The 56828-nt window shown below is 71.4% G+C and carries 51 protein-coding genes, 1 tRNA gene and 2 pseudogenes (2 of these 54 cut by a window edge); 30 read left to right on the plus strand and 24 right to left on the minus strand.

Annotation, left to right across the window (positions count from 1 at the left end):
* Positions 1-113, minus strand: the start of a protein-coding gene (locus KIK06_RS23075; RefSeq protein WP_268645059.1) for a GntR family transcriptional regulator. The gene continues 169 nt to the left of window position 1, outside the view; the window shows 113 of its 282 coding nt (coding positions 1-113); the start codon lies at positions 111-113; its stop codon lies beyond the left edge, outside the window.
* Between the two features lie 164 nt (positions 114-277).
* Between KIK06_RS23075 and KIK06_RS23080 the strand changes: the two genes are divergently transcribed.
* The 5 genes and pseudogenes from KIK06_RS23080 to KIK06_RS23100 form a co-directional block, all read left to right on the plus strand.
* Positions 278-694: a hypothetical protein gene (locus tag KIK06_RS23080; RefSeq protein WP_268645060.1), complete on the plus strand. Its 417-nt coding sequence runs from the start codon at positions 278-280 to the stop codon at positions 692-694.
* Complete coding sequence (locus tag KIK06_RS23085; RefSeq protein WP_268645061.1) at positions 691-1560, plus strand: hypothetical protein; 870 nt, start codon at positions 691-693, stop codon at positions 1558-1560. The genes KIK06_RS23080 and KIK06_RS23085 overlap by 4 nt, the downstream gene beginning before the upstream one ends.
* A gap of 1068 nt (positions 1561-2628) precedes the next feature.
* Positions 2629-4137 (plus strand): IS21 family transposase, encoded by a 1509-nt coding sequence (gene istA, locus KIK06_RS23090; protein WP_017602407.1) that lies wholly within the window; start codon positions 2629-2631, stop codon positions 4135-4137.
* Positions 4137-4928 carry an IS21-like element helper ATPase IstB gene (gene istB, locus KIK06_RS23095; RefSeq protein ID WP_268641605.1) on the plus strand — a complete coding sequence of 264 codons (792 nt, stop codon included), beginning with the start codon at positions 4137-4139 and terminating at the stop codon, positions 4926-4928. The genes istA and istB overlap by 1 nt, the downstream gene beginning before the upstream one ends.
* A 1227-nt stretch (positions 4929-6155) precedes the next feature.
* Positions 6156-6745, plus strand: a pseudogene (locus KIK06_RS23100) (tyrosine-type recombinase/integrase); the annotation flags it as partial.
* Between the two features lie 277 nt (positions 6746-7022).
* Here KIK06_RS23100 and KIK06_RS23105 read toward each other — a convergent pair.
* The 3 genes from KIK06_RS23105 to KIK06_RS23115 all read right to left on the minus strand — a co-directional run bounded on the left by KIK06_RS23105 (position 7023) and on the right by KIK06_RS23115 (position 9693).
* Positions 7023-7098 (minus strand) — tRNA-Arg (locus tag KIK06_RS23105).
* A 140-nt stretch (positions 7099-7238) separates the two neighbouring features.
* A complete protein-coding gene (locus KIK06_RS23110; protein WP_268645062.1) occupies positions 7239-8129 on the minus strand; it encodes a hypothetical protein in 891 nt (296 codons plus the stop codon).
* A gap of 307 nt (positions 8130-8436) precedes the next feature.
* A complete protein-coding gene (locus KIK06_RS23115) occupies positions 8437-9693 on the minus strand; it encodes an aspartate aminotransferase family protein (protein WP_017599103.1) in 1257 nt (418 codons plus the stop codon).
* 159 nt (positions 9694-9852) lie between these two features.
* On the opposite strand from KIK06_RS23115, the gene KIK06_RS23120 reads away from it, so the two are divergent.
* Positions 9853-11316 carry an NAD-dependent succinate-semialdehyde dehydrogenase gene (locus KIK06_RS23120; protein WP_268645063.1) on the plus strand — a complete coding sequence of 488 codons (1464 nt, stop codon included), beginning with the start codon at positions 9853-9855 and terminating at the stop codon, positions 11314-11316.
* Positions 11317-11480: 164 nt separating this feature from the next.
* Here KIK06_RS23120 and KIK06_RS23125 read toward each other — a convergent pair whose 3' ends face one another.
* The 4 genes from KIK06_RS23125 to KIK06_RS23140 all read right to left on the minus strand — a co-directional run bounded on the left by KIK06_RS23125 (position 11481) and on the right by KIK06_RS23140 (position 14354).
* Entirely contained in the window at positions 11481-12158 is a 678-nt protein-coding gene (locus KIK06_RS23125; protein ID WP_268645064.1) for a GntR family transcriptional regulator, read from the minus strand.
* A gap of 49 nt (positions 12159-12207) precedes the next feature.
* A complete protein-coding gene (locus tag KIK06_RS23130) occupies positions 12208-12957 on the minus strand; it encodes a maleate cis-trans isomerase family protein (protein ID WP_268645065.1) in 750 nt (249 codons plus the stop codon).
* Positions 12958-12986: 29 nt separating this feature from the next.
* The gene (locus KIK06_RS23135) at positions 12987-13793 is read right to left on the minus strand and encodes a maleate cis-trans isomerase family protein (RefSeq protein WP_268645066.1); all 807 of its coding nucleotides are present in this window, start codon (positions 13791-13793) and stop codon (positions 12987-12989) included.
* Positions 13794-13871: 78 nt separating this feature from the next.
* Positions 13872-14354: a DUF3830 family protein gene (locus KIK06_RS23140; RefSeq protein ID WP_268646139.1), complete on the minus strand. Its 483-nt coding sequence runs from the start codon at positions 14352-14354 to the stop codon at positions 13872-13874.
* A gap of 310 nt (positions 14355-14664) precedes the next feature.
* Between KIK06_RS23140 and KIK06_RS23145 the strand changes: the two genes are divergently transcribed.
* From KIK06_RS23145 to KIK06_RS23160, 4 genes are all read left to right on the plus strand, one after another.
* Positions 14665-15684, plus strand: a complete 1020-nt coding sequence (locus KIK06_RS23145) for a D-2-hydroxyacid dehydrogenase (RefSeq protein ID WP_268645067.1) — start codon at positions 14665-14667, stop codon at positions 15682-15684.
* 35 nt (positions 15685-15719) lie between these two features.
* Positions 15720-17225 (plus strand): amidase, encoded by a 1506-nt coding sequence (locus KIK06_RS23150; RefSeq protein WP_268645068.1) that lies wholly within the window; start codon positions 15720-15722, stop codon positions 17223-17225.
* Positions 17226-17403: 178 nt separating this feature from the next.
* Complete coding sequence (locus KIK06_RS23155) at positions 17404-18075, plus strand: response regulator (RefSeq protein ID WP_017599113.1); 672 nt, start codon at positions 17404-17406, stop codon at positions 18073-18075.
* A gap of 44 nt (positions 18076-18119) precedes the next feature.
* Positions 18120-18479 (plus strand): VOC family protein, encoded by a 360-nt coding sequence (locus KIK06_RS23160; protein ID WP_026127704.1) that lies wholly within the window; start codon positions 18120-18122, stop codon positions 18477-18479.
* 271 nt (positions 18480-18750) lie between these two features.
* On the opposite strand, the gene KIK06_RS23165 is transcribed toward KIK06_RS23160, so the two are convergent.
* Positions 18751-20499: a sensor histidine kinase gene (locus KIK06_RS23165; protein ID WP_268645069.1), complete on the minus strand. Its 1749-nt coding sequence runs from the start codon at positions 20497-20499 to the stop codon at positions 18751-18753.
* A 324-nt stretch (positions 20500-20823) separates the two neighbouring features.
* On the opposite strand from KIK06_RS23165, the gene KIK06_RS23170 reads away from it, so the two are divergent.
* Both KIK06_RS23170 and KIK06_RS23175 read left to right on the plus strand, forming a co-directional pair.
* Positions 20824-21762, plus strand: a complete 939-nt coding sequence (locus tag KIK06_RS23170; protein ID WP_268645070.1) for a hypothetical protein — start codon at positions 20824-20826, stop codon at positions 21760-21762.
* A 349-nt stretch (positions 21763-22111) separates the two neighbouring features.
* On the plus strand, positions 22112-23095 hold the full coding sequence (locus KIK06_RS23175) for a hypothetical protein (RefSeq protein ID WP_268645071.1): 984 nt from the start codon (positions 22112-22114) through the stop codon (positions 23093-23095).
* Between the two features lie 341 nt (positions 23096-23436).
* Here the strand turns inward: KIK06_RS23175 and KIK06_RS23180 are convergent.
* The 3 genes and pseudogenes from KIK06_RS23180 to KIK06_RS23190 all read right to left on the minus strand — a co-directional run.
* Positions 23437-24624: pseudogene (locus tag KIK06_RS23180) on the minus strand (LCP family glycopolymer transferase); the annotation flags it as partial.
* A 520-nt stretch (positions 24625-25144) separates the two neighbouring features.
* On the minus strand, positions 25145-25813 hold the full coding sequence (locus KIK06_RS23185) for a hypothetical protein (protein ID WP_268645072.1): 669 nt from the start codon (positions 25811-25813) through the stop codon (positions 25145-25147).
* 313 nt (positions 25814-26126) lie between these two features.
* Complete coding sequence (locus KIK06_RS23190) at positions 26127-27314, minus strand: ROK family transcriptional regulator (RefSeq protein ID WP_268645073.1); 1188 nt, start codon at positions 27312-27314, stop codon at positions 26127-26129.
* A 214-nt stretch (positions 27315-27528) separates the two neighbouring features.
* On the opposite strand from KIK06_RS23190, the gene zwf reads away from it, so the two are divergent.
* From zwf to eda, 3 genes are all read left to right on the plus strand, one after another.
* Complete coding sequence (gene zwf / locus KIK06_RS23195; protein WP_268645074.1) at positions 27529-29010, plus strand: glucose-6-phosphate dehydrogenase; 1482 nt, start codon at positions 27529-27531, stop codon at positions 29008-29010.
* Positions 29007-30827: a phosphogluconate dehydratase gene (gene edd, locus KIK06_RS23200; protein WP_268645075.1), complete on the plus strand. Its 1821-nt coding sequence runs from the start codon at positions 29007-29009 to the stop codon at positions 30825-30827. The genes zwf and edd overlap by 4 nt, the downstream gene beginning before the upstream one ends.
* A gap of 84 nt (positions 30828-30911) precedes the next feature.
* Positions 30912-31550, plus strand: a complete 639-nt coding sequence (gene eda / locus KIK06_RS23205; protein ID WP_017599122.1) for a bifunctional 4-hydroxy-2-oxoglutarate aldolase/2-dehydro-3-deoxy-phosphogluconate aldolase — start codon at positions 30912-30914, stop codon at positions 31548-31550.
* A gap of 192 nt (positions 31551-31742) precedes the next feature.
* On the opposite strand, the gene KIK06_RS23210 is transcribed toward eda, so the two are convergent.
* Complete coding sequence (locus tag KIK06_RS23210; protein WP_268645076.1) at positions 31743-32369, minus strand: TetR/AcrR family transcriptional regulator; 627 nt, start codon at positions 32367-32369, stop codon at positions 31743-31745.
* Positions 32370-32531: 162 nt separating this feature from the next.
* On the opposite strand from KIK06_RS23210, the gene KIK06_RS23215 reads away from it, so the two are divergent.
* Positions 32532-34133, plus strand: a complete 1602-nt coding sequence (locus tag KIK06_RS23215; RefSeq protein WP_268645077.1) for an ABC-F family ATP-binding cassette domain-containing protein — start codon at positions 32532-32534, stop codon at positions 34131-34133.
* 13 nt (positions 34134-34146) lie between these two features.
* Here the strand turns inward: KIK06_RS23215 and KIK06_RS23220 are convergent, their stop codons facing one another.
* Entirely contained in the window at positions 34147-34728 is a 582-nt protein-coding gene (locus tag KIK06_RS23220; protein WP_017599123.1) for a DNA-3-methyladenine glycosylase I, read from the minus strand.
* A gap of 113 nt (positions 34729-34841) precedes the next feature.
* On the opposite strand from KIK06_RS23220, the gene KIK06_RS23225 reads away from it, so the two are divergent.
* Entirely contained in the window at positions 34842-35423 is a 582-nt protein-coding gene (locus KIK06_RS23225; RefSeq protein ID WP_268645078.1) for a GNAT family N-acetyltransferase, read from the plus strand.
* A 36-nt stretch (positions 35424-35459) separates the two neighbouring features.
* Positions 35460-35846, plus strand: a complete 387-nt coding sequence (locus KIK06_RS23230; protein WP_017599125.1) for a hypothetical protein — start codon at positions 35460-35462, stop codon at positions 35844-35846.
* A 186-nt stretch (positions 35847-36032) separates the two neighbouring features.
* On the opposite strand, the gene KIK06_RS23235 is transcribed toward KIK06_RS23230, so the two are convergent.
* Both KIK06_RS23235 and KIK06_RS23240 read right to left on the minus strand, forming a co-directional pair.
* Positions 36033-37802, minus strand: a complete 1770-nt coding sequence (locus KIK06_RS23235) for an ABC transporter ATP-binding protein (protein WP_268645079.1) — start codon at positions 37800-37802, stop codon at positions 36033-36035.
* Positions 37792-39687 (minus strand): ABC transporter ATP-binding protein, encoded by a 1896-nt coding sequence (locus KIK06_RS23240; protein ID WP_442789833.1) that lies wholly within the window; start codon positions 39685-39687, stop codon positions 37792-37794. The genes KIK06_RS23235 and KIK06_RS23240 overlap by 11 nt, the downstream gene beginning before the upstream one ends.
* 393 nt (positions 39688-40080) lie before the next feature.
* Between KIK06_RS23240 and KIK06_RS23245 the strand changes: the two genes are divergently transcribed.
* Positions 40081-42045, plus strand: coding sequence for a hypothetical protein (locus tag KIK06_RS23245; RefSeq protein ID WP_268645080.1), 1965 nt, complete (start codon positions 40081-40083; stop codon positions 42043-42045).
* Positions 42046-42074: 29 nt separating this feature from the next.
* Positions 42075-43589: an ABC transporter substrate-binding protein gene (locus tag KIK06_RS23250; RefSeq protein ID WP_268645081.1), complete on the plus strand. Its 1515-nt coding sequence runs from the start codon at positions 42075-42077 to the stop codon at positions 43587-43589.
* Between the two features lie 6 nt (positions 43590-43595).
* Here KIK06_RS23250 and KIK06_RS23255 read toward each other — a convergent pair whose 3' ends face one another.
* Both KIK06_RS23255 and KIK06_RS23260 read right to left on the minus strand, forming a co-directional pair.
* Positions 43596-45638: a sensor histidine kinase gene (locus KIK06_RS23255; protein WP_268645082.1), complete on the minus strand. Its 2043-nt coding sequence runs from the start codon at positions 45636-45638 to the stop codon at positions 43596-43598.
* The gene (locus KIK06_RS23260) at positions 45625-46326 is read right to left on the minus strand and encodes a response regulator transcription factor (protein WP_268645083.1); all 702 of its coding nucleotides are present in this window, start codon (positions 46324-46326) and stop codon (positions 45625-45627) included. Before KIK06_RS23260 ends, KIK06_RS23255 begins: the two co-directional genes overlap by 14 nt.
* 258 nt (positions 46327-46584) lie before the next feature.
* On the opposite strand from KIK06_RS23260, the gene KIK06_RS23265 reads away from it, so the two are divergent.
* The 4 genes from KIK06_RS23265 to KIK06_RS23280 all read left to right on the plus strand — a co-directional run bounded on the left by KIK06_RS23265 (position 46585) and on the right by KIK06_RS23280 (position 50195).
* Positions 46585-47349 carry a L,D-transpeptidase gene (locus KIK06_RS23265; RefSeq protein ID WP_442789793.1) on the plus strand — a complete coding sequence of 255 codons (765 nt, stop codon included), beginning with the start codon at positions 46585-46587 and terminating at the stop codon, positions 47347-47349.
* Positions 47350-47478: 129 nt separating this feature from the next.
* Positions 47479-47754 (plus strand): hypothetical protein, encoded by a 276-nt coding sequence (locus KIK06_RS23270; RefSeq protein WP_017599134.1) that lies wholly within the window; start codon positions 47479-47481, stop codon positions 47752-47754.
* 838 nt (positions 47755-48592) lie between these two features.
* Positions 48593-48838, plus strand: a complete 246-nt coding sequence (locus KIK06_RS23275) for a hypothetical protein (protein WP_268645085.1) — start codon at positions 48593-48595, stop codon at positions 48836-48838.
* Entirely contained in the window at positions 48831-50195 is a 1365-nt protein-coding gene (locus KIK06_RS23280; RefSeq protein ID WP_268645086.1) for a DUF2637 domain-containing protein, read from the plus strand. Before KIK06_RS23275 ends, KIK06_RS23280 begins: the two co-directional genes overlap by 8 nt.
* A gap of 130 nt (positions 50196-50325) precedes the next feature.
* Here KIK06_RS23280 and KIK06_RS23285 read toward each other — a convergent pair whose 3' ends face one another.
* Together KIK06_RS23285 and KIK06_RS23290 are read right to left on the minus strand one after the other, a co-directional pair.
* Positions 50326-50511, minus strand: a complete 186-nt coding sequence (locus KIK06_RS23285; protein ID WP_268645087.1) for a DUF397 domain-containing protein — start codon at positions 50509-50511, stop codon at positions 50326-50328.
* An 11-nt stretch (positions 50512-50522) separates the two neighbouring features.
* Positions 50523-51374, minus strand: a complete 852-nt coding sequence (locus KIK06_RS23290; protein ID WP_268645088.1) for a helix-turn-helix domain-containing protein — start codon at positions 51372-51374, stop codon at positions 50523-50525.
* A gap of 244 nt (positions 51375-51618) precedes the next feature.
* On the opposite strand from KIK06_RS23290, the gene KIK06_RS23295 reads away from it, so the two are divergent.
* The 6 genes from KIK06_RS23295 to KIK06_RS23320 all read left to right on the plus strand — a co-directional run bounded on the left by KIK06_RS23295 (position 51619) and on the right by KIK06_RS23320 (position 54820).
* Positions 51619-51798, plus strand: a complete 180-nt coding sequence (locus KIK06_RS23295; protein WP_268645089.1) for a hypothetical protein — start codon at positions 51619-51621, stop codon at positions 51796-51798.
* On the plus strand, positions 51795-52046 hold the full coding sequence (locus KIK06_RS23300) for a hypothetical protein (RefSeq protein WP_268645090.1): 252 nt from the start codon (positions 51795-51797) through the stop codon (positions 52044-52046). The genes KIK06_RS23295 and KIK06_RS23300 overlap by 4 nt, the downstream gene beginning before the upstream one ends.
* A complete protein-coding gene (locus tag KIK06_RS23305) occupies positions 52043-52291 on the plus strand; it encodes a hypothetical protein (RefSeq protein ID WP_268645091.1) in 249 nt (82 codons plus the stop codon). The genes KIK06_RS23300 and KIK06_RS23305 overlap by 4 nt, the downstream gene beginning before the upstream one ends.
* Before the next feature lie 212 nt (positions 52292-52503).
* A complete protein-coding gene (locus KIK06_RS23310; protein ID WP_268645092.1) occupies positions 52504-52689 on the plus strand; it encodes a hypothetical protein in 186 nt (61 codons plus the stop codon).
* Positions 52689-53837 (plus strand): rRNA adenine N-6-methyltransferase family protein, encoded by a 1149-nt coding sequence (locus tag KIK06_RS23315; RefSeq protein ID WP_268645093.1) that lies wholly within the window; start codon positions 52689-52691, stop codon positions 53835-53837. The genes KIK06_RS23310 and KIK06_RS23315 overlap by 1 nt, the downstream gene beginning before the upstream one ends.
* Before the next feature lie 410 nt (positions 53838-54247).
* Positions 54248-54820: a hypothetical protein gene (locus KIK06_RS23320; protein ID WP_268645094.1), complete on the plus strand. Its 573-nt coding sequence runs from the start codon at positions 54248-54250 to the stop codon at positions 54818-54820.
* Positions 54821-54887: 67 nt separating this feature from the next.
* Here KIK06_RS23320 and KIK06_RS23325 read toward each other — a convergent pair whose 3' ends face one another.
* The 4 genes from KIK06_RS23325 to KIK06_RS23340 form a co-directional block, all read right to left on the minus strand.
* Positions 54888-55091 carry a hypothetical protein gene (locus KIK06_RS23325; RefSeq protein WP_268645095.1) on the minus strand — a complete coding sequence of 68 codons (204 nt, stop codon included), beginning with the start codon at positions 55089-55091 and terminating at the stop codon, positions 54888-54890.
* The gene (locus KIK06_RS23330; protein WP_268645096.1) at positions 55088-55942 is read right to left on the minus strand and encodes a peptidoglycan recognition protein family protein; all 855 of its coding nucleotides are present in this window, start codon (positions 55940-55942) and stop codon (positions 55088-55090) included. The genes KIK06_RS23325 and KIK06_RS23330 overlap by 4 nt, the downstream gene beginning before the upstream one ends.
* 63 nt (positions 55943-56005) lie before the next feature.
* On the minus strand, positions 56006-56362 hold the full coding sequence (locus tag KIK06_RS23335) for a hypothetical protein (RefSeq protein WP_268645097.1): 357 nt from the start codon (positions 56360-56362) through the stop codon (positions 56006-56008).
* Positions 56363-56370: 8 nt separating this feature from the next.
* Positions 56371-56828 carry the 3' portion of a peptidoglycan-binding domain-containing protein gene (locus KIK06_RS23340; RefSeq protein ID WP_268645098.1) on the minus strand. The gene runs 481 nt beyond the window's last position, so 458 of the gene's 939 nt are visible here — the last part of the coding sequence; its start codon lies off the right edge, out of view — the gene reads right to left on this strand; its stop codon occupies positions 56371-56373.

Here is a 56828-nt window from a genome sequence, read left to right on the forward strand (position 1 = left end):
CGTTCGATCCTCGCAACGAGCACAGCCGCGAGCTGTAGCCACACAGGGTCCGGACCCTCTGGGTCTAGCTCCGCATCCGGCCCGTATCCAGCAGGAATGGTTGGTTCTCCCATGCGGCCGACAGTGACACGCCACGTAATGTCAGATCAGCGCAGGACAGGCTATGGCAGACCATGGCACGGTCAAGGTATGGTTACGGAGCCCGTAATTAGCGGGACCCCGGCGACGTGCGGCAAACACGCCCCGGGGCCATGGCCAAGCGAATGGAGCGCTTGACGTGTCACACGTTATCGCCTTGCTGTCCCTGATAGTCCGTCTGTTCCGCCCCGTGCGCGGACTCCACGCGGCTCCGCGTGCCCTCCGTCGCGAGGTGCGCCGCGCGAACCGTGTCCGCCGCTACGCCAAGGACATCCCGACCGTCGCGACGGCGGACAACACCCTTGACGTTCCGCGCGTTCCCGCCCCGCGTCCGGCCCCGGACGTCGCTCCGCCCCGGACTCTTGGCCCGGTTCCGGCCGACTACGTGCCCGTGGTCGACCCCTCCGCCGTCGCCGCGCCAGCCGCGATCGTGCGGGGGCACTACCGCGCGTATGAGGCACGGCAGGAACGCGCGCGTATCGACCGTGACCGGCTGGGCGTGGCCGTGCTCGCGGACATCGCACGCGTCACCCAGCGCGCGGAGGTGTCGGCGTGAGCGCGCTCAACCGGTACCCGAACCAGTGCGGTTGGTGGGTGGTTCCCGTGCGGGGCGGGGGAATCTTCCGGCGGCTGTGCATGCTCGCCGTGGATCACACGGGCAACCATCTCGCGGAGCAGGGGTACCCGTTCACCCTCCCCGCCGACGCGCAGCGGCAGGGAAGCGCGTGTGAAGCGCGCAGGCCCGTCACGGGCCTGGTGCGGGGGAGTTCCCGTCTGCCGTGCGTGCTTGTCCCTGACCACGACGGACCACACACCAACGCTGCCCACGACCGCTGGCACGACACCGACGTCTGGGACCAGCCGCACGCGCAGACCGGACGCGAAGCGGAGCGGCACGCACCGCCGTTCGTGTCGGTTCCCGCCCGGACAGCGGAGGGCGCGGATACCAGCGACGACACCGACCAGGTCAAGGCGTGCCCTGTCACGGGTTGCGCGCTTGTGGCCGGACACGAGGGAAAGCACATGAGCTTGGACGCTGAAGAGTTCGTACACGAACCCCAGGCGACGGTGGACGCGACCGTGCTGGCCGAGCAACTGTCGACCCTGTTGGCCGTGCGTGGCAACGCCGCGAGGATGCGCCACGCGCTGCGCGTGGCTGATCGGGTGTTCGATGCCCTGCACGAACACCTGCGCGGCGGAGGAACGCCTCCGCGCGGGTGGCTCCCGGGGCGGGGCGGGGACGGGCAGCGGTACACCACGGCGTGGTTTGACGCGCTCTCGGAGACGTTGCGCGATCCCAACGCCCGGCCGACCCTGCGTGCCACGGCCAACGCGGCGGAGGTGGCCTGGCACGCGTTGGACGCGGCTCTGCGGGAGGGTGCGCCGATGCCCGAACCCTGGGACGGGCGGCGCGGGCGGTAGCACCTGCGTGACGTCGCGGTGGTGGGCACTGAGCGTAACGGCCGGTGCCCACCTTCATCATCACGGAATGTAGTAAATCACGCTCTGTGCATGTCGGGCTTTTGAACCTGACCGGCTTTTTTCCAGGAGCCCCCCGCGTTCCCCCAAACCCCCTGGGTAGGGGGTTACCCCCACCCCGCCCGCGATTCTGTGACTGAGGGTGACATTTTTGTGGTGACTCATTGTGACGAAATGGCGGTGAGGGGGCACACGACCACAGCGGGGCTCACGGCATGTTCTAGCCGTAAAAGGCAGCGTGTCCGTGGTCGTGTCCGGTGTGTGGCGGGTGGGGGCATGCGAGGTCCAGAGTGCGCGCGGTCGGGGGCCTCGGATGCGCCGTCCCAGCCTCTCCCCCCGGGGTGTTGGGCAGCGTGTTGCCGTGGTGCGCGTGGCGCTCCGTCCCAGAGCGCTGCCCGTCTCGTGAGGCGATCGGCGAGGGTGCCCCGGTTCGGCTTCGGTCGCTCGCGGGTGGGTGCGCTGACGCGTGGCGTCCCGGTGCGACGTGCTGTCGATCGTCTGTCCGCTGCCTGTGTCGTCGGTGCCGACCGGTGCCGGTCGGTGCCGGGCATGGGTGCCCCCGTGTGCGGGGCGGTTTCCCCGGGGGTGTGGTCATCGCCGCTGGCGTTTCCCGGTGCTGGGTTTCTCGTTCTGTGCCGTCCCATTCGTCCCACCATCATTTGTGCTGGTCAGCGCGGGACGGTTCTTTTCCTGGGACGGTTCGATCCGTCCCAGGCGTGAAAACGTCCCAGGGGTGAGCTGGGACGATGAGCTTGGGACGTGTGGGACGGCCCCGGGGCTACTTGTCTCGGCCGGCAGCAACACCGCTGGTTTTCACGGAGACATCGCGGCCGGACCGGTGCCCGTGGGAGAACCTCGGTAGCCGTTCGCGTTACCGACCTGACAGCGGACAGTAGATACTCCCCATAGGCGGCCACTTAAGGCCCCGCCCACGGCCACGACACTCCCCACTGATGGCCAGATACCTCCCCGCCTGACCAGGACAAACACCGGTCGGCGAGGGTTGACCGGGTGAAGAGCAGCAGGGAGATCATGGAAATCCTGGAGGCCTACGACCTCACCGGGAGTTACCGGGCAGCGGCCGAACTGGCCGGGTGCGACCACCACACCGTCGCCCGCTACGTCAAACTCCGCGAGACCGGCCAAAGCCCCGAGCAGCGCACCCACCGCGCCCGCCCCATCGACGACTACCTCGACAAGATCGAGGAACTCGTCAACCGCTCCCAAGGCAGGGTCCGCGCCGATGTCGTCCACCGGCGCATCACCGCGATGGGCTTCACCGGCGGCGAGCGCACCACCCGGCGGGTGGTCGCCCAGGTCAAGGACCGCTACCGGGCCGGGAAACGGCGGGTGTTCCGGCCCTGGATCCCCGAACCAGGCCTGTGGATGCAGTGGGACTGGGGAGAAGGCCCCAAGATCCGGGGGCGGCGCACCCACCTGTGGTGCGCCTGGCTGGCCTGGTCCCGCTACCGCGTGATCATCCCGGTCTTCGACAAGACCCTGCCCACCGTGGTCGCCTGCCTGGACGCCACCCTGCGCCGACTCGGCGGGGTGCCCGCCTACGCCCTCACCGACAACGAGAAGACCGTCACCGAAGCCCACATCGCCGGGATCGCGGTCCGCAACCCCGAGATCGTGCAGGTCGCCCGCCACTACGGGATGACGATCCGCACCTGCGTCCCGGCCGACCCGCAGACCAAGGGCGGATCGGAGGCCACAGTGCGCATCGCCAAGGCCGACCTGGTGCCCACCGACGTCAACCTGGCCGAGGGTTTCCGCACCTTCGGCGACCTGGAAACCGCCTGCCGCGCCTTCACCGACCAGGTCAACGACCGGATCCACCGGGAAACCCGCCGCCGTCCCACCGAAGCGTTGGCCGAGGAGCGCACCCGGCTGCACCCGCTGCCCGCCGAACCGTTCACCATCGCGTTTGGCACCACAAGGCGGGTCAATTGGGACAGCACGATCTCGGTGGAGGGGGTTCGCTACTCCGTCCCCCACCACCTGGTCGACACCCGTGTCTGGGCCCGCTTCCACGGCGAGGAGCTGATCGTCACCGCCGTCGGCGAACGCGGCCCCGAGGAGGTGGCCCGCCACGGGCGCTCCACCCCGGGCAACCCGAGCATCAGCGACGACCACTACCCCGAGCGGGGCGACAAGGAAGGCGACCGCACCCCCAGAGCCCACAGCGCCGAGGAGGCCGCGTTCCTGACCCTGGGGCCCGGAGCCGCGTCCTGGCTGGTCGAAGCCGCCTCGGTGGGCACCCGCCGGATCAAGCCCAAGATGGCCGAGGCCGTCGCTCTGGCCAAGCTGCACACTCCGGCCGAGGTTGACCGGGCGCTGGGGACCGCGGCGATCGCGGGCCGGTTCGCCGAGAACGACCTGATCGCCATCTTGGCCCACCAGGCCGGACGCCCTGCCGCCGAGCCCACCCGCGCCAGCGAGGACCACAGCCTGCAGCCGGGCACCTCGGCCTGGTCCTCCTTCGGCCTGCCCCGCGACGACGAGAGCGAGCAGTGATGAGCACCCCGATCCGCACCGTTGCCGGACCGCCCGCCGAGCCGATGGCCGAGGCCGTCGAGCTCACCCGCCGGTTGCGGCTCCCCTACCTGCGCAAGGCCATGGCCGACGTGATCCCCACCGCCAAGGCGCAGCGGTGGGACCCAGCCGAGGTGGTCCGCGTCCTGCTGGCCGAGGAAGCCGCTGGACGCGACCAGACCAACCTGCGCACCCGCCGCAAGCGGGCGAACTTCCCCACTGGCAAGACGTTCGGGGACTGGGACGAGACCGCCTCCTGCATCGCCCGACCCACCCAGGACGCGCTCAAGACGCTGGAGTGGGTGGCCAGGCGGGAGAACCTGAGTATCTGCGGGCCCTCGGGGACGGGCAAGTCGCACTTTTGCGAGGCGCTGGGGCACGCCGCGGTCGAGGCGGGGATGACGGTGGCCTGGCACACCATCGAGGACCTGGGGGTGCTGGTTCGCAGGCACCGGGCGGACGACTCCATGGCCAGGGCCGTGACACGGCTGCTGCGCGCGGACTTGATCGTGGTCGACGATATCGGGCTGCTACCGGTCTCGGCCGATGCGGCCGAGGGGTTCTACAGGCTGGTGGACGCCGCCTATGAGCGCAGGTCGTTGGTGGTTTCCAGCAACCTGCACCCGTCGGGGTTCGACGAGATCATGCCCAAGACGTTGGCGACCGCGACGGTTGACCGGCTCCTGCACCACGCCCATGTCGTGGTGACCCAGGGTGACAGTTTCCGGCTTGCTCAGGCGACCTCGGGAGCGGGGGTGAAGGCGTTGAGTTGACCTCGGACACCACCACGGCGGGGACTTATCTGGCCGCCGTTGGGGAGATCGGCCTGGCCGTCAGTGGGGAGAACTACTGGCCGCCTGCGGGGAAAACACACTGGCCATTGACACCGACCTGACCGCGGTGACAGTGCTCCCTTCTAGGTATGGGTGAGGCTCCCATGGTTCCCAAATCTTATTGGCGAGTAGGAACGCAGACACAGCGGCATCTGGGTAGCTGACGGGGGAACATCTCATCAACTATAGGAATTGCCGATGCAACGAAAATGGGATTACGGTTCCGGCATGAGCAAAGAAGATCTTCCGAGCGACGTGGTCGCTAAGCGGGTGCGAGAAGTGCGTAACCGTCGAGGGTTCACCGCCGCGCAAGTCGCGAAGCGCTGCCAGGAGCTGGGCGCTCCGGCGGCTCTCACGGCCCAGGCCATCGCGAACATCGAATCCGGCCGTCGCGACAGGGAGACCGGACGGCGACGACGACATGTGACCGTTGACGAGCTGCTGATACTCGCGATGGCGCTCGGAGTCGCGCCCGTTCACCTTCTCGTGCCGCCCGACGGAGATGGACCGTTCTCGATCACACCCACGCATAAGGAGAGTCGCGCAGGCACCCGCGCGTGGGTGCGCGGATTTCCAGCCTGTCGCGGCAGTCGACCCGCGCGTGTTCTGGTCAGAGGTGCCCGAAGCGGAGTTCGACAAGAGCGTTTTCGAGATAGTGCGATCGGTTGACAAGGACCAGGAGGACGACGACTAGTGGCACGAGTATGGATTGAGGACCGCGCCGAACACGCGGAGTACCGCGCGCAGGCCGAGAAGGCCAAGAAAGCGAAGCGCAAGCCACCTGGTCGGTGGCGGGTGCGTTGGTACGACCCCGCTGGCAAGCCCAAAGCGAAGGTGTTCGCGAAGAAGCCACAGGCGGAGAACAAGCGAACCGAGATCGAGAACAGCATGGCGGAGGGGTCCTATCGTGACCCCTCGGCGGGGAAGATCCGATTTCACGAGATGGCCGCGAAGTGGTTGGACGCCCAGGCCGTCAAGCGCTCGACGCGCTCCAAGTACCGCGACGTCCTGGACGGCCACATCCTTCCCCAGTGGGGCGATCTTCCGATCTCGGCGATCGGGTTCGACGACGTCGCCGCGTGGCTCGCCGATCTTCAGAAGCCCAAGGAAGAGGGAGGTCGGGCACTGGGCGCGTCGCAGACACGGATGGTGCACTCCGTCTTGTCCATGGTGCTGGACTGGTGCGTTCCTCGGCGGTTGGCCACCAACCCCGCGAAGGGCGTCCCGCTTCCGAAGCTTCCGCCGAGTGATCACGTGTACCTGACCTACGAACAGGTCGAGGCGCTCGCGACGGCGGCAGGAGGGTTGCGCACCAAGTACGGCAAGCCGACCGCTACGGCCGGAGTGAACCGCGTCCTGATCCTCCTACTCGCCTACACGGGTCTGCGCTGGGGTGAGGCGTCGGCGCTGCGGGTCAAGAACGTCGATCTTGACCGGCGCCGTATCCAGGTCGCCACGGCGTTCAACGAAGTCGACGGCGAACTGTACGAGGACACCCCGAAGACGGGGGAGCGGCGGACGGTCCCCTTCTCCGTTCCCTCGTCGAGGAACTCCGACCGCTCGTGGTCGGGCGGGCCCCGGACGCGCTCGTGTTCCGCACCTCGCGTGGGAAGCCCATCCGTATTCGCAACTGGCGGAACCGTGAGTTCTACAAGGCACGGAAGGACGCGGGGCTCGACGGGACCGGACTCACGATCCACAAGCTCCGCCACACGGCCGCGTCGCTGTCGATCGCTGGCGGGGCGGACGTGTACGTGGTCCAACGGATGCTCGGTCACGCCAAACCGTCGATGACGCTCGACACCTACGGGCATCTGTGGCCGGACCGACTCGACGAGGTCGCCGACGTGATCGACGTCCGCCGCGTCGAGGCGATGAACAGGGCGCTGGATCAGGCGGCCTGAGTGTGCACCGCCCCCAGGGCATGTGTACTAAATGCGTACTAGCGGCTCTCGGCATCCTCGCAGGGAAGCGCAAAAAAGACGAAGCCCCACCTGTTTGACCAGGTAGGGCTCCATCTCCACTGTCTCACGGTGGCGCACTCGGGAGGACTCGAACCCCCAACCTTCTGATCCGTAGTCAGATGCTCTATCCATTGAGCTACGAGTGCAGGTCTTCAGTTGTGTGTCGCCCGGTTGGCCTTGCCTCCCTGGCGACGTCTCCGACTCTATCACGGTGTCGGGAGGGCTTCGTGCACTTTTCTGGTGTGACCCGGGACATGGGGTGCGCGGCGTCGCTCCCGGCCTGGACTCAACCCCGCCCGCCCGGCTCCGCGCTGAGCAACCGTCCCGCCGCGAGCGCCCGGTCGATCAGCTCGTCCCGGGCCTCCTTGGCGGCCCGCGCGCTCAACGCCTCGTCCCGGAGCAGGCCAGCGCTCGCGCCCTCCTCCGCGGACACCCGCGCGCTGAGTTCGGAGATCCGCTCCTCACGGGCCTCGGCGCGCTCGATCTGCTCCCACTCGGTGTGCGCCCGCAGGGCCTCCCCGACAGCGGCACCGTACTCCCGGATCGGGTCTACCTGGGCGGACAGCTGTTCGTAGGCCGCCTCCTGCCGCTCGTTCTGCCGTGCCAGCAGGGCGCGCACCCGGTCCGACGCGGCATCGGCGGTCTCCTTCCCGTGCTCCGCCCGCAGCCGCTGGTACCGGTACAGGGCCGACGCGATCCGCCACTCCTCGGCGCGCAGCACCCCCAGCGGCTGTTCGGCGTCGAACGACTCACCCATGACCTTTCCCGCCGCCCACAGCGTGTTGATCGTCTTCTGCACGTCGGCGAGTAGGTCCGAGCCGCGCGCGTCGAAGTCCGCCGGAACCAGGTAGCGGTGCGCGTGGGCCGCGGCCAGGCGGTCGTTCCGACTCCAACCGAAGGCCACCCACAGGGCAACCGCGGTGTAGACCACCGTGGGGGTGTACCACACGAGGACAGAGGACGGCCACGGCCCCGCGGGGACGGACATCCAGCTGACGAGCGTCACGGGCAACACCGACAGACTGAACCAGATCCATCCCCGACGAGCCCCGTTTCCGCGGAGCCGGGCGGGCAGCGACGTACGCGGGGTCATGCGGATCGCGGCGATCCCGCCGACGGCCACCACGACCGCGTGGACGAGCAGTCCCACGAGGTACCAGCCGGTCATCTCCAGCATGAGCCATACGTTCCCCAGCAGCCAGGCGAGGTTGAGCGGCGACGGCGATGCCGCCCACGAGCAGCCTTCCCCGGTGCCCCGACCAGGGGCGGGCGGTGTCCGTCTCGCGGAGGAGAGAGGACGGGTTCGCCCGCAGGCGGGCGGTGACGTCCGGAGGCAGTTCGGGATCGAACACCGGGCGGACGCCGTTGCTCATCGTGCTGTGGATTCTTCCGCGCCGTCCCATACGCACCGCCTCGCCTCGGGGTGGAGCCGCACCGGCGTCCACCCCTGAGACGGGCGGCAGCGTGTTCCGGTTGCGTCCCGGTCAGCCCCGGGCCGCCTCCTCCACGGAGGCCGCCCACAGGGAGACCGCGGTGTCGACCTGCTCTCCGTTGACCACCAGCGGCGGGATCATCCGGACGACGTTCCCCGCCGGGCCGCAGGTGAGGAGGAGGAGTCCGTTCCCGGCGGCGGCCTGCTGGGCGCGCAGGGCCGTGGCCCCGTCGGGCGACCCGTCGGGCGCGGTGAACTCGTTGGCCAGCATCAGGCCGCGTCCGCGCACGTCACCGATCACCGGGTGGGCCCCGGCGACCTTCTCCAGGCCCTGCCGCAGCCGCTCGCCCATCCGCGCCGAGTTCTCCACCAGGCCCTCCTCCTGGATCACGTCCAGGGTGGCGATCGCCGCCGCGCACGCCACCGCGTTGCCGCCGTACGTGCCGCCCTGAGACCCCGGCCACGCCTTGGCCATGATCGACTCCGGCGCCGCGATCGCCGACAGCGGGAAGCCGCTCGCCAGCCCCTTGGCGGTGATGACGATGTCCGGGCGCACCCCCGAGGGCTCGTGGCCCCAGAAGGTGCCGGTCCGGCCGAAACCGGTCTGCACCTCGTCCAGGACCAGGAGGAACCCGTGCTGGTCGGCGCGTTCGCGCAGCCCCCGGAGGAAGGAGTCAGGTACGGGCACGTAGCCCCCCTCGCCCAGCACCGGCTCGATGAACACCGCCGCGGTGTCCTTCGGCGAACTCACCGTGGTCAGCTGGTAGTCGAACTCCCGCAGCGCGTGGGCGACCGCGTCCTCCTCGGCCATCCCCAGGCGGTAGGCGTACGGGAACGGGCTGACCACGACCCCGGGCACGAGAGGGCCGATCCCCGCCCGGATCTTCACGCCGGAGGTGGTCAGCGACGCCGCGCCCATCGTCCGTCCGTGGAAGGACCCCTGGAACACGATCGCGTTCTGCCGCCCGGTCGCCTGCCGCGCCAGTCGCAGCGCCGCCTCCACGGCCTCGCTGCCGGAGTTGACGTAGAACAGCCGGTCGACGCCCTCCGGGAGGACGTCTCCGAGCCGCTCGGTGAGCCTCAGCAGCGGCCGGTGCATCACGGTGGTGTACTGGCCGTGGATGAGCGTGGCGACCTGCTCCTGGGCTGCGGCGACCACCCTGGGGTGGCAGTGGCCGGTGCTGGTGACGCCGATGCCCGCGGTGAAGTCGAGGTAGCGGCGGTCGTCCTCGTCGTAGAGGTAGGCGCCCTCACCCCGTGCCGCGAGAACGGGGGTCGCCTGCTTGAGGATCGGGGAGAGCTCCGCCATGCGCTGTCTCACTTCCGTGGTTGCGTGTTCTGTAGGATTGTTGACAATCGACGGTGCTATGGAAACATCCGTGTCGGGCGGTGTCCAGAGGGCTCACGCCGGGCAGTTCTGACCGCGGGTGGCCCACCCGGGGCAGTGCGTGACTGGAGAGTGGGGAACATGTCGGATCAGGAAGCACGGGTCGTCGCACAGGTGGACAAGCGGCTCTTCCTCGGAGGGCAGTGGCGTGACGCCGCGTCCGGGGCGACCTACACGGTCGAGGACCCCTCCACGGGGGAGACGCTGTGCGAGGTCGCCGACGCGGGCAAGGAGGACGCCCTCGTCGCCCTCGACGTGGCGCACCGGACCCAGCGGGAGTGGGCCGCGGTCGCTCCCCGCGCCCGTGGCGAGATCCTGCACCGGGGCTACGAGCTCCTGATGGAGCGGCAGGAGGACCTGGCCGTCCTCATGACCCTGGAGATGGGCAAACCCCTGCCCGAGGCGCGCGGCGAGATCGCCTACGCCGCCGAGTTCCTCCGGTGGTTCTCGGAGGAGGCCGTGCGGATCGAGGGCGGTTTCTCGACCTCACCCGACGGCAAGTCGCGCTTCCTCATCATGCGACAGCCCGTCGGTCCCTCCATGCTCATCACGCCCTGGAACTTCCCCATGGCGATGGGCACCCGCAAGATCGGACCCGCGATCGCGGCCGGGTGCACGGCGATCCTCAAGCCCGCCCACCAGACCCCCCTGTGCGCCCTCGCCCTGGCGGGCATCCTGGCCGAGGCCGGGCTGCCGGAGGGCGTCCTCAGCGTCATCCCCACCACGTCGCCCGGAGCCGTCACCGAACCCCTCCTGAGCGACGGCCGTATCCGGAAGCTCTCCTTCACCGGATCGACGGCGGTCGGGCGCAAACTCCTCGAACAGAGCGCGGGGCAGGTCCTGCGCACCTCCATGGAACTCGGCGGCAACGCGCCGTTCCTGGTCTTCGACGACGCGGATCTCGACGCCGCGGTGGACGGCGCGATGCTCGCCAAGATGCGCAACATCGGTGAGGCCTGCACCGCCGCCAACCGCATCTACGCCCAGTCCGGCGTGGCCGCCGAGTTCGCCGCGCGGCTCAGCGAGCGCATGGGCGCGCTGCGGCTGGGCCGTGGCGTGGACGAGGGCGTCCAGGTGGGGCCGCTGATCGACGACAAGGCACGCCGGAAGGTCCAGACGCTCGTGGACGACGCGGTCGGCAGGGGGGCGCGGGTGCTGGTCGGCGGCGGGGCCGCGGAGGGGCCCGGGCACTTCTACCAGCCCACCGTGCTCGCCGACGTACCCATGGACAGCGAACTCTCCTACACCGAGATCTTCGGTCCGGTCGCCCCCGTGCTCACCTTCGAGACGGAGCAGGAGGCTGTGGCCGCCGCCAACGACACCGAGTTCGGCCTGGTCAGCTACCTCTACACCCGCGACCTCAACCGGGCGTTCCGGGTCAGCGAGGCGCTGGAGGCGGGCATGGTCGGACTCAACCAGGGCATCGTCTCCAACCCCGCCGCGCCGTTCGGGGGCGTGAAGCACTCCGGCCTGGGCCGTGAGGGCGGACGTGTGGGCATCGACGAGTTCCTGGACACGAAGTACGTGGGCATCGGCGGGCTCTGACCGCCCACCCGATGTGGTTCGGGCGCCGACAGGGTTCTGCGAGACGCAGGCGAGCCGCGTGGCGAGGAACGGGCGACAGGCGCGGCCGAGGATGAAGAATCCCTGTCTCCGGGGTGCCCGGACCCGGGCCCGAGCGCGGCGAAGCCCCTAAGGAAACACCGCCGCTAGGGCTCCGTTCTCGGAGGCTCCCCGTTGATGCGCTCGACCGTGTCCACCATGTGCGACTCGATCAGCTCGAGCAGCCGCTCCTCGGCCCCGTCGACGATGGCGTCGAGGATGCGGCGGTGCTCGTCGAGGATCTCCTCGGGCTCTGGGTACACGTCCTGCATGACCGTCAGGCACATGCGGGTCTCCACCAGCAGTGTCTGCGCCATCCGCTCCAGGCGGCTGTTGCCCGCACAGCTCACGAGCGTCTGGTGGAAAGCCTGGTCGGCGTCGCTCATCGCGTTCCGGTCCCGGCTCTGGGCCGCCTCGGCCAGCCGGTCCAGCGCGGGGGTGAGGCGGGCCAGCGCCTCTCCCCGGTTCCCCCGCATGATGAGTTCGCACGCGGTGCGTTCCACCGCGAGCCTGGCCACGTAGATGTCCCGCACGTCGTCCGCGGTGAGCTCCCGCACGAACAGGCCCCTGTGCCGTTCGCTGCGCAGCAGCCCCTCCTGGACGAGCCGCTGCATGGCCTCGCGCAGCGGTCCCCGGCTCACCCCCAGCTGTCCCGCCAGTTCCGCCTCCCCGAGTTGGTCCCCTGGGGCCAGGGAGCCGTACATGATCGCCGATCTGAGCTGGTCGGCGATCAGTTCGGCGGTGGACCGCCGGGGCACGGGTCTCAGGTGACCTGGGGCGGGCATGGGCGGCATTCCTTTCGTCGGGGACACGGGGTCGGGTGTGTCGTCGAGGCTAACGGGCGGCCAGCGCGCTGGTGAACGCGGTGGCGCCGGAACGGAAGAGGGTGCCGGGGCCCGACCGGGCCGCGGTCACCCCCGCCAGCCGCAGCCCCTCCCAGATGCTCACCTGGTTGGCGGTGAGCACGGTCTTGCCGATCAGGGCCTCCATCGGCTCGATGAGGTCGGCGCTGTGCAGAGCGGTGTCCGGGACCAGGATGGCCTCGGCGCGCGGATGGTCGTTGGAGATGACGAAGTCCAGGACCTCGTCGGGGTCGAGGTCGCCGACCTCGGCGGCGGTGACGATGCCGTGGCTGGCCAGGGAGAGGACCGTGACACCGGCCTCGCCGAGGAAGTCGACGAAGCGCCGGGCGACGTCCTCCGGGTAGGTGGCGGCGATCGCGACCCGGGTCACCCTCAGCTGCCGGAGCGCGTGCACGAACGCGAACGAGGTGCTCGACGACGGCACCCCGGCGGCGTTGCGCACCCCCTGGACCTGTTTGCGGGCGCCCTCCCAACCGAAGACGAAGCTGCCGCTGGTGCACGCCCAGACGGCTGACTCCACACGCATCCGGGACAGTTCCCGCGCCCCCGTCGCCAGGACTTCCTCGCCTCCGACGTCGAGCAGGGCGTCCACCCGGTGGGCGTCCTCACGCATGAGCGTGTGCACGACGGGGAGTTCGATCTCGCCGCCGAACATGGCGGCGAACGCCGTGTAGTCGTCTTCGGCACTGTAGCCGGGGTAGAGGAATCCGACCCGGGTCATGGCGCTCCTTCGGTGGGTGTGGCCGGTGGTCACACGGCACTCGGTGCCGTGACGTCGAGCAGGCGCTGGCCCTGGGCGACGGCGTGTCTGTTGGCCTCGCGCAGCACCGCCCACATGGTCACCTGGTTGGCCGCGATGACCGGCTTGCCCAGTTCGCGTTCCAGCGGCGCGATGATGTCGTAGGTGAGGACGTTGGTGCAGCTGATGTAGACGCCCTGGGCATCGGGGTGGTCCACCGAGTGGACCGCTTGGGAGACCTCGGCGTAGGTGACCCTCCAGATGTGGCTGAGCAGGCCCAGACCCACGCTGGAGGTGACCCCGACGCCGTGCTCGCCCAGGAAGCCCAGGAGCCGGTCGGTCACGCTGTCCACGTACGGGGTGACCACGGCGATCCGGTCGAGTTCCAGTGCGCCGAGCGCCTGGACGAGCGCGCCCGAGGTCGTGACGGCCGCCGGGGCCCCGGCGTTCACCATGGTCCGGTGCAGCCCGCGTTCCCCCTCCGCGCCGTGCACGAAGCTGCCGGAGGCACAGGCGTACCCGATGGCGAGCGGTTCGGGGGCGAGGAGCGCGCGGACCGCGGGGTCGACGCTCTGCTCCATGCTCAGGGCGGCAGCCTGGTCCACCGTGACGGGGACGTGTACGTACGGCAACCGGGTGACGTGCAGTGAGACGTCGTCCGGTGTCCACCTCCAGAGCTCACGGTCGAGGGCGAAGTCGTAGGGCGCAATGACACCGACCCCCGACTGCCACGGGGTCGGCTTGGCCGCGGCCAGTTCGACGACCTCGTGCTCGGCGCCGGTGCCCTCGGCTGGTGTGGAGAATCCATCGGTCCGCATCGGTCACTCACCTCCCGGAGACGTGTTGTGTTCGTATGCGTGCGTACGGGGATGCGGGCCGACCGGACCGTGGTCCGGTCAGCGTTCGAGACGCTCGTACAGGAGGCGTTCGCCGACGCTGCCGGAGCGCCAGACGTCGTTGCAGGCCTCGGCCATGGCGGGCAGGTTCTCCACGACGGTGGCGAACACGTTGCCCGGAACCCAGCCGACGTCGCCGTTGAGCAGCAGGTTGTTGCGCCCGTAGAAGAGGGCGAGGTCGATGACGCCCGGCAGGTGCTCGATGCCCTTGTCCTCCTTGAAGGCGCGGTCGAGCATCCCGCCCTCGAAGGAGAAGTAGACGACGTCGCCGGGGATCGGGGTGACGGTGGGGTTCTCCTGTCCGGGTTCGGCCTCGGCGAACCGCGGAACCATGGTGTAGACCTCGTTGCGCGCGTACTTGGCGTGCTGGACGGCGTCTCCCTGAGGAAGCGCGTTCCAGACCGCGTCACAGGTGCGCGGCGCGTCCTTGTCCAGGAGTTCGGCCACGCAGGACACCCCGCGTTTGGCCAGCGTGATGGTCATGTACCTGGGCAACGGTGGTGTCCCTTCGACGGCGGCGCTCGTGGTCGTGGTGTTGGGGACGAAAGCGGCACAACAGGGTTGTTGATTGTCGACAATCTTATGGTTTACATGTCTCGTGCGGCAATAGGTGTGCGCGGGTTGGGTATCCCGACCCCTCTGGGGTGGTCGGGAAGCCCTGTTTCGCCGGAGAAGAGCCGATTTGTGGATTGTTGACAATCCTATGTCGGCTCCCTAGCGTTTCTCGTGCGGGGCGGACCGTCACCACCTCGGACGACACCGCTGACCACGTCGCCAAACGGAGTGCACGCCCGTGAAAAGTCCCAATGCGCCGCACCGGCCCCGACTCCTCGTCCTGCGTGGGGAGGACCTCCCGCCCGGCCACGAACGGATCGACGACCACCCCGGCCTCGGCGAGGTCGTCTACGCCACCGCCGACGAGCTGCCCGCCCGCCTGCCCGGCGCGCACGCCCTGTTGGTCTGGGACCTGTTCTCCGAGGCGCTCGCCTCCGCCTGGCCCAAGGCCGACACACTGACCTGGGTGCACGCCGCCACGACGGGGGTGGACAACCTGATCTTCCCCGGCATGGTCGACAGCGACGTCGTGCTCACCAACTCGCGCGGGATCTTCGAGCAGCCCATCGCCGAGTACGTCGTCGGCCAGGTGATCGCCTTCGCCAAGGACTTCCACCACACGTGGGACCTCCAGCGCGCGCACCGCTGGCGGCACCGGGAGACCGAACGCGTGGCGGGGCGGCGGGCCCTGGTCGTGGGCACCGGTCCGATCGGCCGGACCATCGCCCGCGGCCTCTCCGCGGTGGGGATGGAGGTCCACGCCTCCGGGAGCCGCGCGCGCTCGGGCGACCCCGACTTTCGCTCCGTGGTCGAGTCCAGCCTCGCCGACCGCGGCGCCGACGGTGCTCCCACCCTGGCCGCCGCGCTGCCCGAGGCCGACTACGTGGTCGTCGCCGCGCCGCTCACGGACGCCACCCGGGGCCTGGTCGACCGGCGCTTCCTGCAGCTGATGAAGCCGACCGCGCGCCTGCTGAACGTGGCCCGCGGGCCCATCGTCGTCCAGTCCGACCTCGTGGCCGCCCTCCGGAAGGGGCGGATCGCGGGGGCCGCCCTGGACGTGTTCGAGGACGAGCCGCTGGCGGTCGACTCCCCGCTGTGGGAACTGCCCGGATCCGTGGTCTCGCCGCACATGTCCGGGGACGTCGTCGGCTGGCGCGACGACCTCGTCGACCTGTTCCTGGACAACCTCGCCCGCTACCTCGACGGGCGCGAACTGCTCAACGTCGTCGACAAGGGCCGCGGCTACGTGCCCGGCTGATGACCCCTGACCACGGTGTGACCTGGGAGGCTGAAGTGACGATCCGTACCGATCGGACCGAGATCGACGGAAACGGTGCGGCTGCCGGCGCGAGCCGACCGTCCCCGGAGGTGCCACGCGCGCGCGGCGGCGTGCCCACCAGCCCGGCCGACCTGTCCGCCGAACAACTGCTCTCGGCCTACGCCTCCGGAGAGCTGTCCCCGGTGGAGGCGGTGGACTCGGTCCTGGAACGCATCGAGCAGGACAACCCCGCGCTCAACGCGTTCTGCCTGGTGCGGCCGGAGGAGGCGCGGGCGGCGGCGCGGGCCTCCGAGGAGCGGTGGCGGCGGGGCGAACCCGGCGGCCTCCTGGACGGGGTCCCGGCCTCGGTCAAGGACATCCACCTGACCCGCGGCTGGCCCACCCTCAGGGGATCGGTCACCACCTCCCAGGCCGGCCCGTGGGAGGAGGACTCCCCGGTGGCCGCCCGGCTGCGCGAGCAGGGCGCCGTGTTCGTCGGCAAGACGACCACGCCGGAACTCGCGTGGAAGGGGGTCACCGACAGCCCCCTCACCGGGGTCACCCGCAACCCGTGGGACCTGTCCACCACCCCCGGCGGCTCCAGCGGGGGCGCGGCCGCCGCCGTGGCGGCCGGGATGGGACCGCTCGCCACCGGAACGGACGGGGGCGGCTCCATTCGCATCCCGGCGAGCTTCAGCGGGGTCTGCGGGATCAAGCCGACGTGGGGCCTGGTCCCGCACTACCCGGCCAGCCCGTTCGGCTCCCTCGCGCACACGGGTCCGATGACCCGTACCGTCGGTGACATGGCGCTGATGCTGGAGTGCATCACCGGGCCGGACCCCCGCGACTGGGCGGCGCTGGCGCCCCCCGCGCCGGGGCTGGCCGACGTCCGCCTGCGCACGGACGCCGAGGATCTCATGCGCGGTATGCGCGTCGCCTACAGCCCCACGCTGGGCGGGCTCGACGTCGACCCGGAGGTGGCGCGGATCGTCGCGGACGCGGTGAAGGCGTTCGAGGAGATCGGCGCTCGGGTGGAGGAGGCCGATCCGGGCCTGCCGCCGTCGGCGGACGAGTTCCACGTGCTCTGGTACTCCGGCGCGGCCAAGGCGACGGAGGCGCTCACGGACCGGGAGCGCGACCTGCTCGACCCGGGGCTGCGGGAGATCGTCGAGGAGGGGCTGACCTACTCCGCGCAGGACTATCTGACCGCGATGGCTCTGCGGATGTCCATGGGGGCCCGCATGGGGCGCTTCCACACGGAGTACGACCTCCTGCTCACCCCCGCCACCCCGATCGTCGCCTTCGAGGCGGGGCTGGAGTCGCCGCCCGAGCTGTCCGGGCGCCGCTGGACGTCGTGGGCCGGGTTCAGCTACCCGTTCAACATGACGCAGCAGCCCGCCGCGAGCGTGCCGTGCGGTTTCTCCGAGGCCGGTCTGCCGGTCGGCCTCCAGATCATCGGCCCCCGGCACGCCGACGCCCGGGTCCTGGCGGCCTGCCGCGCGTTCGAGCTGGTCCGCCCCTGGGCGGACCGGAGGCCGTAGCGGCGCTTTCACCGCACGTCACCGGATCGTTCGCTCCCCGGGCCGCGTGAATCGTCCCTTTCCGGGACTTTCGCCCGGGGAGTTTCGTGCCCTAAGGCCCCTACACGGCCACTGGTAGGCGCTACCGTCTAGGTCGGAGTGGTGTCTGACCCGCGAGACGCAGGATGGGGATGGGCGGATGACGGGCGGTGGAACCGAGGGCGCTCGGGAGCGGATCAGGGTCTTCCTCGTGGACGACCACGAGGTGGTCCGGCGCGGGGTGGCGGCGCTCCTGGAGACCGAGGACGACATGACCGTGGTCGGCGAGGCGGGCACCGCCGAACAGGCGCTCTCCCGGATCCCGGTGGTCCTTCCGGACGTGGCCGTCCTCGACGTGCGGCTCCCCGGCGGATCGGGCGTCCAGGTGTGCAGGGAGATCCGTTCCGACCACCCGGAGATCGCCTGCCTCATGCTCACCTCGTTCGCGGACGAGGACGCGCTCTACGACGCGGTCATGGCGGGCGCCGCCGGGTACGTGCTCAAGCAGATCCACGGCGCGGACCTGGTCGGGGCCGTGCGGACGGTGGCCTCCGGAGGGTCGCTGCTGGACTCGGGCAGCACCGGCGCGATGCTGGAGCGCCTGCGCGGGGCCCAGACCGAACCGGACCCACTGGCCGAGTTGACGCCCCAGGAACGCCAGATCCTCGACCTCATCGGCGAGGGCATGACCAACCGGCAGATCGGGGAGCGGCTCTACCTGGCGGAGAAGACCGTCAAGAACTACGTCTCGGCGCTGCTGTCCAAACTCGACCTCAAGCGCCGTACCCAGGCCGCCGTCCTGGTCGCCGAACTCAGGGGCAGGCGTTACTGACCCGTCTCCGGGCGGCCTCGCCCCTGCCGCTAGGCTCGCTCCCCATGACCGTGGGAACCGTCGACCAGTGGGTCGTCAACGCCGCCGATCCGGCCGCCCTCGCCCGGTTCTGGGCCTTCGTCCTGGGAGGTGAGCCGGTGGAGCGTTCGGACGGGTGGGCTTACGTCGAGGGCGTCGAGGGGCGTCCGCGGCTCTCGTTCCAGCCCGACCCCGCCCCCAGGGCCGCGCCGAACCGCGTGCACCCCGACGTGCGCGTCGACGACATCCCCGCGGCCACCGAGGCGGTGGTCGGCCGGGGCGCCACCGTGGGCGGCGACGTGGTCACCGACGCGCAGGGGTCGTTCCAGGTCCTCCGCGACCCCGAGGGCAACGAGTTCTGCCTGGTGTCCCCGACCGTCGGCTGAGGCGCCCCGTCCGGCACCGCCGGGGCTCGCCGCGTGGAACGGCCGCCCTGGGGGGCACCGTTCGGGTGTCGGCGGGCTGCTGATGGAAGGGCCGAGCCGGAGGCTCTCCGTTGAGGGTGGTGGGGGCGACGAAGTGGGGGGCGCCGGAGCCGGAGGCTCTCCGTTGAGGGTGGTGGGGGCGACGAAGTGGGGGGTGCCGGAGCCGGAGGCTCTCCGTTGAGGGTGGTGGAGGGCGACGGGCGGGCCGGGAACGAACCGGAGGGCCCGCCGCTCAGAAGTCGTCCAGGGACCGGTTCTCGGTGTCGGGGACGGGCACCTTCCACGTGAGCACGGTGCCCGACGTCCGCCCACGGGCCGCGGTGAATCCCCCGCCCAGCGCCTGGGCGCGTTCGTCGAGATTGCGCAGCCCGCTGCGGCGGCCCTCCCTGGGCAGGCCGACGCCGTTGTCGGTCACCGTCAGCGTGAGCGTGGTGGGCCGCCCGGTGGTCGCCGCCGTCTCCACGACCACGGACACGTGCACCTCCGTGGCCCGCGCGTGCCGGGCCACGTTGCTCAGCCCCTCCCCGAGCACCGCGAGCAGCTGCTCACCGACCTCGTCGGGCACGGAGGCGTCGATCGGCCCGTCCAGACTCACTCCCGGGTGGCAGCCGAGGGTGTGCGCGGAGTTCTCCGCCAGGCGCAGGATGCGGCCCCGCAGCGAGGTGTCCTCGCGGCTCGGCGGGTTCTGGAGCGCGAAGATCGTCGACCGGATCTCGCGGATGGTGGAGTCCAGGTCGTCGATGGTGCGCTGGACGCGCTCCTCCGCCTCCGGAGAGTCGATCAGCCGTATGGTGCTCATCAGGGTCATCGCGGAGGCGAACAGCCGCTGGATCACCACATCGTGCAGGTCCTTGGCGATGCGGTCGCGCTCCTCCAGGACGACCAGTCGCTCGTTGTCGCCCCGGGCCTCGGCCAGCTCCAGTGCCACTCCGGCCTGCACGGAGAAGCTGTGGATCATGCGCCGTATGGTCGGGCTGAACTGCGCGCGGTCGCCCGGTTTCCCGAGGAGCAGTACCCCGCGGGTGTTGCCCGGCGTCCCCAGCGGTACCACCAGACCCGGTCCGTAACCGTGGTGGGCGAGCACGGGACAGCCCGACCGGGTCAGGTCCGGGATACTCGCGGGCTCGCCCGTCTCGAAGACGTCGCCGCACGGGGTGCCGTCGATCTCGACCGCCGCCCCCAGGATCTCCTGGGCGATGTGACCGTCCGCGATCTCGGCGAACAGGTGGCCCCGTGCACGTGAGTCGGGCAGCAGGACGACGGAGACGTCGGCGTCGCCGATCTCCCGTGCCCGCGCGGCCATGTGCTCGAGGACCTCGCTGGAGTCGGCGCCCGACAGCAACCGCGTGGTGATCTCGGTCGAGGCGGCGAGCCAGCGCTCGCGCAGCCGTGCCTCCTCGTACAGGCGCGCGTTCTCGATCGCCACGCCCGCGGCGGTCGCGAGCGCCATGACGATCGTCTCGTCCTCCTCGTCGAAGTCCCCGCCACTGGCCTTCTCCGTCAGGAACAGGTTGCCGAACACCTCGTCGCGCACCTGGATGGGGACACCGAGAAAGCTCGTCATGGGCGGGTGCCCGTCCGGGAAACCCGCGAAGTCGGGGTGGTCGCGCAGATCGGACAGGCGCAGGGGTCGGCGGTTGGCGAGGGGGACGGCCAGCACGCCCCTCCCGTGAGGGAACCGGTGGATCCGCTCGGCCTGTTCCCGGCCCATGCCCACGGGGATGAACTCGGTGAAGCCGCCGTCCTCGTCGACCACGCCCAGCCCGGCGTAGCGGGCGCCAGCCAGCTCGGCGGCGGCCTCGGTGAGGCGGCGGAGCACGGCGGCCAGGTCCAGGTCGCCCCCGATGGCCAGCACCGCCTGGAGGAGTGACCGTATCCGGCCCTGAGGGGACAGACCGGCGTCGAGCTGCGTGTGCACCTCGGTGAGCAGGTCGTCCAGTCGGGCGGGGGACGGCGGAGGGCTCTGGGGGAGCTCGGTCATGTGGTGGTCAACCTCCGCAGAGCCGGTTCGGCGGTCTCTGTAGGCAATTGCGCGTTTTCCTTGGGCGTAATAGTCGAATTGTCGTGGGTTTTTCCCCGGTGCGCCACATCCCTCCGGGGAGATGCGGGTGCCGGGGCGCAGGAATTCCTGTGGAGTCCGGGTGCCGGCCGCGCAATTCATGCTAACGTCGCGGTCAGCGGATGGCAGGAGAGTCTTCCCAGACCCTGCGACGCTCGGCCCGGAGTGCCCTGACCTCCGGTGTCGTACCCCATGCGTCCGTCCTCCCACACACGACGGACGGATCCCTCCGCGGAAGGAACACCGGTGTCTGGACTCCACGGCTTCGCGAGCGCCCCCGGCGCCCGCTCCGCCGTGCTTTCCGCGCCGGTCCGGCGGGCGCTGCTGCTCGCCGCCCTCGTCGCCGGAGTCCTGGTCGCCACCTGGTTGGTGTCGGCCGCGCCCGTCCACGCCTCGACCGGACGTCCCTCGGGAGAGGGCCCGGTCGGTCAGGCGGCACGGGACCACGGACACGGATCCGCCGAGACCGCCCAGGACCCGGCCGCGGTCGCGCCTCAGCGGGACCAGGAGCGGGACCCGGCCTCGCACGGCCCCGAAGGCGGTGGGAACGCCCCCGCCGCCTCCCAGGTCGTGCCGGCACTGGACACCCGGCCCTTGAGCGGGGCCGTCAACGGTGTGGGTGAGCGCACCTCGCAGACGGTGCGGCAGGCGTCCGACGCGGTCTCCGCGCACACCTCCGACGGCCCCGGCCGCGGGGTGGCCGAGCGGGTCCGTGAGACGGTGCGCCAGGGGCTGCCCGAGCACGCCCGTGGCCCCCGTTCCGACTCCGAGCAGGGGCGGGACGGGTCCGGCACGGACGCACCCGAGCACGCGGCCGGGGAGCTTCCCGAGGCGGACGTCAGCGTCCTCCCCGACCTCGTCGCCGACACACACGAGCACGCCCGGTCGGCGGACACCGCCGACGCGGGCGCCCCCGCCACCGACGAGGGCGCCGAGCCTTCCCGTGGCACCGAGGACGACCGCCACCGCTCCGTCATCGACTCCACGAGGTCGGTCGTGACCTCGGCGACCGGCTCGTCGTCCCCCTCCGCGCCGGGCGGGGTCTTCGGAGGCACCGCCGTGGCGGGTTACCTGCCCTCCACCACGGCTCCCGCCCCGCTTCCCGGCCTGTTCCAGGCCGCCTGGCACGTCCTGCGCTCGGCACCCGCCGACTCCGCCGACGAGCCGACCTTCTCGCCCGACTAGCGGCGTTCTCCGGTCGCTGAGCGACCCCTCCCCCTCTGGCACCTCCTTGCCCAGACCCGGGCCGTCCACCGCGGTGGACCCGGACCCGGACGCCTCTGGGGATTGACGTGAGCCGCGCACCTCCGTGGCGAGGTTCACGTCAGTCCACGGTCAGCCAGACCAGGGACTGCCCACCGGTTGATCCCCGCCGCTCCCTCCAGGCGCGACAGGCTCACCGGACAGAACGTTCGCAGGAAACGGAACGCGTTCCCCCGGCCAGGGGACACGAACCGTGGGTTGGCGGGGTCCGACACCCGCTCCGCCGCCCGCCCACACAGCCGTACACCTACGTAGTTCCGGAAGGAATCCCATGTTCAAGACCGCGCGCACCACCGCCAGGACCGCGCTGATGGCCGCCAGCACCGCGGGGTTCGTCGCCCTCGGGGCGGGGATCGCGGGGGCCGACACCCTCGGCGGTGTCACCGACGGCCTCCCCCTGGGCGACCTGGGCAGCCAGGTTCCCGCGCAGTTGACCGAGGGTGTCACCTCTCCCGTCGGCGACCTGGCCAAGGTCGAGCCGGGCACGATCTCGGCGACCCCCGAGATCGACCACCAGTCCAACCCGGTCGACACCGTCGGTGGTGTCGTGGGGGAGGGCGCTCCCGTCCACGCCCCGATCGGGGACGAGGACAACGCCGCGAACGTCGGCCCGCTGGACCTGGAGAGCGTCGAGGGCGCCGTCCCGCTGGCGAACGAGGCCGCCGCCCCGGCCTCGGGTGACCCGATCTCCGACCTGCTGGGCGGTGACGTGGTCAGCGGCCTGGTCGGCCAGGACCTGGTCGGCCAGGCGGTGACGGGCCAGAACACCGTGCCCCAGGCGGGCGGTGCCGTGGACCCTCTGTCCGGTCTGCTCGGCGGTGACCTGACGTCCCTGCTGGGCGGGGCCGGACCGCTGGAGGGCGTGGGCTCGGGCGGCACCCTGCCGCTGGCGCACCCCGTTTCCGCCTCCGAGGCGCCCGCCCTGGTCGACCAGGCGCCCGCTCTGGTCGACGAGGCGCCCGCGGCGGTTGGCGAAGTGGTGCCGATGGCCGGAACCGACACCCCCGTCTCCCTGGACCCGGGCGAGAACGCGGACCTGACCGGGGGAGCGACCACCCTGCTCCCCGCGGCCGGGCTGCCCGAGCCCACCGAGGTTCTGCCCATGGCGGCCCCCGAGGTCGCTTCCCTGACCGACCTGGCGCCCGCCGACTCCGTCGGTGGCGACCTGGTCGGTGTCGAGGGGCTGCCCCGCGTGGGCGAGCCCCAGGTCGACCCGGCGCAGGTGACCGGCCTGGTCACCGGTGACCTGGCCTGACCCCCAGAACGTGCGCCCACCGGTCGTGGCGGGCGCACGCGGCCTCGGGTGGTGAGCGGAACCCGTCCGCCGATGGAGGCGCCAGCAGGAACTGTGGGGGTTCCTGGCGCATACCGGCGTAGACCGAGAGTTCCCGCCGCCCGAGGCCACCGCGGCCCCGGACAGTCCAGTCCGGGGCCGCTCCTCGTCTCTCGTCCGGGGTCCGTTCCGGTCTGGTGTTCACCCGGGTCCGCGTTCGGTCAGGATCCACGGCCCCGACGGTCCGCCGGGGCCGGCGCGGACCGGCTTCGAGCCGGGGAGGGGCAGGCGGACGGCTCCTCCGATCCCAGGCCCCTCCCGGCTCAGCTCCGCGTGCCGGTGCCGAAGCCGAGGCCGTCCACACAGGGGTCGGCGGTGGCGTCACGGCCCTCGCCGGGAGCGGGGGACGGTGCGGCCTCCTCGACCGCCTCGGCACCGGACTCCTCGGCCCCCTCGTCCTCCGGTGCGGGTGACGCGGACTCGGAGGGCTCCCTTGGGGCTCCCGCCTCGTCGGCGGCCAGCTGTGCGGGCAGCGAGTGGTCCTCACGCACGGCGGTGAACAGTTCGGCGGCCTGGGTCTCGTCCCACAGGATCCGGTTGGGGTCGTAGGGCGCCGGATACCAGGGCACGGTGTGGAACTGGATGTCGGACAGGTCGACGTCGGCGAGCGTGACCGCGATCGAGAGCATCCGGTCGAGGGTGAGGCCGCGGTCGGTGGCGCTGTTGTTGGCCACGGCGGTGAGGAGATCGTTGAGCCGTGCGGGACTGGTGAGGACCTCACGCCGACTGACCTGGTCGGCGAGGGCCCCGAGGAACATCTGCTGCCGGTCGATGCGGCCGATGTCGCCGCCGTCGCCGATCTCGTAGCGGGCCCTCACGAAGGAGAGGGCCTCGTCACCGTCGAGGACCTGTTCCCCCGCCTCCAGGTCGAGCCCGGAGCGCTGGTCGCGCATCGGTTCGGGGATGCACATCTCCACCCCGCCGATCGCGTCCACCACGTCGCGGAAACTCATGAAGCTGAGGTGCACGAAGTGGTCGACGCGGATGTCGGTCAGCGTCTCGACCGTGCGCACCACACAGGGCGGGCCGCCGTGGAACATCGCGGCATTGATCATCCCGAAGTAGCCGCCGGTGCCCTCGGTCTGCCCGTAGGGGGCACAGGCGGGGAGCATCACGAGGGAGTCGCGCGGAAAGCTGATCACGGAGACGCGGTCGCCGTCGGGGGAGATGTGCGCGAGCATCAGCGCGTCGGAGCGCTCCCCCTCGAACTCCCGGCTGTAGGCGGTGGTGCCCTCCTCGTACCCGTCGGTACCCATGAAGAGGATGTTGACGGCGTCGTTGAGCCGGTCGGGCCGGTCCTCCTCGTCGAGCACGGCGCCGAGGTCGTGCTGGAGCATGCTGGAGCGCAGGTGGCTGTAGTAGCCGTAGGCCGTCCCCACACCGGTGATCAGTACCAGGGCGAGCCCCGCCGCGGTCCACAGGAGGATCCGGCGCCAGCGGCGGCGCGGGCGGGTCCGGGCGGAGGGGATGTCCGGCCCGGGGGCGGTGAAGGAGTCGTCGACGCGCATGGGCAACCTCGTGAGTTCGGCCAGCGACGGGTGTCGGGTACCCGCCCGCTGTGGGGCGCACGTCCGTGTTCAGGGGTGACGGAGGGCACGCGGGAAGCGGGCGCGGGTCGCCGTGGGACCCTGGAGGGCCGTGGGGGAGCGGCCGGAGGTCCAGGAGGAGGCGGCCGGGCCGGGCGAACGCCGGAACCCGGTGAACCCGCGCGTGGCTGAGATCCTAAGTGAAGTTCCCGTCGATCGCGCGTTCGGGTTGTCCGCGCGCGGGGCCCCTGACCACAAATGCGCCGCACAATTCCTTCACCGGGCGGTCGTCCACTGACGCTTTTCGAATCCGACTTTCGCATCCGTGCCCGCAATAATCACGTCCGACCCGCCGAATGGGGGCGGGTTCGATGATCTGCGGACAGTCCCGGCGCAACGATCCGGCGTGGAGACGCCTGGTCGGGGCGCGTCGACGGGCGACGGGTCAGTCGTCCCAGAACGCGCTCTCCTTCTCGTTCTCGGCGGCGTCGGCGGCCGTGGTCGAGGCGGCGCCCTTGGCGGACGAGCGCGTACCCCCGCTCTTCGCGCCGCTCTTGGTGCCCTTGCGCGCCGGGGCCTTGGAGCCGGTGTGCCTCGGCCGGGAGGTGACCTGGCTCTTGGTGATCGGCTCGCTGGGCTTGGGGGCCTCACCCGCGTGGATGCTGAGGGCCTCCTCCTCGACGCTCAACATCTTGCGGACCTGGGCGGGCACCTCGGGCAGCCGCTCGGCGCGCAGGTGGGCGCCCAGGATCTCCAGGGCGTGGTCGCACAGCAGTTGCCGGGCGCGGGCGGACTTGACGCCGCTGAGTTCCTCGATCTCGGGGAGCTCGCGTTCGCGGAGCAGGCGGATGACGTCGCGGAGACGGTCGCGCGTCTTGCGGTCGGTCATGGACATGACCGTCAACTCGGCCTCGGCGAGGAAGCTCTGCTGGGGGTCCTGGGAGTCGCGCTCAGCGATGAACGCGCTGGTCAGGCTGCGGGCGGAGGCGCGGGAGGAGGCGCGGACACCGTCACGGCGGATCAGGCGGGCCTGGACGGCGGTCACGACGACGCTCGTGACCAGGCTGATTCCGGCGCCCAACAGGATGAGGAGGAGCGGGTTGTCGTCGAACACGGTGGAGACCTTTCCGGGCGGGGGCCCGCACGGGATGCGGTCACGGGGGTGACGGGGGAGTGCGGGTGTGACCGGGTGCTGGGCGACTATTCGGCACGGTGAGGGTCCTTGTCAAGTGCCCATACATCGCAGACGCGCGTCGTGAACGGCGTCTTCACAGGTCACGCGGGTGTTTATGGGGGTGGGGTCGGGCGCTGGCGACGTGGAGGGCGAGGTTGGGGCTAGATCCCCTTCCTGGAAGGTCTGCCCGGATGGTCGGGGGCGGCAAACCTTCTGTCCACAGGCTGTGGACAGAAGGTTTGCCGAGGTGGGATCACCCCGCCAGGAGTTTGTTCACCGCCTCCGGGGAGAGGATCTCCTCGGTCACCATGGCGGCGCATCCGCGCACGCCCGCGTCGTCCCAGAGCGTGCTCGGCACCACGCGCAGCTGTCGGGTGGCCAGGGCCGTGCACTGCTGGAACACGATCTCCCGCACGCCGGCGACCAGGTGGTCGTAGGCCTCCGACAGGTCGCCGCCCAGCACGATCACCTCCGGGTTGAGCAGGTTGACCGCCCCGGCGAGCGCCTCGCCCAGCCGACGGCCCGCATCCCGGACCAGGGTGACCGCCACGGGGTCGCCCTCGGTCGCCAGGGCCACCAGGTCCTTCAGGCCGTTCAGACGTTGCCCGCGCGCCGCGGCGCTCTCCAGCAGCCGCCGTCCTCCGGCGACCGCCTCCAGGCAGTCGGTGTTGCCGCAGCGGCAGGGCAGCCCACCGCCGTCGCGGACGGGGATGTGCCCGATCTCCCCGGCCGCGCCCAGGGCGCCGCGCAGCATGTGCCCGCCTGACAGGAGTCCGGCGCCGATGCCGGTGGAAACCTTCACGAAGATCATGTCGTCGGCGTGACCGTGTCCGCCCGCGATGTGTTCGCCGAGGGCCATCACGTTCACGTCGTTGTCCACTGTCACGGGTACGGGGAAGCGGTCGGCGACCAACGGAGCGAGAGGCACCCCGGCCCACTTGCCGAGAGAGGGCCGATCCTCGGCGCGGCCCGCGTGGAACTCGACGGTGCCGGGCAGGCCGATGCCCACGCCGCGGACGTCGCCGGGGTCGCGTCCGAGCGCGGCGAGCTGTTCCGTCCAGGTGTCGAGCAGCCAGGGCACCGTGACCTCCGGACCCTGCTCCATGTCGGGGGAGCCGGGGGTACGCACGAGCACCTCGCCGTCCAGGTCGCACACGGCCGCCTGGCTGCGGGCCATCCCCAGGGCGCTGGTGAGGATGAGGCCGCTGGCGGCGTTGAACTCCAGGAGCGTGGGCGGTCGGCCGCCGCTGGAGACCGCCCCGGTGCCCTCGACGACCAGGCCGCTGTCGATCAGCTCGGTGACGCGCAGGGCGACCGTCGGGCGGGAGAGCCCGGTCGCGCGCGCGATCTCCGACCGGCTGGTGGCCGTGCCGGTGCGAATCATCTCCAGGATGTGGCCGCTGGTGGCCGTCGAGGACAAGCGTCCAGGGGTTCTAGCCATGCCTCATTGAATCATTACGTCCCGGTGGCGACGGGATGGCTGGGATGTTATGTAAAGAAGTGTTCTGAAGTGTGCTTGGTTTTTTACCATACTCGGGCTTAAAGTCGGAAGGGCCGAGTGGAACCCGACACACGGACCACCGGAGGCCACCCCGCGCGTACCCCGCGGTCCGCGCCCACATCCCCGCCCTCCTCTTTCGCTGGAGCAGCCCGAAATGTCGCAGCAGTCCGCGCCCAGACCCACTGACCTGGTGGTCTTCGGGGGTACCGGCGACCTGTCCATGCGCAAACTCCTCCCCTCCCTCTACCTGCTGGACCGAGACGGCCACCTGGACGGGGGAACACGCGTGGTCGCCGTCTCCCGCGACGGTCTCAGCGACGCCGACCTGCGCGACAAGGCCGCCGCCGCGGTACGCGGGCACCACGCGGTCCAGGTCGCCGAGCCCGACGTCCTCCACCGCTTCCTCACCCGCCTCTCCCACGTCACGGTCGACGTCGGCGGGGACCCCTCCGGCTGGTCCGACCTGGTCGACACCCTCGGAAGCGACCGCGACCGCGTCTTCTACCTCGCCGTCCCGCCGATGATCTCCGGTGCCATCTGCCGCGGTCTGGCCGACGCCGGGCTCGTCACCCCGCGCTCCCGTGTCGTCATGGAGAAGCCCCTCGGCCGCGACCTGGCCTCCTCCCAGGAGGTGAACGACGCCGTCGGCGCGGTCTTCGACGAGTCGCAGACCTACCGGATCGACCACTACCTGGGGAAGGAGACGGTGCAGAACCTGCTCGTCCTGCGGTTCGCCAACGTCTTCCTCGAACCCCTGTGGAACTCCCGCTGGATCGACCACGTCCAGATCACCGCCGCCGAGACCGTCGGCGTCGGCGGACGCCGCGGGTACTACGACACCTCCGGCGCCATGCGGGACATGGTGCAGAACCACCTGCTCCAGCTGCTGTGCCTGACCGCGATGGAGCCCCCGGCCAGCTACGACCGTGAGGCGGTCCGCGACGAGAAGCTCAAGGTCCTCCAGTCCCTGAGGCCGCTCGAGGGGGAGCGCGTCGCCGAGGACGCCGTCCGGGGCCAGTACGTCGCCGGAACGGTCCAGGGCTCGGAGGTCGCCGGTTACCTGGACGAACCGGGCGGAGCACCCACCAGTACCGCCGAGACCTTCGTCGCCCTGCGCGCCGAGATCGCCAACTGGCGGTGGGCGGGTGTCCCCTTCTACCTCCGCACCGGCAAGCGCCTGGCGCACAACCGTTCGGAGATCGTGGTCCGCTTCCGCGAGGTTCCGCACACGATCTTTCCCGGCACCAACACCCTCCCCGGGGCGGGCAGTCTCGTCATCCGCCTCCAGCCGGACGAGGGGATACACCTCACCATGCTGGCCAAGACGCCCGGCGCCGGAGCGCTGCGGCTGCGGCCGGTCCCCTTGGAACTGAGCTTCGCCAACACCTTCGCCACCCGCTCACCCGAGGCCTACGAGCGGCTGCTGATGGACGTGTTGGCGGGGGACTCCACCCTCTTCATGCGGCGTGACGAGGTCGAGGCCGCGTGGCGTTGGGTGGACCCCATCATCGAGGCCTGGAACGGCCAGAGCACCACCCCAGAGACCTATCCAGCCGGGAGCGCCGGCCCCGCGGGCGCGCACCGGCTCATCGGCCGCACCGGCCGGACGTGGTACGAAGAGGAGCAGCCCCGATGACCGCGCACACCCCCGCCATCCACCCCGTGATCGCCGACGTCACCGCACGGCTGGCCGAGCGCAGCGCCGAGACCCGGTCGGCGTACCTGGCCAAGATCGCCGCCGCGGCCAAGGAGGGCCCCGCCCGTAGCGCCCTCGGCTGCGCGAACCTCGCGCACGGCTTCGCCGCCTGCGGTGTGTCCGACAAGCTCGCGCTCTCCGGCGACGTCACCCCCAACGTGGCGATCGTCTCCGCCTACAACGACATGCTCTCGGCACACCAGCCGCTGGAGGCCTACCCCGCGATCATCAAGGCCGCCGTGGCCGAGGCGGGCGGTGTCGCCCAGTTCGCGGGCGGGGTGCCCGCGATGTGCGACGGCGTCACGCAGGGTCGCCCGGGCATGGAGCTGTCCCTGTTCAGCCGGGACGTCATCGCGATGGCCACCGCTGTCGCGCTCTCGCACGAGATGTTCGACGCCGCCCTCATGTTGGGCGTGTGCGACAAGATCGTGCCCGGTCTGCTCATCGGCGCGCTGTCCTTCGGTCACCTGCCGGTGGCCTTCGTGCCCGCCGGACCGATGCCCTCGGGGCTGCCCAACAAGGACAAGGCCCGCGTCCGGCAGAAGTTCGCGGAGGGCAAGGTCGGTCGCACGGAGCTGCTCCAGGCCGAGTCCGCCGCCTACCACGCGCCCGGGACCTGCACGTTCTACGGCACCGCGAACTCCAACCAGATGCTCATGGAGGTCATGGGCCTGCACCTGCCGGGTGCCAGTTTCGAGCAGCCGGGTACGCCGCTGCGCGAGGCGCTGACCGCCGAGGCCGGGCGCCGCGTCCTGGCGCACACCGCACTCGGGGACGACTACACCCCGGTCGGTGAGCAGGTCGACGAGCGGGCGATCGTCAACGCCGTCGTCGCCCTCCTCGCCACCGGCGGGTCCACCAACCACACGCTGCACCTGGTGGCCATCGCCCGTGCCGCTGGGATCCAGCTGACCTGGGACGACTTCGCGTCGCTGTCCGAGGTCGTGCCGCTGCTCACCCGGATGTACCCCAACGGCGCCGCCGACGTGAACCGGTTCCACGAGGTGGGCGGCATGGCCTACCTCATCGGCTCCCTGCTGGACGCGGGGCTGCTCCACGAGGACGTGCGCACGGTCGCCGGCCAGGGGCTCGGCCGGTACCGGGAGACCCCGCGGCTGGAGGGTTCCACCCTCACGTGGGGCGACGGTCCCAAGGAGAGCGCGGACACGACCGTCCTGCGCGGGGTGGAGGAGCCCTTCGCCGCCGACGGCGGTCTGCGGATGCTGTCCGGCAACCTGGGCCGTGCCGTCATCAAGGTGTCGGCGGTCGCGCCCGAGCGCCACGTCGTCGAGGCCCCGGCCCGCGTCTTCGGCGACCAGGCCGAACTCCAGGCGGCCTTCTCCGCCGGTGAGCTGACCGGTGACTTCGTGGCCGTGGTCCGGTTCCAGGGCCCGCGTGCCAACGGCATGCCCGAACTGCACAAGCTGACCCCGCCGCTGGCGGTGCTCCAGGACCGGGGCCAGAAGGTGGCGCTGGTGACGGACGGGCGGATGTCGGGTGCCTCCGGAAAGGTGCCCGCCGCCATCCACGTCTCGCCGGAGGCCGAGGCGGGCGGCGCGCTGGCGTTCGTGCGTGACGGCGACGTCATCCGGCTCGACGCCGTCGCGGGCACACTGGAGGTGCTGGCCGACCTGAGCGGTCGCGAGCCCGCCCAGCCGACGGTGGACTCGTCCGCCGGGACCGGCCGCGAGCTGTTCGCCGCCCTGCGCGGCGCGGTCGGCCCGGCCGAGGCGGGCGCGGGCGTCTTCGGCGTCTGAATCTCCTCAGTTTCCCGCGGCGCCGCTGTCCGATCACGCACCGCGGCGCCGTGAACCCTGACGAATCGACCCTGGAGACGACACATGACGACGATCCCCCGCTCGGGAGCGGACGTGCTCGACCTCGCCCCGGTGATGCCGGTGGTAGTGGTCTCGGACGCGGAGACCGCGGTGCCGCTGGCCCGCGCGCTGGTGGCGGGCGGCCTGCCCGGTATCGAGGTGACGCTGCGGACCCCGGCGGCTCTGGACGCGATCGAGCGGATCGCCGCCGAGGTGCCCGAGGCCGTGGTGGGCGCGGGCACCGTGGTCGGCGTGGAACAGGCGGCCGCGGCCGCCGCCGCGGGGGCGCGGTTCCTCGTCAGCCCCGGGTGCACGCCCGACCTGGCCGCGGCGATGGCCGACACCGGGCTGCCGTTCCTGCCCGGTGTGAGCAGCGTGTCCGAGGCGATGGCTCTGCTGGAGCGCGGTGTCTCGGAGCTGAAGTTCTTCCCGGCGGAGGCGGCGGGCGGCGTGCCGTTCCTGAAGTCGCTGGGCGGTCCCTTGCCGCAGGTGCGGTTCTGCCCGACCGGTGGCATCACGGCGGCCTCGGCCCCGACCTACCTCGCCCTGCCCAACGTGGGGTGTGTGGGCGGTAGCTGGCTGACCCCGGCGGACCTCGTGGCGGCTGGGAAGTGGGACGAGATCACCGTCCTGGCCCGGGAGGCCGCCGCCCTGGAGCGCTGACCCGGAGACGGCTGGACGGTCCACGAACGGGCCCCGGTACGCGACGCTCGTCGCGTACCGGGGCCCGTTGGTGTCGGAGGGGTTCCTGGGGCGTTCTGGGGCAGATGTTTCCGGCGGCGTCGTACCCGGTACGGACGTCGGGGCGGACCCCGTCAAGGACGCCTTCCGGGCCGGACACGGGGTCCGGGGCGTTCAGCCGGAGGAGTCCTGCGCGGCGAGGAGGCCTTGGGCGGCGGCCTCCGCGGCGGTGCGGGCGGCCCGTCGCAGGTCGGTCGGGGCCACCGGTTCACGGCTGACGAGGAGCCGGTAGTAGATAGGGGCGACCGCCGCCCGTACGACCTCGAGGGAGTCGGTGTCCGCGGGGATCTCTCCCCGGCCGACCGCTTCGGTCACGACCACGGCGGCGCGCTCGTGCCGGTCGGCCATGAACACGCGCAGGGCCCGGGCGACGGTGGGGGAGTCGAGGGCGGCGGCGATGGAGGCGGTGGACAGGTCCTTCTCCGGTGCGTCGGTGAAGCCCCGGGCCACGGCCTCGGTGAGGGCGAGCAGGTCCCCGTACAGGGAACCGGTGCGCTCCGGTTCCCACGGACGGGCGGCCGACCACTCCAGAGCGGCCGCGAGGAGGCCGTCCACGCCGCCCCAGCGGCGGTAGACGGTCGCCTTGTGCACGCCGGACCGGGCGGCGACGCGTTCGACGGTGAGTGTGTGGTGGCCGTGTTCACCCAGTTCGTCGAGGGTGGCCTGAAGAACGGCCGCCGTGTTGCGCGCGGTGCGGCCGCCAGGCCGGGAGCTGCCGGGCGCGGGCGTGTCGGAGGTCATAACGCAACTCTAGTTGCATTTGATTCCCACCCGTGTCATAGTCACCTATTGCTAACGCGACATTAGTTGCAACAGTTGACGTTCCGAGGAGGAGATCACCATGGGCCGCATCATCCGAACCCCAGGTCCCCAGCCGCTCTCCACCGCTCCCGGGAGGTCCGGATGTCCTTCTCCGTCGTCTGTTCTCGACTCACCTTCGCCTGGCCCGACGGCACGCCCGTCTTCTCCGGCCTCGACGCCGCCTTCGGCTACGGCCGAACAGGGCTGATCGGCCGCAACGGCAGCGGCAAGTCGACCCTGCTCACGCTGCTCACCGGCGAGAACGTCCCGTCCTCGGGCACCGTGTCGGTCAGCGGGGACGTCGGCTGCCTGGACCAGGGGATCACCCTGGACACCGGGCGCACGGTCGCCGAACTGCTCGGCATCGACCGGGTGCGCGCGGCCCTGCACGCCATCGAGGGCGGCCGGGGCACCGAAGCCGACTTCGACGCCGTCGGGGACGACTGGGACGTGGAGGAGCGCGCACTCGCCCAGATGGAGCGCTTCGGGGTCGACCTGGACGGGAGCGGTCCGCTGGACCGGCCCGTCGGGACGCTCTCGGGCGGGGAGACGATGCTGGTCGCGCTCGCCGGTCTGGCGCTGCGCCGCCCCGCCGTCACCCTGCTGGACGAACCGACCAACAACCTCGACCGCTCGGCCCGGGAACGGCTCTACGACGCCGTCGACTCCTGGCGCGGGGTGCTGATCGTGGCCAGCCACGACCGTGAACTCCTCGACCGCGTCGACCAGATCGCTGAGCTCAGGGAGGGGAGGCTGCGGGTGTGGGGCGGCAACCACTCGGCCTACACCGGGCTGCTCGCCGCCGAGCAGGAGGCAGCCCAGCGCACGGTGCGCGCGGCCGAGGCCGACGTGCGGCGGGAGAAACGGCAGTTGGCCGACGCGCACGTCAAGCTCGCCCGGCGGCAGCGCTACGGCCGGAAGATGTACGACACCAAACGTGAACCGCGCGTCGTCATGAAACAGCGCAAACGCGATGCCCAGGTGGCCGCGGGCAAACACCGGATCATGCAGGAGGGGAAGCTGGCCGAGGCGCGCGACGCGCTCGTTCGCGCGGAGGACGCCGTGCGTGACGACGCCACGATCCGGGTCTCCCTTCCCGGCACCGAGGTTCCGGCCGGACGTGACGTCCTGGAGCTGCGAACCCCCGGTGACGGGCGGCTCCACGTGCGCGGCCCGGAGCGGATCGGGCTCGTCGGACCCAACGGTTCGGGCAAGACCACGCTGTTGCGGGCGGTGGTCGGCGGGGGCGCGCATCCGCTGGTCGGGGTCGTCCGGGCCGTGGACCGGGTGGGGTACCTGCCGCAGCGGTTGGACGTCCTGGACGACGACCTCAGTGTGTTGGACAACGTCCGCGCCGGGGCGCCCGCGGCGACGCCGCACGAGGTGCGGGCCAGCCTGGCCAGGTTCCTCGTACGCGGGGACCGTGTGGACCAGCGGGCCGCCGACCTCTCCGGGGGAGAGCGGTTCCGGGTCTCCCTGGCCCGGTTGCTGCTGGCGGACACACCGCCGCGGCTGCTGGTCCTGGACGAGCCCACCAACAACCTGGACCTGGACAGCCAGCGGCAGCTCGTGGCGGCGCTCGCCGACTACCGGGGCGCTCTGCTGGTGGCCAGCCACGACCACGCGTTCCTGGAGGATATCGGGGTGAGGCGGTGGTGGTCGCTCACACGCGGGCGGGCTCCGGTGGACGGCGGCGCCGGGTGAGCCAAGCCTGGAGTCAGGCGGGCTTGGCGGGGCAGCCGACCAGGTGGTCCTCGACCAGACCGTTGGCCTGGAGGTAGGAGTAGGTGATCGTCGTGCCCACGAACGTGAACCCGCGCCTCCTCAGGTCCTTGCTGATCCGGTCGGAGAGCGGGGTGCTCGCCGGGACCTGGGAGTGGTCGGTGAAGCGGTTGACCACGGGGACGCCGTCCACCCACCCCCACAGGTAGTCGGCGAAGCCGCCGTACTCGTCCCGTACGCGCAGGAAGGCCTGGGCGTTGCGGACGACGGAGGCCACCTTGAGTCGGTTGCGGATGATCCCGGGGTCCTGGAGGAGGGCGTCCAGACGGGACTGGTCGTAGGCGGCGACCGCCTCGGGGTCGAAGCCGTCGAGGGCTCGTCGGTAGTTCTCGCGCTTGTTGAGGACGGTGGCCCAGGACAGTCCGGCCTGGGCCCCCTCCAGGACGAGCATCTCGAACAGGTGCCGGTCGTCGCGGGACGGGCGGCCCCACTCCTTGTCGTGGTAGGCGGTCATCAGGTCCGACGCCCCCCGTGCCCAGGCACAGCGCGGGTCAGCGGAGGTGGTCGCGGCGGGCATGGTGCTCCTCGTCGGCGGTGGGCACGGGTGTGCGGACATTGTGCCCGAGGGGTGGGACATGACGGGCGCGAACCTCGTTGCGGGTGGGGCGGGGGTGGGGGCAGGATCGGAACGTGACGGATATCGAGACACGTTCCGGGGGGCTTGGGCCCGGTCCCCGGCGGGTGCGGTTGGTGCTCCTGACCGCGCAGGTCCTGTCAGCCCTGGTGGACGGTGACCTGGTCAAGGCGGGTGAGCTGGCGGAGGTCGAGTTCGGCGCGGGGTTCCTGGCGGACCGCTGGCTGTGGGACTTCCGCCTGGTCCAGCTCACGGAGGACCCCGGAAAGGCCGGATGGCTGGCCTACGCGATGGTTGACGCGGACGACACGGGCAGCCAGCCGAAGGCGGTGGGTCACGGCGGATTCCACGGACCGCCCAACGGCGAGGGCATGGTCGAGATCGGGTACTCGGTCCTTCCGGAACACCGCCGCCGCGGCTACGCGAAGGCGACCGTCGCCGAGCTGATCCGCCGCGCCGCGGCCTCCCCCGGGGTGACCACGGTGCGGGCGTCGATCCGCCCGGACAACGTCGCGTCCCTGGCCACCATCGCCGGTTTCGGCTTCACGCACGTGGGCGAGCAGTGGGACGAGACCGACGGCCTGGAGTACATCTACGAGCGTCCGGTGGCCCTTCCACGGGAGGAATCCGGGGCATAGGATCGACTTATCTTGACATCAAGATAAGGAGCCCGCATGGCCGCCCCCGACACGACCACCGACCTCGGCTTCGCACCGCACCACGTCCTGGTGTGCGTCCCCGCCGGAACCGAGAACGTCTGCCGTGCCTTCTACGTCGACACCCTCGGGCTGGTCGAGATCCCCAAGCCGCCGGCCCTGACCGCCCGGGGCGGGCTGTGGCTCCGCGGCGACACCCTGGAGATCCACCTCGGTGTCGATCCCGGCTTCCGCCCCCAGCGCAAGGGGCATCCCGGCATCCTCGTCCGCGAGATCGACGCCCTGGCCCAGCGGCTCGCCGACGCCGGACACGAGGTCGACTGGGACCCCCACCTGCCCGGTTACCGGAGGTTCTACGTGGACGACGTCGTCGGCAACCGGCTGGAGTTCCTCGCGCCCGCCTGAGGGCCGTTCGCATCGGAGCACACCCGGCGGGCCCGGGCGCGGGTTTCGGGGGGCAGGAGCCCACATCCCCGGGTCGGTGTCGTGTGACCTCCTCACGCGGGCCTTGGGCACCTGGACCGCGGCGATCGGACAGCGTGCGACGATTCGACGAGCGCGGCGTCGCCGGGGCGATCCTCGCCGGGCCGGTCAGGGGACGGTGCCGTGCCAGGAACGCCACAGGGACGCGTAGGGGCCGCCCGCGTGGACCAGTTCGTCGTGGGTGCCGAGTTCGGCGATCCGCCCCTCCTCGACCACCGCGACCCGGTCGGCGTCATGCGCCGTGTGCAGCCGGTGCGCGATCGCGATCACCGTCCGACCGTGGAGCACGGCGGCGAGCGACCGCTCGGTGTCGCGTGCGGTGGTCGGATCCAGCAGCGACGTGGCCTCGTCGAGGACCACCGTGTGCGGGTCGGCCAACACGACCCGAGCCAGGGCGAGTTGTTGGGCCCGTGCCGCGTCCAGGGTCGTGCCCCCGGCGCCCACCCGGGTATCCAGCCCCTCCGGAAGGGAGCGCACCCAGTCGGCGCCGACGGTGTCCGCCGCGGCGAGCAGCGCGGCGTCGTCGGCGTCCTCGGCCGCGATGGCCAGGTTGTCCCGCAGGGACCCCACGAAGACGTGGTGCTCCTGGTCGACCAGGATGACCCGTTCACGCAGCTCCTCCGGTGGCAGGGCCGCGACCGGCACCCCGCCGACGGTGACCCTCCCCGTGCTCGGGGCGTCGACACCGGCCAGGAGCCGACCGAGGGTCGTCTTCCCGGCGCCCGACGGTCCCACGACCGCCAACCGCTCACCCGGACGCACGTCCAGGTCGATCCCGTGCAGGACGTCCCGCCCGTCGACGTAGGAGTAGCGGGCGCCGCGCACCTCGATCCGGTCGTCGGCGGGCACCGCCCGGGTGGTGGGGGCGGGGGTGACCTCGCCGACCCCGCGCAGCCGGGCGAACGACGCGCCGCCGCCCTGGAGCTGTTCGAGCCAGATCATCAACGTGCTGAGCGGCTCGCTCGTCTGCGTCATGTACAGCGCGCAGGTGACGACCACGCCCAGGCTGGCCCCGCCCTCCAGGTACAGGAGTCCGCCCACCAGCAGGACCACTGTCGTGGGCAGGGAGAAGGAGAAGCCCGCCACCGAGTAGAGGACCGTGCGCAGGGCCAGCGTGCGTCCGCGCGCCCGGTACAGGTGTTCCGTGTCGGTGTCCGTGACCTCGATCCGCGTCCGTTCGAGCCCCAGGGCAACCACTGTGTGCCCGCCCTCCGCCGTGGCGGTGACCCCCTCCACCGCGGTCGAGTTGGCCGCTCCCTCCGCGAGGTAGGCCGCCCGGGACCGAAGCAGGTACCAGCGCGCCACCCACCAGGACGGTGGCACCGCCACCAGGATGAGGACGCCCAGGAGCGGGCTGAGCCAGAACACCGCGACCAGGAGGAAGAGCACCTGGAGCAGGGCAGGGACCACTTCGGGGAGGGCGCGGCGCAGGGTCGTCCCCACGGTGCCCACGTCCGCGGTGACCCGCGTCGTGAGATCGCCTGTCCCCGAGCTCTCGGCCATCCGCGCGGGCAGGGCCAGGGTCCGGTCGACGAAGTCCTCCCGGAGCCGGAGCAGCGTCCGCTCGCCGAACCGGAACGCCCCCAGCCGGGTGTACCGGGTCAGGAGCAGATGGGCGATCGCACATCCCGCGACACCGAGGGCCAGCCGGTCCACGGTGCCGGCGGTCGCGGTGCCGGCCTCCAGGTGGTCGACGATCCTGCCCAGCAGGTAGGGCCCCGCCAACGCCACGGCACTGGCCAGGCAGGCCACCGCCCCGAGCCGGACCAGCGTGCCCCGCTCCGCGCCCAGGAGTCGTCGGGCGTCCCGTCGGACGGTTTCGGGACCGGCCACGGGCAGGGTCTCGGTCCGTCCGGCGCCGTTCCCGTCAGCGCCCATGGTCCGCCCCCGTTCGTTCGGTCGCCCCTGTGTGTTCCGGCGGTCCGGCCGTCTTCGTCTCCTTTGACCGGTCGTCGTCCCGGGTTCGCGGTTCCCTCGACGTCTCCCGCAGGACGAGCGACCGGTAGTCGCTCCGTCCGGCGAGCAGTTCCCCGTGCGTTCCCTCGGCAGCCACCACGCCGTCGACGAGCAGGACCACCCGATCGGCCCGTTCGAGCAGGAGCGGGGAGGTGCCCACCACCAGCGTGGTCCGTTCCTCCCGCGCCTCGTGCAACCGCGCGATCACGTCCGCCTCGGTCCGCGCGTCCACCGCGGAGGTGGGTTCCACCAGGATCAGGACCTCCGGGTCGGCGAGCACCGCCCGGGCCAGCCGCAGTCGCTGGCGCTGCCCCCCGGACAGGTTGCGGCCCTGGGCCCGCACCTCGGAGTCGAGTCCGTTCCCCAGGGAGGAGAGCACGTCGGTCGCCCCGGCGACGCTCAGGGCCGCCATGATCTCGGCGTCGTTCCGGTCGCCGTGCACCCCGACCACCTCACGCAGCGGACCGGCGAACACGTAGGACTCGTTGTCGCTGACCAGGACCCGGTCCCGGAGCGCCTCCGGATCCAGGTCACGCAGGGTCACACCGCCCCAGGAGGCGTCCGAGGGGTGCGCCAGCCGCTCGACGACCGCCGCCGCCCGGACGGGGTCGGCGGAGACCAGGGCGGTCATCGACCCCGGCGCCACGCGGAGTCCCGACTCTCCGTCGACGAGCTCCGCCGGTCCCTCGGGCCCCGGGTGGGAACCAGTCCCTCCGGCGTGCCGTGGGAGGAGGGCGAGTAGGCGCACCACGCGGCGAAGGGAGACGTGCCCGTGGGTGAGGTTGCCGGCCGCCTCCACGAGGAAGAACACCGGGACCACCAGGACCGCCACATAGCCGTAGACGGCCACCATCTCCCCGACGGTGATCACCTCCGCCACGGCCAGACGGGCGGAGATCCAGGTGACGGCGGCGACGAAGAGCAGCGGCAGGCAGGAGCTGACCGCGGCGAACCAGCTGTCGGCGGCGCCGACGCGATACCCCTGGCCGAGCAGCGCGGCGGAGCGCTCCCGGTATCTCGAGGCGAACCGTTCCCGGCCGCCGAGACCGGTGAGGACCCGGAGCCCGGCGACGATGTCGCCCGCGAGCTCGGTGAGCTCGCCCTCGCGGTCGCGGTACGCGCTCTGCCTGCCGCGCAGACCGCTCAGCATCGGACCGACGCTGAGCGCGAGCAGGGGAACGCCGACCACCACGACCGTGCCGAGGAGGGGATCGATGGTGAAGAGCAGGACGGCGGTTCCCGTGTAGGCGACGACGGCGCCGACACCCGGGCCGGTCATGGTGAGGACGTGCGCGATCCTGCCGACGTCGGTGACCTGGATCGTGGACAGCTCACCGGTGGAGATCCGGCGGGACAGGTCGGCGCCCAGACGTGCCGCGTGCCGCGCCACCACGCGCAGAGTGCGCAGGGAGGCGTCCGCGCGCACGAGCGTCATCGTGCGGTGCCGCATGACGGCCGCGAGGGTGTTGACGGCTCCCGCCGCCAGGAGGGCGAGCACCCAGAACAGGAGGGCGTCGCGATTCCCGGCGCGCAGGCCGTCGTCGACCGCGCGGGCCACGAGGTAGGGCGGGACCATGAGCCCGACCATCCAGACGGTGCCCCAGAACGCCCCGGTCAGGACCCAGCGGGGTTGGGCGGCGATGAGCCACCACAGGTAGCGCCACGGGCCGCGGGCGTCGGGTGTGCCGGGCGACGTCCGGGTGTCCCCGGCCCGGTCATCGGGGTCGGGCGTGTGCTCCGCCTCCGTGCCGGGGTCGTCCGTCTCCCGGAGACCGCCCCCGTCGGTGCGCGGCTCGGATCCGCCCACACGCGTGCCATGGGTCCGTGCCACCCGTTTCCCCTTTTCCGCCCTGCTCACCCTGGTCATACTCCGTCCCGTTCGGACTGGGGGGGATTTCCCCGTCCCCGAGTTCGGATCCCGCCTTTCACGAAGGCCCGCCCTCTTCATGAGACCAAGGCGAACCGGGTTCGGGAAGAGGCTGTTGACAGCCTGTGGACGACCGTCGTCGGCGTCGGCCCGGAAACTTTCGGGCTTTTGCAACATCAGTCACATAAGTAACAAAACGCATGAATCGCCATAAAACACATAGTTGGAATAGTTCGCTCATAACGCCTGCGTTGCGAATGAGGGGAAGTGTCTTATCCGACCGGAAATCGCGCATCAACGTGAGTGGCCGAGACGAATGACCGGGAGTGTTGGGTGACGGAGCCCCGCAGTGACAGTCCTGTTGGACAACTCGAAGAGGCGAGGTGTTTCGCTGACCTGATCAGGGCGGAGTGGACCGACGGCGGCGGGCGCCGCCGTCCGGTCATGGTGGTGGAGGGCGGACACGGCCACGGCAAGACCCACCTCCTCCGGTGGATGGGCGCCAACCTGCGCGAGCGCGAGATCCCCCACGCCCACCTCGACCTCGCCGACCCCCGCTACTACTCCGACGTGGCCGCCGTCCTCACCGACCTCGTGTCGGTGACCGCGAACGGGCTGGGCCACCACCGCAGGTACTACGGGCGCCTGGAGTTTCCCCGCCTGTGGATCGCCCTGCTGGCCCTGCGGCTCGACCTGGCGGACGGCGAACCGGGCAGCGACCGTGAACAGGTCGAACAGGTTCTCCAACGGGTCCGCTCCCAGGACCGCGGCAGCCTCGCCTGGCTCGGTGACCGGCTCGACCGGGCGCGGGACCTCATCCCGCCCGGCGAGTTCCTCGGACCGGAGGCCCCCGTCCTCGAGCTCTCCCGCTGGGTCGCCACCGTCGCCAGATTCGGCGCGGCCGGCGCCGACCGCGCCGTCACCTGGTTCCGCACCCGGGACCGGGGACGCAACGACGGAGAGGTGGACGCCCTCGTCGCCCTCGCCCACAGCGCCCGCGAACCCGACCGGACGGACCCCACGCGCGGACTCACCAACCGCCGGATCGTCACCGCCTTCCTGTGCGACGCCCTGCGTGCGGACATGCGCCACGCGCCCAAGCGGCTCAACACCCTGCCCACACCCGTGATCCTCCTGGACAACGCCCACCGCGGCGTGGGGCCCGAGCTCGTCGAGGCTCTCACCCAGGTTCCCGGCAGCGCCGACCCCGAACCGCTCACCGTGGTCGCCACCACACGTGACGGCAGGGACAGCCTGCTGCGCGGGCTTCCCGACCCCCTGGCCGGGCTCGGAGGGGACGCCGCGTGGACCTCGTTCCGGCTCTCCGCCCTGAGCGCGCGCGACACGGGACGCCTGCTCGCCGAGCGGACCGACGGGGAGCACGTCGCCGAGGACCCGGCCGAACGCCTGTGGGAGTTCACCTCCGGCCACCCCGCCGCCACCGTCCGGATCGTCGAGTCCTGGACCGAGGTCCGGGGACGCGGGCTCCACGAGGCGCTCACGCACACCCCCGCCGTGCCCGACACCGGGCGCGCCCAGACCCGCACGACCGAGGAACGCATGCTCGCCGACGTGCTCGGCGCCGACCTCACCGATCTGCCGGAGGACCTCCGTGAGGCCCTCACCACCTGCTCGGCCGCGCGCGACGAGGACGCGGGGCTGTGGCTGTACCGGGCCCAGGACCCCCCGCACACGGCCGGGGAGAACGAACTGCGCGCCCACCCGCTGTGGGACGGCGACCAGCCCACCGTGCTGCGCCGTCTGTTGCTCCGCCGCCTCGCCCGCAGGGAGCGCGGCGGCCCCCACCCCGACTGGTCCGCCACCCACCGCGGGCTGGCCGATTATTACCAGAGCACCGACCCCGACCCGGACCGGGCCACCGAGAGCGAGATCCACCACCGCCTCAGCGACGGCCAGCTCCTCCGCGTCGCCTGGCACTTCGAGGGCTGGCTCAGGGCCCCTGACATCGGCGGGGCCGTGTGGGTCCGGCGGCTCCGCGCGGTCACCGCCGCTCCGATGCGCACCCGACCGGCGCTGCCGCTGCACGAGACGTGGCGGCGCATGTGGACGGAGGAGGCCGGGGAGGGCGCCACCGCCGCGACCGAGGCGTGCCTCAAGCTCGTCGCCGCGCGCCACATCCTCAGCGACCCGGACATGTTCCGCACCGACCACCTGCACGCCGTCTGCTCCCAGACCCTCACCGAACTGGCCCAGTACTGCCCGTCCGGACAGAGTCACATCCTCGACGAGGCCAGTGCGCACCTGGAGTACTGGCGCCGCTTCCACGGCACGGCGTGAACCCCCGACATCGGAAGGAAAACGAGACCATGGCCGATCAGGAGAGGGAGCCGGCCGGCGGCGGGGTCGTCATCCCCCGTCCCCAGCGGTTCCGGCGGACCCGTCGACTCCTGCTGCCCGTGGCCGTGGCGGTCGTCCTGGCGATGGTCGCGACGTCGGTCGTCCTGTGGGACCGGTTCAGCTGCGGCGGCCCGGGCAGCGGGGTGCGGTCCGTCGAGGGCCAGTGCGTGGGGGTCACGGACGGCGGGCACGTCTTCCACGACGACTTCGCCGGGATCCAGGCGCTCATCGCCAAGGAGAACGCGCGGGTCGCGGAGGAGGGCGGCACCGTCGTTCGGATCGCGTTCCTGGGCACGTTCACTTTCGGCGACGTGAGCCCCATGGACCCCGGCCGCGTCCGCAGGGCCCTGGAGGGGGCCTACACCGCGATGATGCGCGCCAACCACTCGCACGACTTCGGTGACCCCAGTCCCCAGATCCAGCTCGTCCTGGCCAACACGGGCGCCCAGCAGGAGCACTGGGAGACGGTCGTGGACGACCTCGTCGCGATGACCTCCGAGCCGGTGCCGCTGGTGGCGGTCGTGGGTATGGGCGTGAGCATCGAGTCCACCCGGTCCGCGGCCCGACGCCTGGCCGAGAACGAGGTCCCCATGGTCTCCTCCGCCGTGACCGCGGACGGACTCGACCACTTCGAGATCCCCGGCCTGCTCCGTGCCGCGCCCAGCAACTCCGAGTACGTGCGCGCGCTCCGGAACTACCTCGACGGGCTCGAGGAGGCGCCGAGGGCCACCCTCGTCTACGACACGACCGAACCCGACCTGTTCGTCAGCACGCTGCGCCGGGCCTACGAGGACCAGCTCGGGCAGTACGTGACCGGGCAGGCGCAGGAGTTCAGCGGAACGACCGTGGGGGACGCTCCCCGGGCCGGCCTGTTCGACACCGTCACCCTCAACGTGTGCGTGGCGGAGAGCGACACCGTGCTGTTCGCGGGCCGCACCCCCGACCTCGACGCGTTCCTCGAATCCCTCGCGGCCCGGTCCTGCGACGACACACCGATCCGCGTGCTGTTCGTCGTCGTCGGGCTGAGCGCCCTCGCCGACGAGGACACGATGGCGCTGCTGGACGAGGGCGACATCACCCTCGTCCACGCCTCGGGCATCGACCCCCGCTGGGCGACCGGTGGCCCGGACGCGGACGTTCCTCCCGGATACGCGGCGTTCCGGTCGGCCTTCGCACGCGAGGTGGACGACGATCCCACGGCACTGCGCAACGGCTACGCCCTGGTCACCCACGACGCGTTCGCGGTCGCGGCCTCGGCCGTGCGGACCACCAACGCCATGGAGCTCGACGGACCTCCCCTTCCTCCCGACGTCCTCCACCAGCTGATGCTGCTCAACAGCGCGCACGTGGTCCCGGCGGGGGCCGGGGTGTTCAGCTACGGCCCCGAGCGAGGCGGGGAGGCGGTCGGTCGGTACGTGCCGGTCGTCGAGCTTCCCCTGGAGGGGGACCAGCCCCAGGAGCGGCCCTACGTCATCGGCCGGTGAGAACCCTCAGGGACCGACCAGCGGGAGCCGGAGCGTGAACGTCGTGCCCTCGCCGAGGGTGCTCTCGACCTCCGCCCGGCCACCGTGCAGCTCGGTCAGGTTGCGCACGATGGACAGCCCCAGACCGCTCCCGCCGGTCTGGCGGCTGCGCGACTTCTCCGCCCGCCAGAACCGGTCGAACACCTGCGGCAGGTCCTCGGCGGCGATGCCGACGCCCGAGTCGGTCACCTCGAACACCGCCTCGTCCCCGTCGGGCCGCACGCGGACGGTGACCGTGCCGGGCGCCGTCGTGTGCCGCAGGGCGTTGCCGAGCAGGTTGCCCACGGCCTGGAAGAGCCGGGTGCGGTCGGCCCTGAGCACGACCTCGGCCGTCTCGGTCACCAGCTCCAGTCCGGCCTCGTCCGCGCGCAGCCGGTAGCTGGCCGCGACCTGTTCGACGAGCGTGTGGGCCTCCACCAGCTCAAGGGACAGCCGCAGCTTGCCCGCGTCGGCCAGCGCGAGGTCCCGCAGGTCGTCGATGATGTCCTGGAGCAGGAGGGTTTCGCCCACGAGCATCTCCATCCGGTCCGGCTCCAGGTCCGCGACGCCGTCCTGGACGGCTTCCAACCACCCCCGCAGGTTGCTCAGCGGCGTGCGCAGCTCGTGGGACACGTCGCTGACCATGGCCTTGCGCTGGTCCTCTAAGCGCTCCAGGTGCTCCGACATCTCGTTGAACGCGGCGGCCAGCTCGCCGATCTCACCGGAGTCGCTCACCTCGACCCGTGTCGACCACTGTCCTTGACGCATCCGCAGCACGGCGTCCGTCAGGGCGCGGACGGGGCGCACCAGCCGGGTCGACACGGCCACGCTCACCCCGACCGTCAGCACCAGCACCAGCAGCACCACGCTGGAGACCCGCAGCAGGCCCTCGCGGTTCAGGGAGGGTCCGGAGGCGGCGTCGGCGGAGGGGTCGTCGATGAAGAGCAGGGCGGCCGATGCCACGTGCGGGCGGAGCAGCTCGCGGTGGGCGGTGGCGACACAGTCGGCGGTGCGCTGGTCGAGGGCGGGCGCCACCGTGCCCAGGGGGGCGCCCGGATCCGCCTGGGGGCTGGGCGACCCCGGGATCCACCCCTCCTCCAGGGCCCGATCCCGTTCAGTCTCCTCGGCCTCGATCTCCGCCGTTTCCCCGTCCGAGGGGGCCCGCCCGTCCGTCGGCTCCGGTACGACCCACTCCTGTCCGGGGGACGGCTCCGGCTCCTCCTGTGCCGCCGGGGGCGAGGGTGTGGGGGCCTCGTCGGCGGGTGCTCCCGCACCCGCGTCCGCGGGAACGGCCAAGACCGATCCCGTCGTGCCGTCCATGCGGAACCGCACCTTTGGGTCGTCGGTGCCCAGGCAGTCACCGGTGAGCTCGCTCAGCTGCGCCAGGACCGGCCGCTCCCCGTCGGTGGGTTCCTCCAACGCCGCGAGCCCGCACTCGTCCCACAGGTAGTCGACCTCGTCGTAGGGATCGGTCACCTCCAGGTACGGCCGCCCGCTGGGCGCGGTCTCCAGGGTGACGGGGATCCCCGTCACGTTTTGGAGGCAGGCGGCCCCCTCCTCCGCGATCTCCGTCAGGTCCTCGCGGTCCGCCGCGCCGAGTCCGAACGGCCCGACCGCCCGGGCGTCCACACGGTCGGACCCCTCCGACACCAGGGTCACGTCCACCGCGAGGGGGTCCACGACCGAGGAGGCGCGCGGTGGGAGCGGCGCCTCCGACCCGGGCTCCGAGTCGGCGATCAGCTGACGGTTCTCCGTGGCCAGGACGATGCGCCGCCCCGTCTCCTCGGCGAGCTCGTCGACGATGTGGTCGACGCCGTCCCAGTCGCGGTTCGTCGCGGCGTAGCCGACGAGTGTGTCGTGGATACGGGTGTCGGCGGCCAGGGTCTCGCCCTGCTCCGAGCTGATCGAGTCCGAGGTGCCCTGCACCGCCAGCCACGCGGTCGCCGTGATGGAGCAGACCGCGACGAGCACGGAGCTCGCCAGCATGCGGGCGAGCAGACTGTGCCGTAGCGCGCCCCTACGGCGCGCCATCGGCCGGGCCGTTCAACTTGTACCCGACCCCGTAGACCGTGATGAGCAGGGTGGGTCTGCGGTGGTTCGCCTCGAGTTTGCGGCGCAGGTTCATCACGTGGACGTCGATCGTGCGCTCGGTGATGAAGCGGCTGACGCCGTGGATGCGCTCCAGCAGTTGCGCCCGGCTGAACACCCGCCCCGGCTGGGCGGCCAGTGCCGCGAGCAGCTGGAACTCGGCGGGGGTGCAGTCGACGGGGACCCCGCGCAGCTGGACGGTGTGCCGATCGGAGTCGACCGCGAGCGGTCCCGCGCGCATGACGCGGTCGGTCCGTTCGACGCCTCGGCGGGACCGGCGCAGCAGGGTGCGGACCCGCGCCATCAGTTCGCGCGGGCTGTAGGGCTTGGTGACGTAGTCGTCCGCACCCAGGTCGAGGCCCGTGAGCAGGTCCTCCTCGGTGGAGCGGGCGGTGAGCATCAGGACTGCGACGTCCGACTCGGCGCGCAGCGCGCGGCAGGCGTCCAGTCCGCTCATGACCGGCATCATCACGTCCAGGATCACCAGGTCGGGGACATCACGGTGGTGTTCGGCGACCGCGGCGCGGCCGTCGTGGACCACGCGCACGACGTGGCCCTCGTGCTCCAGATAACGCCGGATGAGGTCGGCCTGGTTCGTGTCGTCCTCGGCGACGAGCACATGGGCGCACACGGGGGTCCTCCGCTCGCTCGTGGGAACGCTGGCGCGGCTTGATCGTATGACCCGCCGACCGGGAGCGGAGACGCTGACGGACAGGGGCGGAAACGGCCCCCAGGTCAGAACACGGCTCCCACACGGCGAACACACAGGATCCACACATTCGTGCGCCAGAGTTCATGACCGTCCGACCGGGTGACACCGCGCCGGACGAGTCCCACACGGTCCCGGAGCGGCTCACCGCCCGGGGCCACTCCCGCCACACGAACCCGGATGGTTCCCATGCGTCGATCCTCGCCGCTTCCGCGCCCGTCCCGGCCCGGACCGCGCGCGGCCCCGCCGCCGCTGGTGACGGCCGCGCTCCTGGCCGCCCTCACAGCGTGCTCGTCCCCCGCCCCGGACGAGGCGGGCGGAGAGGCCCCCGCCGGACCCCCGGAGGCGGGGGCCCGGATCGCCACGGTCGTCGGCGACTCGATCGACGTCCGCGCCGAGGCGGGCGGGGACGAGGTCCTCGAAACGCTGGCGAACCCCAACGACCTCGGCGCGGAGCGGACGTTCCTCGTCGAGAGCGTCGAGGGCGCGTGGCTGGAGGTGCTCCTGCCGATCCGCCCGAACGGCAGCACCGGATGGGTGCGCGCCGACGAGGTGGCGCTGACCGGCACCGACTACCTCGTGGAGGTCGACGTCACCGAGTTCGAGTTCACCGTTCTGAAGGCAGATGAGGAGGTGCGCTCGGGGGTCATCGGCACGGGGGAGAGCGAGACGCCCACCCCGGAGGGCCGCTACTACTTCACCGAGCTGCTCCAGCCGCCGGACCCCGAGGGGCCCTACGGCGTCTACGCCTTCGGGCTCAGCGGGTTCTCCGAGACGTTGGAGACCTTCGCGGGCGGTCCCGGCCAGTTGGCGGTGCACGGCACCAACGACGAGAGCGCCCTGGGACAGCGGGTGAGCCACGGGTGCATCCGCGTCTCCAACGAGGACATCACCTGGATGGCCGAGAACCTGCCGGTCGGCACCCCGGTCGAGATCTCCGCCTGAGGAGCGGCCCCGGTTCCGCGGACACGGGGGCGGGACCGGGGCCGGAAGACGGGTGGGGGAGTCCCCGCCCGTCGCGAACCACCCCGGACAACGCAACGAAAGCCAGACCAACGCAACGAAAGGTCGATCATGCGACTGAAGCCCTTCTTCCTCGCCGTCGGAGTCGCCGCGGTGACGCTCTTCGGGGCCGCGCCCGCCCTGGCCGACGACGGCGCGGGTGCTCCGCCCGAGGCGTCCCCCGTCCCGTCCGAGGCCCCGGAGCCGACCGCTTCACCCGGGACTCCCGAGCCGACGGCTCCGGAGGAGCAGCCTGACCCGTCCCCTGTTCCCTCCCCCGGTGAGGGCGCGCCCGTTCCGGCCACTCCGGCCAGCCCTCTGCCCGCTGATCCGAACTACACCGGCTGACGCCGGCCCTCAGAGCCGGGGCGCGCCGACGGGGGCGGGAATCCTCGACGCGGCGCGCTCCGATGACGGGACCCACCGGCGGGGGTGGGTCCCACGTGCCCCCGGCGACCCCGCACGCCGGTCACTCCGGCGGCCGCGGTGGTCCTCCGCTCCTTCGGTCGCCGGGGGCCTCCCCCGCTCGAACGCCCCTCCGCCACCGGACACCGTGTCCCGTGGCGGAGGGGCGTCGTCGTTCGAGGGTGGGGACTCGACGGGGGCGGACCCAGGTTCGCGACGACCGTCCGTCCACCGTGGGCGCCAGACGGCCGAGCGACTCAAGGCTGGCGGGAAGCGGGTCGACCACGACCTCGTGTTCCCGGACGCGGACGGTCAACCGGTCGGCCGCATGGGCGGCGCCCTGTTCGGCTGATCCCCTGAGACAGGGTGAGACGTGATGACGCCCCGTGCGAATGCAACTAGAGATGCAACCAGCGCACGACGAAGGGCCCGCCGCGTGTGCGACGGACCCCTCGTGACCTGCGGAGGATCGGGGATTTGAACCCCGGAAGGCGTTGCCACCTAACCGCATTAGCAGTGTTCTAGCCAGTCTGTTTGGCAGTCGTTGGCCAGCGTTAGCGACGGGTGTTTTCCCAGCTAGATCAGGGTTCTAGCTCGTTGGCTGTCGTTGGCCAAAATCGACAACTTACGGACCCATTGGCCTCACATTGGCCTCACGTCTGGGGCGAGAATCCCCAGTTCATCACGGGGTGAGGAGCCCCAACAGAAGCGCCCCCGGGCGGTGTTGCACCACCGCTCCGAGGGCTTGTCCAACGACCTGACATCACCAGGAGTTGAACCAGTGCCTAACGTATCGCGCCGAGCCCAGCAGCCCCCCACAGTCCCGCTGGACGATGTCCTCGCCCTCCTGGCGGCCGTCCAGGACGTCCTGGACCTGCCGAAGGACGGCGCGTCAGACGCCGTCGTCTACCGGCTCGCGCACACCTCCGGCGTCCTGTCCGCCGCTGTCGACCAACGGGGCATCACCACCGCCACCGACATCATCCGCCGCACCGCCGCGAGCGCCCAGGCGGTGCCCGGTGAGTAGCCCCAACACCCCGCAGAAGAAACTCTCCGACGGGCAGTCGCTCGGGCTGGCCCTGGCCGTGACGGGGATGCTCGCCGTCGGCGCCTACGGGCTCGTCATCTCCTACTGGACCGTGCGCGAACTCGCGGTGAAGCTCCACATGCCGCTCCCGCACATCTTCCCCGTCGGCATCGAGGGCGGCATGATCGCGGTCCTGGCGATCGACATCGTCCTCACGTGGATCGGCCGGCCGATCGGGTGGCTGCGCCAGGTCGCCCGCGCGCTGTCGGCGACGGCGATCTCGATCAACGCCTACGCGGGCGCCGAGTACGGCCCGGCCGCGGTCGTCATGCACGCCTTGGCCCCGGCGATCCTGATCGTCGGCGTCGAGGCGCTCCGCCACCACCTCTTGGTGGTGCTCCAGGTGCCCGAGGAGCGTGAGCCGATCCCGCGCGGCCGGTGGCTGCTGGCGCCCCTGTCCACGCTGGCGATGTGGCGCCGGATGGTGCTGTGGCAGCAGCCCCGCTACTCCGAGGCGCTGGACACGCACCTGGACCGGCACGAGGCGCTCGCCGAGCTGCGTCGCGCGTTCGGGTGGCGGTGGAAGCACTACATCCCCGCGGGCCTCGCTTACCGGCTGCGCGTCGGCGTGCGGCTGGCCGAGTCCACCGCCGAGGTGCGCGCGCTCCTCGATGCGCACTACGCGCACGACGCGGTCCACGATGTGCGCGAGGTTCCCGGACACGATGTGCGCGCACTGCCCGCCAGCGCCCCCGTACCGCCCACGTGGGTGCACATCGACGACGTGGTGCGCGTGCGTGTCGGCGGCGACCGGGTGGACGGACACCTGGACCTGGGCGGGCGGGCGCTGCTCCCGGTGGTGTGCGCGCATCGTGCGCGCAAGCGTGCCGAAGCCCTCGCGCGCGGCGACCGGGCGGTGGCCGACCTCCTCCACTGGCGAGACGGAGGAGGCGCCCGGGAGCGCGTTGCCCGTGCTCGCGCCGACGCGCACGACGCGGTCGGCAGTGTGCGCGCGGACTCGGACGACGCGCACATCGAGCGGCAGGTGGCGCGCGGTGTAGAACAGCTCGCCGCATGGCTGGACCATGAAGACGGCGCGCGCACATCGTCCCCGGCGAGCGATGCGCGCGAGGAGTCCGTCGAACGTGAGCAGCGCGCGGATCGTTGTGAGCGGGAGCTGCCCGCGCGCGTGGCACCGGCTGCCCGCGCACGCCGGTCACGCGGGAAGGAAACCCGCGCGCGGATCGTCGCGCACATCGAGCAGCACCCCGAGGACGACGCCGAGCGGATCGGGGAGCAGGTCGGCGTGAGCGCATCGACCGTGCGCAGGCACCTGCGGGAGATACGCGATCGCTGATCTGTTCGACTACCGCCGATGGCTAGTCCGTCTGAATCACGGGCGCTACACTCGGCGGTGGGATTGCATCAGGTAATGCAACGACGAAGGCCCCCGGCGACGCCGGGGGCCTTCGTCGTATCGAGAGTGGCTACGCGAACCGGAGCCCGCCCAGGAGCGCGACCCACTCGGCGGAGGGGACCTCCAGGTGCCCCAGCTCGCGGTTCTGGGTGTCGCGCACAGCCGCGCCGCCAGGGAAGTCGGCGACCTCGACGCAGTTCTCGGTGCGCCCTTGCGAATAGGACGACTTGCGGAAGGTCAGGTCGTGGGATTGCATCGGTGCCTTCTCTAACTGGGATTGATCAGGGCCTCCAGGACCGCCCGGGAGTCCTCGACGGACAGCGCCGAAGCCTGCACGTGCCGATAGACCGTCTCGGCATGAGCGATTTCGACGGGGTCCTCGTAGAACAACTGGGCCATGATGTCTTCTCGGTATACCACCGGCGGATCGTCCTGGAAGTCCAGGATCGAGAAGGACCCCGTCGTGGCAGCGTGCAAGCCTGCGGAGTCGGGCAGAACCTGTACGCGCAGGTCTCGGCGCTGGACGTCGATCAGGTACCGGATCTGCTCGCCGCGGACGTCTGCGGGGATCTTCCGGAGCGCCGCTTCGTCGATGATCGCCCACACCTGCGGCCCGATCGCTCCGGGGGTGATGATCTGTTTCCGGGCCATGCGAGCCTCAACGTACCGCTCGACTTCGGCTTCGTCGGTGACACCGTGGCTACGGGTGATCGCTCGTGCGTAGCCCTCGGTTTGGAGCAGGCCGGGGATTACCAGTGCCTCGTAGGTGCGGATGGACGCGGCTTCCAACTCCAGCCCGACGTAGGCACCCTGGCCGAGCACGTCGGAGTACCCGACCCACCATCCCGACTGTCGGGCCTGCTTGGTGAGCGTGATGTAGGCCTGGCGCTCCTCGGGGTCGGTGACCTCGTAGATGTCGAGCAGCGCCTCGACGTCCACGACGGCGGGCCGGATCCATTCGTTGTTCTCGATCCGAGTGAGCTTGCCGCGCGACCACTTGCCCTTGCCCCGCTGCTTGGCCTCGGTCGTCACGTAGGAAGACGTGTACCCCTTCCCCTCGCGCAGCTCCCTGAGCCGTCGCGACAGGCGCCGCCGACGCAGGGTCGGACTCTTGGCCATGGGTGTCTCGCTCCTCGCGGTCGGTCGCTGGCGTAGCGATCCTACGATGCGGTCGCGCTGATCAGACATTTCGTACACCGCCCACAGAGAGTCGGGCGTACCACCCGACGATGTATCTCACTGAGATAGATTCTCGCACTGAATCTCAACTTGGGCATTGAGAATTTGCTTGCGATGGGTCAGCATGGGGCTACCTGATCAATCCCGCCGGACCTCCCATCCGGCATCCGACAGGAGGTGCGCTATGCGCTACCTGCGACCCGACGACCTGGACCGCGTGCGCCACCGCGCCGCGGCGATGATCCGAAACCGGCGCCCGCGCCGAGCGTCCCGACCCCGCCCCTACGTGACCTGGCCCGGCGGGGACCTCGCCCCGCTCACCCTGGCCGTGCGCGGACTGCTCGCCCTGCGAGGTGCCGCATGATCGACACCCGTACCGGCGACCTGCTCGCTGCGATCCGAGACGCGCTCACCCTCCCGGCCGTGCCGATCGACACCGGCCGCGCCGACCGGGACCCCCTGGAGCGCGTCCGCGCCGACGCCGTCCGCCAGGCCGTGCACCACGCGCTCGTCACCGGCGACCTGACCGGCGCCGTCGACCTCCTCGACACCGCCATCGCGGCCACGCCCACCGACCGGGTGTGCGTGCCCCACCAGGGGGTGACCCGATGAAGCGCCGACAGACGGTGTGCGACCTGCACGAGCTGCCCGACGTTCCCGCGCTCAAGCGGTGGGCGGCCGACCACGGAGCCGACGTCACCTGCCTGGGCCCGGACCTGGAGTCCCGCGCGGTCTACGCCGCGGCCGTCGGCCCGGTGATCCGGGTGGCCCGGTCGGCGCACCGGGACCCGCACCTGCACACGCTCGTGTGGCACTCCCCCCTGGAGCACCTGCCCGACACCGCGTCGGCGGTCTGAGCCGGGTGCGGCCCCTGCCCCCGGCTGGGGCCGCACCCTCCCCCAGGGAGGACACGGTGGACGGAGCCACCCGATGCGAGGCCACGCCCAGCGGGCAACACGACTACATCCCCGACCCGCCCACCCGACACGACCGCATCCGTACAGCCAGGTGCCGCCACTGCGGTGACGTCCTGACCGTCACCCGATAGCACGACAGAACGGAGAACCCCATGGCAGCAACAACGCTCGCCCCCGCCCCCGCGGTCCGTCCGACCGCGCCGACCGCCGCGAAGGACTGCGGCATGTGCAACGGCCAGGGCGGCAGCTGGGAAACCAGCGACGGTGGGAGCCCCGGCAAGAACTTCCGCCGCTGGGTGCCGTGTGCCGGCTGCAACGGCACCGGGAAGGTCGGCTGATGGGGAACACCACCACCATGGACTACGCCCCCCTGGCCGCATCCCTGGCCGGACGCCTGCGCGACCGCGGCACCCCCGAGCACATCGCGAAGCTGTTCGTCCGGGTGCCCCGGCACCGGTTCCTGCCCGACGTGTACTGGACCGAGGACCGCACTCGCGTCGACCGCACCGACGACCCGGCGACGTGGCTGCGTACCGCCTACACCGACCAGGCGCTGACCACCCAACGCGACGACGGCCGCGACGGCGGGATGGGCGTGCCCACCTCCTCCTCGTCAGCCCCGTCGGTCATGGCCAGGATGCTCGCCGCGGCGCGCATTGAGCCGGACCAGCGGGTGCTGGAGATCGGCACTGGCACCGGGTTCAACGCCGCCCTCCTGGCGGAGCTGCTCGGTTCCCGGAACGTGACCACGATCGAGGTCGACCAGGCGCTCGCAGAGACCGCCCGCGCCGCGCTGTACACCGCCGGGTACACCCCCGACGTCGTCATCGGCGACGGCGAGCAGACACCGCGCCCCGCCAGCGTCCACCGGATCATCGCCACGTGCACCGTGTCCCGCCTGCCGTGGTCGTGGCTGGACCAGCTGCGCGGCCGGGGCCGGATCGTCACCCCCTGGTCGCCCTCCCCGGGAGCGCCGGGCGGTGTGCTCGCCGCGTTGGACACCCACGGGACCGGCCTCGCCGAGGGCGGGTTCGAGGGAAGTCTGGCGTTCATGTGGTCCCGGAATCAGCGCCGACCCGGGGGGCCCGCACCCGACACCGACGCGCACCCCGAGCACGTCGAGACTGTCGCCGAAGACCCGCGTGGGCCTTGGCTCGACGGGGAGAAGTCCCTGCTCCTGTCCCTGCTGATGCCGGACTGGACGTTCGGGATGCGCATGGAGCCCGGTGCTGACGAGCCGCACGTATGGCTGGCCTCCACCCGATGCTCATCGTGGGCGCGGGTGCACGCGGACGGCCGTGTCGAGCAGGACGGAGAACGGCTCCTCGTGCAGGAGGCGCGCACCACCTGGCAGTGGTGGGAGCACAAGGACCGGCCCGGCGTCGACCGGTTCGGCCTGACCATCGACCGCGAGAACGCGCGGCAGACAGTGTGGCTCGACGGCCCCCAGCACGCACTGTGGACCACTCACCGGCAGATCACCTGAAACCTCCGTGTGCGGCCCGGTGAGGGCATAGCGCACGGTGGCCCCGGGACTGGGGTACCCGGGGAGGGTCCGGCGGGGGAAGTAGTAGCCGCTGGGCCTGGACCCCACCTTCCGCAGGGAGGGTGGGGTTTTTCGCATGTCAGGAAGGGTTCGGCCCGTGCGTGGGAGGCCGGGGACCAGGGGCAACCGTGGCAGTCGCGGCCAAGGTTGCCCACGACGTCCGTCCCGTGCCTGCTCAGGGTCCGCAGTTGTGGGCGAGACGCCTACAGCTGCCGCCGTCTGGGAGGTAACTGCCCACGACGTCTTCCCCGTGCGCACCCCGCTCCCGGACATCTGCCGGATTCCCCTGCGCGCCGGTCTCCGCTCGGCCACACTGGGCCTGAGAACCAGCTCGTTCCCTGGAGGCACCGATGCGATCGCCCCTTCTCACCGCAGCCGTCGCCGTCGCCCTGGCGGCCACCGGATGCACGAGCGACACCACCACCGACGACGTGCCCGAGGGCATGGACGAGATGGAGGAGTACGAGGAGACCGGCCCCGACAGCGGCAGCGGCGAGGAGATGGGCGACGGTGTCGCGGACCTCGGGTCGACGCACGACTTCGGTGACGGCGTCACCATCGCCATGGTCGACCTACGCCGCGAGATCGCCGAGGACGGCTTCAACTCCTCGACGGGCGAGGAGGGCGACCTGCCGTATGTGGCGTGGTCGTGGGAGCTGACCAACGACACCGGCGCGGCGCTGCCACTGGGCGGAACCACCGTCGCCTGCTTCACCGGCGATCCACTGGCCGAGGCCGAACAGCCGCACCTGGGCGATTCCTTGAACCCGCCGGACATGCTCGCCGACGGTCAGACAGCGACCTGGGACGCGGACTGCTGGATGGGCGAGGACGAGACCGCGCTCCAGTACACCCTGGACCTGTACACCCCCGACAGCGAGCCGTTGTACACGGTCACCTTCGTCGGGGACGTCCCGGCGTAGCGGCCCCGGACACGACGAAGCCGCCCCCGCTCCTCTTGCGAGGAACGGGGGCGCGGTGGTGCGCGGTCTACGACCGGCGGGTGTGTGGTGCCAGCCACCCGGCGACGAACACGACTAGGAGCACAGCGGCGGCGGCGACCGTGGCGGGCAGGTCGTGGCCGAGTAGGCCAGCGACGTACACCAGCACGGTGACAGCGGCGCCGCTGACGCCGGCGGCGGTGACCTTCTTCTCGGGACGGGCGGTCGACTTCGGAGCTTCGTGCACGGTCATGCCTCCAGGGTCACGGTGCCGGAGATGGTGGCGGTCGCGGGCAGGTTGTTGCCGGTACCGCTGGGTGCGTTGGCGAGAATCTCCTCGGCCTGCTTCCTGGCCAGGGCCTTGAGGATCTGGGCGTAGGCGTAGGAGGTGACGGTGTCGCCGTTGGTAGCGGAGGAGCCCATCTGCTGACGGACCCAAAGGACCGCGTCTGCGGTCTCCTGGCCGTATCCGCCGTCCGCGCCGTACTGGGGCAGGGTCGCTCCGCAGTAGAGCAGGACCTGCTGTAGGGCGGTCACCGGGCGTCCGCTGTCGCCGAGCTTGAGTCCGAGCATGGGGTCGCTTCCTTCCGTGGTGATGGGTGTGGGTGAGCCGGGAGCCTGCTCGAAAGCCCCGCTCTCGACGAGGTCGTAGAGCAGACTCCCCGGACACGAGGTGGAGGAGAAGTCCCGGTGACCGAGCACCGTGCCAGACACGCCGTGCTCGGCCATCAGCCAGCCGCGGAGTCGGCGGACGCCGTCGATCTGCGCGTCGGTGGGCGTCTCGCCCTCGCCGATCATCAGGGACACGCTGTAGTAGTTCGCGTTCCCGTCGGTGGTGCCCTGGGCGGCCTGGTAGCGGTGGAGCCCGCGACCCTCGAAGAGGTGGCCGTCGACCGAGACGCCGAAGCTATACCCCGTATCGGCCCAACCGCGGTTGTTGACGTGGTCGTCGCGGGTGTTCTTCCAGTAGGAGACGCAGTCCGCGTGGTCACTGAGGTGGGTCGCGGCACCGTTGTAGTGGACGACAAGCCCGGCGTCGGGGTCGGCGTAGTCGGCGGGGGAGGACGCGGACCAGCCGAAGTAGGTCCGCGGGTAGTCGATCACGAGTCGCCTCCTGGTGGGCATGGTGACGGCCCCGGCAGCGGCCGGGGTGTGTGGGGTGATGGGTCAGTTGGTGAGGAGCTGCAAGGCCAGGAGGACGGCCCCGACCACCAGGGACAGCACCCCGGCGATCACGGCGCCCCAGATCATCCGCCGGTCGGCGGCGCGGTCGCGGTCGGAGTCGCGTCGGTCCTGCTCGCGGCCGGTCTTGGCCTGTTCCATGTCGGCGCGCAAGTCGGCGATCTCGGAGCCGAGACGTCCGATCCTCTCCTCGGTCAGGCGCTTGTCGGACTCGTAGACGTCGGCGGACACCCGTCCGCCGACCTCCCGTCGGAGGTCGTCGAAGCCCTTGCGCATCTCCTCGCGCATCAGGGTCAACAGCTCTCCCAAGTGCGCGTAGTTCGGTGTCGGTGGTGTGCTCACGAGGGCTCCTAGATCGGCGACCCGAGTCGCAGTACCGCCGGAGCGGACGGCTCGGGCGGCGGGGCGGCGGGGCCGATCCACACCCCGTCGTCAGCCACGGCCAGGTGGGACAGGTACACCGGCGGCGGGATCGTGCCCAACGCGAGGTCCATCGCGGCGCGGGTCTCGGGCCCGGCCTCGCCGTCGACCAGGGACAAGCCGAGCGCGGACTGCTGGTTCATCACGGCACTCTGGGTGCCGGACCCGAAGTCGCCGTCGGCGCCCCACGGCGACAGGTCTTCGCCCAAGTCGATCAGGTCGTTCTGTAGCTCGGTGACCTCGGGGCCTTGGTCGCCGATCCGCAGGGTGGTGCGACGGCGCCATCGGTATCCGGTGATGTCGAGGGTGCGGCCGGGGTCGGACAGGCCCAGCCAGGTGTTGATGCGGGCTCCGGTGGTGGCGTGCCCGGCGAACACCTGGGACACGA

The sequence above is a fragment of the Nocardiopsis sp. EMB25 genome, from assembly GCF_026797795.1.
GTDB lineage: Bacteria > Actinomycetota > Actinomycetes > Streptosporangiales > Streptosporangiaceae > Nocardiopsis > Nocardiopsis lucentensis.

Bases quoted from the DNA above. Each gene is read 5' to 3' on its own strand.
- istB (WP_268641605.1), top strand. From the start codon at position 4,137: ATGAGCACCCCGATCCGCACCGTTGCCGGACCGCCCGCCGAGCCGATG.
- KIK06_RS23110 (WP_268645062.1), bottom strand. From the start codon at position 8,129: ATGCTGGAGATGACCGGCTGGTACCTCGTGGGACTGCTCGTCCACGCG.
- KIK06_RS23115 (WP_017599103.1), bottom strand. From the start codon at position 9,693: ATGGCGGAGCTCTCCCCGATCCTCAAGCAGGCGACCCCCGTTCTCGCG.
- KIK06_RS23120 (WP_268645063.1), top strand. From the start codon at position 9,853: ATGTCGGATCAGGAAGCACGGGTCGTCGCACAGGTGGACAAGCGGCTC.
- KIK06_RS23125 (WP_268645064.1), bottom strand. From the start codon at position 12,158: ATGCCCGCCCCAGGTCACCTGAGACCCGTGCCCCGGCGGTCCACCGCC.
- KIK06_RS23130 (WP_268645065.1), bottom strand. From the start codon at position 12,957: ATGACCCGGGTCGGATTCCTCTACCCCGGCTACAGTGCCGAAGACGAC.
- KIK06_RS23135 (WP_268645066.1), bottom strand. From the start codon at position 13,793: ATGCGGACCGATGGATTCTCCACACCAGCCGAGGGCACCGGCGCCGAG.
- KIK06_RS23140 (WP_268646139.1), bottom strand. From the start codon at position 14,354: ATGACCATCACGCTGGCCAAACGCGGGGTGTCCTGCGTGGCCGAACTC.
- KIK06_RS23155 (WP_017599113.1), top strand. From the start codon at position 17,404: ATGACGGGCGGTGGAACCGAGGGCGCTCGGGAGCGGATCAGGGTCTTC.
- KIK06_RS23160 (WP_026127704.1), top strand. From the start codon at position 18,120: ATGACCGTGGGAACCGTCGACCAGTGGGTCGTCAACGCCGCCGATCCG.
- KIK06_RS23165 (WP_268645069.1), bottom strand. From the start codon at position 20,499: ATGACCGAGCTCCCCCAGAGCCCTCCGCCGTCCCCCGCCCGACTGGAC.
- KIK06_RS23175 (WP_268645071.1), top strand. From the start codon at position 22,112: ATGTTCAAGACCGCGCGCACCACCGCCAGGACCGCGCTGATGGCCGCC.
- KIK06_RS23190 (WP_268645073.1), bottom strand. From the start codon at position 27,314: ATGGCTAGAACCCCTGGACGCTTGTCCTCGACGGCCACCAGCGGCCAC.
- zwf (WP_268645074.1), top strand. From the start codon at position 27,529: ATGTCGCAGCAGTCCGCGCCCAGACCCACTGACCTGGTGGTCTTCGGG.
- edd (WP_268645075.1), top strand. From the start codon at position 29,007: ATGACCGCGCACACCCCCGCCATCCACCCCGTGATCGCCGACGTCACC.
- eda (WP_017599122.1), top strand. From the start codon at position 30,912: ATGACGACGATCCCCCGCTCGGGAGCGGACGTGCTCGACCTCGCCCCG.
- KIK06_RS23210 (WP_268645076.1), bottom strand. From the start codon at position 32,369: ATGACCTCCGACACGCCCGCGCCCGGCAGCTCCCGGCCTGGCGGCCGC.
- KIK06_RS23215 (WP_268645077.1), top strand. From the start codon at position 32,532: ATGTCCTTCTCCGTCGTCTGTTCTCGACTCACCTTCGCCTGGCCCGAC.
- KIK06_RS23220 (WP_017599123.1), bottom strand. From the start codon at position 34,728: ATGCCCGCCGCGACCACCTCCGCTGACCCGCGCTGTGCCTGGGCACGG.
- KIK06_RS23230 (WP_017599125.1), top strand. From the start codon at position 35,460: ATGGCCGCCCCCGACACGACCACCGACCTCGGCTTCGCACCGCACCAC.
- KIK06_RS23235 (WP_268645079.1), bottom strand. From the start codon at position 37,802: ATGGGCGCTGACGGGAACGGCGCCGGACGGACCGAGACCCTGCCCGTG.
- KIK06_RS23250 (WP_268645081.1), top strand. From the start codon at position 42,075: ATGGCCGATCAGGAGAGGGAGCCGGCCGGCGGCGGGGTCGTCATCCCC.
- KIK06_RS23255 (WP_268645082.1), bottom strand. From the start codon at position 45,638: ATGGCGCGCCGTAGGGGCGCGCTACGGCACAGTCTGCTCGCCCGCATG.
- KIK06_RS23265 (WP_442789793.1), top strand. From the start codon at position 46,585: ATGGTTCCCATGCGTCGATCCTCGCCGCTTCCGCGCCCGTCCCGGCCC.
- KIK06_RS23270 (WP_017599134.1), top strand. From the start codon at position 47,479: ATGCGACTGAAGCCCTTCTTCCTCGCCGTCGGAGTCGCCGCGGTGACG.
- KIK06_RS23285 (WP_268645087.1), bottom strand. From the start codon at position 50,511: ATGCAATCCCACGACCTGACCTTCCGCAAGTCGTCCTATTCGCAAGGG.
- KIK06_RS23290 (WP_268645088.1), bottom strand. From the start codon at position 51,374: ATGGCCAAGAGTCCGACCCTGCGTCGGCGGCGCCTGTCGCGACGGCTC.
- KIK06_RS23295 (WP_268645089.1), top strand. From the start codon at position 51,619: ATGCGCTACCTGCGACCCGACGACCTGGACCGCGTGCGCCACCGCGCC.
- KIK06_RS23300 (WP_268645090.1), top strand. From the start codon at position 51,795: ATGATCGACACCCGTACCGGCGACCTGCTCGCTGCGATCCGAGACGCG.
- KIK06_RS23305 (WP_268645091.1), top strand. From the start codon at position 52,043: ATGAAGCGCCGACAGACGGTGTGCGACCTGCACGAGCTGCCCGACGTT.
- KIK06_RS23310 (WP_268645092.1), top strand. From the start codon at position 52,504: ATGGCAGCAACAACGCTCGCCCCCGCCCCCGCGGTCCGTCCGACCGCG.
- KIK06_RS23315 (WP_268645093.1), top strand. From the start codon at position 52,689: ATGGGGAACACCACCACCATGGACTACGCCCCCCTGGCCGCATCCCTG.
- KIK06_RS23320 (WP_268645094.1), top strand. From the start codon at position 54,248: ATGCGATCGCCCCTTCTCACCGCAGCCGTCGCCGTCGCCCTGGCGGCC.
- KIK06_RS23325 (WP_268645095.1), bottom strand. From the start codon at position 55,091: ATGACCGTGCACGAAGCTCCGAAGTCGACCGCCCGTCCCGAGAAGAAG.